At 72.8% G+C, this 55704-nt stretch carries 55 protein-coding genes and 1 pseudogene (1 of these 56 only partly in view); 25 read left to right on the top strand and 31 right to left on the bottom strand.

Annotated elements, in window-relative coordinates:
• The 3 genes from ABTY15_RS16150 to ABTY15_RS16140 all read left to right on the top strand — a co-directional run.
• A protein-coding gene (locus tag ABTY15_RS16150) for a TetR/AcrR family transcriptional regulator (protein WP_350587468.1) crosses the window boundary here: on the top strand, positions 1-72 show its final stretch. It extends 585 nt beyond the left edge of the window; only the last 72 of its 657 coding nucleotides appear in the window; its start codon lies off the left edge, out of view; it ends in the stop codon at positions 70-72.
• A gap of 137 nt (positions 73-209) precedes the next feature.
• A complete protein-coding gene (locus ABTY15_RS16145; RefSeq protein ID WP_350587467.1) occupies positions 210-437 on the top strand; it encodes a DUF3107 domain-containing protein in 228 nt (75 codons plus the stop codon).
• A 121-nt stretch (positions 438-558) separates the two neighbouring features.
• Positions 559-885, top strand: a complete 327-nt coding sequence (locus ABTY15_RS16140; RefSeq protein WP_350587466.1) for a hypothetical protein — start codon at positions 559-561, stop codon at positions 883-885.
• A 29-nt stretch (positions 886-914) separates the two neighbouring features.
• Here the strand turns inward: ABTY15_RS16140 and ABTY15_RS16135 are convergent, their stop codons facing one another.
• Complete coding sequence (locus tag ABTY15_RS16135) at positions 915-1640, bottom strand: ferritin-like fold-containing protein (protein ID WP_350587465.1); 726 nt, start codon at positions 1638-1640, stop codon at positions 915-917.
• 707 nt (positions 1641-2347) lie between these two features.
• Here ABTY15_RS16135 and ABTY15_RS16130 point away from each other — a divergent pair.
• The 5 genes from ABTY15_RS16130 (at position 2348) to ABTY15_RS16110 (ending at position 7525) form a co-directional block, all read left to right on the top strand.
• Positions 2348-4174, top strand: coding sequence for a DEAD/DEAH box helicase (locus ABTY15_RS16130; protein ID WP_350587464.1), 1827 nt, complete (start codon positions 2348-2350; stop codon positions 4172-4174).
• 101 nt (positions 4175-4275) lie between these two features.
• Positions 4276-5139 (top strand): alpha/beta fold hydrolase, encoded by an 864-nt coding sequence (locus ABTY15_RS16125; RefSeq protein ID WP_350587463.1) that lies wholly within the window; start codon positions 4276-4278, stop codon positions 5137-5139.
• A 371-nt stretch (positions 5140-5510) separates the two neighbouring features.
• On the top strand, positions 5511-5657 hold the full coding sequence (locus tag ABTY15_RS16120) for a DUF8834 family protein (protein ID WP_502893514.1): 147 nt from the start codon (positions 5511-5513) through the stop codon (positions 5655-5657).
• A gap of 304 nt (positions 5658-5961) precedes the next feature.
• Complete coding sequence (locus ABTY15_RS16115; protein WP_350587462.1) at positions 5962-6600, top strand: DUF6758 family protein; 639 nt, start codon at positions 5962-5964, stop codon at positions 6598-6600.
• Between the two features lie 64 nt (positions 6601-6664).
• Entirely contained in the window at positions 6665-7525 is an 861-nt protein-coding gene (locus ABTY15_RS16110) for a PHP domain-containing protein (protein ID WP_350587461.1), read from the top strand.
• Between the two features lie 147 nt (positions 7526-7672).
• Here ABTY15_RS16110 and ABTY15_RS16105 read toward each other — a convergent pair whose 3' ends face one another.
• Positions 7673-8314 carry a suppressor of fused domain protein gene (locus ABTY15_RS16105; protein WP_350587460.1) on the bottom strand — a complete coding sequence of 214 codons (642 nt, stop codon included), beginning with the start codon at positions 8312-8314 and terminating at the stop codon, positions 7673-7675.
• Between the two features lie 429 nt (positions 8315-8743).
• Between ABTY15_RS16105 and corA the strand changes: the two genes are divergently transcribed.
• Entirely contained in the window at positions 8744-9865 is a 1122-nt protein-coding gene (gene corA / locus ABTY15_RS16100; RefSeq protein ID WP_350587459.1) for a magnesium/cobalt transporter CorA, read from the top strand.
• A 22-nt stretch (positions 9866-9887) separates the two neighbouring features.
• On the opposite strand, the gene ABTY15_RS16095 is transcribed toward corA, so the two are convergent.
• Entirely contained in the window at positions 9888-10814 is a 927-nt protein-coding gene (locus tag ABTY15_RS16095) for a DMT family transporter (RefSeq protein WP_350587458.1), read from the bottom strand.
• Positions 10815-10938: 124 nt separating this feature from the next.
• On the opposite strand from ABTY15_RS16095, the gene ABTY15_RS16090 reads away from it, so the two are divergent.
• The 4 genes from ABTY15_RS16090 (at position 10939) to ABTY15_RS16075 (ending at position 14738) form a co-directional block, all read left to right on the top strand.
• Positions 10939-11478: a hypothetical protein gene (locus ABTY15_RS16090; RefSeq protein ID WP_350587457.1), complete on the top strand. Its 540-nt coding sequence runs from the start codon at positions 10939-10941 to the stop codon at positions 11476-11478.
• Between the two features lie 128 nt (positions 11479-11606).
• A complete protein-coding gene (locus ABTY15_RS16085; protein WP_350587456.1) occupies positions 11607-12905 on the top strand; it encodes a magnesium transporter MgtE N-terminal domain-containing protein in 1299 nt (432 codons plus the stop codon).
• Positions 12906-12954: 49 nt separating this feature from the next.
• Positions 12955-13521 carry a DUF1003 domain-containing protein gene (locus tag ABTY15_RS16080; protein WP_350587537.1) on the top strand — a complete coding sequence of 189 codons (567 nt, stop codon included), beginning with the start codon at positions 12955-12957 and terminating at the stop codon, positions 13519-13521.
• A 56-nt stretch (positions 13522-13577) separates the two neighbouring features.
• Entirely contained in the window at positions 13578-14738 is a 1161-nt protein-coding gene (locus tag ABTY15_RS16075) for an Mrp/NBP35 family ATP-binding protein (protein WP_350587455.1), read from the top strand.
• Between the two features lie 67 nt (positions 14739-14805).
• Here the strand turns inward: ABTY15_RS16075 and ABTY15_RS16070 are convergent, their stop codons facing one another.
• From ABTY15_RS16070 to sigE, 4 genes are all read right to left on the bottom strand, one after another.
• Complete coding sequence (locus ABTY15_RS16070) at positions 14806-15477, bottom strand: hypothetical protein (RefSeq protein WP_350587454.1); 672 nt, start codon at positions 15475-15477, stop codon at positions 14806-14808.
• A 213-nt stretch (positions 15478-15690) separates the two neighbouring features.
• On the bottom strand, positions 15691-16128 hold the full coding sequence (locus ABTY15_RS16065; protein ID WP_350587453.1) for a sec-independent translocase: 438 nt from the start codon (positions 16126-16128) through the stop codon (positions 15691-15693).
• Between the two features lie 152 nt (positions 16129-16280).
• Positions 16281-17327, bottom strand: coding sequence for a zf-HC2 domain-containing protein (locus ABTY15_RS16060; RefSeq protein WP_350587452.1), 1047 nt, complete (start codon positions 17325-17327; stop codon positions 16281-16283).
• Complete coding sequence (gene sigE / locus ABTY15_RS16055; RefSeq protein WP_502893513.1) at positions 17324-18055, bottom strand: RNA polymerase sigma factor SigE; 732 nt, start codon at positions 18053-18055, stop codon at positions 17324-17326. Before sigE ends, ABTY15_RS16060 begins: the two co-directional genes overlap by 4 nt.
• Positions 18056-18343: 288 nt before the next feature.
• Here sigE and ABTY15_RS16050 point away from each other — a divergent pair, with 288 nt between their 5' ends.
• Positions 18344-18976 (top strand): O-methyltransferase, encoded by a 633-nt coding sequence (locus ABTY15_RS16050; protein WP_350587536.1) that lies wholly within the window; start codon positions 18344-18346, stop codon positions 18974-18976.
• A 137-nt stretch (positions 18977-19113) separates the two neighbouring features.
• Here the strand turns inward: ABTY15_RS16050 and ABTY15_RS16045 are convergent, their stop codons facing one another.
• The gene (locus tag ABTY15_RS16045; RefSeq protein ID WP_014137929.1) at positions 19114-19281 is read right to left on the bottom strand and encodes a DUF3117 domain-containing protein; all 168 of its coding nucleotides are present in this window, start codon (positions 19279-19281) and stop codon (positions 19114-19116) included.
• A 299-nt stretch (positions 19282-19580) separates the two neighbouring features.
• Between ABTY15_RS16045 and ABTY15_RS16040 the strand changes: the two genes are divergently transcribed.
• Positions 19581-20381: an enoyl-CoA hydratase-related protein gene (locus ABTY15_RS16040; protein WP_350587450.1), complete on the top strand. Its 801-nt coding sequence runs from the start codon at positions 19581-19583 to the stop codon at positions 20379-20381.
• Positions 20382-20433: 52 nt separating this feature from the next.
• Here ABTY15_RS16040 and ABTY15_RS16035 read toward each other — a convergent pair whose 3' ends face one another.
• Both ABTY15_RS16035 and ABTY15_RS16030 read right to left on the bottom strand, forming a co-directional pair.
• Entirely contained in the window at positions 20434-21018 is a 585-nt protein-coding gene (locus ABTY15_RS16035; protein ID WP_350587535.1) for a DNA-3-methyladenine glycosylase I, read from the bottom strand.
• Positions 21019-21023: 5 nt separating this feature from the next.
• Complete coding sequence (locus ABTY15_RS16030) at positions 21024-21524, bottom strand: DivIVA domain-containing protein (RefSeq protein ID WP_350587449.1); 501 nt, start codon at positions 21522-21524, stop codon at positions 21024-21026.
• 110 nt (positions 21525-21634) lie between these two features.
• Here ABTY15_RS16030 and folP point away from each other — a divergent pair, with 110 nt between their 5' ends.
• The gene (gene folP, locus ABTY15_RS16025) at positions 21635-22447 is read left to right on the top strand and encodes a dihydropteroate synthase (protein ID WP_350587534.1); all 813 of its coding nucleotides are present in this window, start codon (positions 21635-21637) and stop codon (positions 22445-22447) included.
• Positions 22448-22457: 10 nt separating this feature from the next.
• On the opposite strand, the gene ABTY15_RS16020 is transcribed toward folP, so the two are convergent.
• Together ABTY15_RS16020 and dapE are read right to left on the bottom strand one after the other, a co-directional pair.
• Complete coding sequence (locus ABTY15_RS16020) at positions 22458-23267, bottom strand: LOG family protein (protein WP_350587448.1); 810 nt, start codon at positions 23265-23267, stop codon at positions 22458-22460.
• A 102-nt stretch (positions 23268-23369) separates the two neighbouring features.
• Complete coding sequence (dapE, locus tag ABTY15_RS16015; protein WP_350587447.1) at positions 23370-24446, bottom strand: succinyl-diaminopimelate desuccinylase; 1077 nt, start codon at positions 24444-24446, stop codon at positions 23370-23372.
• A gap of 133 nt (positions 24447-24579) precedes the next feature.
• On the opposite strand from dapE, the gene ABTY15_RS16010 reads away from it, so the two are divergent.
• Together ABTY15_RS16010 and ABTY15_RS16005 are read left to right on the top strand one after the other, a co-directional pair.
• Positions 24580-25635 (top strand): VldE C-terminal domain-containing protein, encoded by a 1056-nt coding sequence (locus ABTY15_RS16010; RefSeq protein ID WP_350587446.1) that lies wholly within the window; start codon positions 24580-24582, stop codon positions 25633-25635.
• A gap of 280 nt (positions 25636-25915) precedes the next feature.
• Entirely contained in the window at positions 25916-26686 is a 771-nt protein-coding gene (locus ABTY15_RS16005; RefSeq protein ID WP_350587541.1) for a hypothetical protein, read from the top strand.
• Between the two features lie 61 nt (positions 26687-26747).
• Here the strand turns inward: ABTY15_RS16005 and dapC are convergent, their stop codons facing one another.
• Positions 26748-27899 carry a succinyldiaminopimelate transaminase gene (gene dapC / locus ABTY15_RS16000; protein ID WP_350587445.1) on the bottom strand — a complete coding sequence of 384 codons (1152 nt, stop codon included), beginning with the start codon at positions 27897-27899 and terminating at the stop codon, positions 26748-26750.
• Between the two features lie 20 nt (positions 27900-27919).
• The gene (gene fdxA / locus ABTY15_RS15995) at positions 27920-28246 is read right to left on the bottom strand and encodes a ferredoxin (RefSeq protein WP_030459925.1); all 327 of its coding nucleotides are present in this window, start codon (positions 28244-28246) and stop codon (positions 27920-27922) included.
• A 132-nt stretch (positions 28247-28378) separates the two neighbouring features.
• On the opposite strand from fdxA, the gene ABTY15_RS15990 reads away from it, so the two are divergent.
• Both ABTY15_RS15990 and ABTY15_RS15985 read left to right on the top strand, forming a co-directional pair.
• On the top strand, positions 28379-29392 hold the full coding sequence (locus ABTY15_RS15990; RefSeq protein ID WP_502893507.1) for a GNAT family N-acetyltransferase: 1014 nt from the start codon (positions 28379-28381) through the stop codon (positions 29390-29392).
• 95 nt (positions 29393-29487) lie between these two features.
• Positions 29488-30360 carry a SirB1 family protein gene (locus ABTY15_RS15985; protein ID WP_350587443.1) on the top strand — a complete coding sequence of 291 codons (873 nt, stop codon included), beginning with the start codon at positions 29488-29490 and terminating at the stop codon, positions 30358-30360.
• Position 30361: 1 nt separating this feature from the next.
• Here ABTY15_RS15985 and ABTY15_RS15980 read toward each other — a convergent pair whose 3' ends face one another.
• From ABTY15_RS15980 to ABTY15_RS15955, 6 genes are all read right to left on the bottom strand, one after another.
• The gene (locus ABTY15_RS15980; RefSeq protein ID WP_350587442.1) at positions 30362-30991 is read right to left on the bottom strand and encodes a response regulator; all 630 of its coding nucleotides are present in this window, start codon (positions 30989-30991) and stop codon (positions 30362-30364) included.
• 92 nt (positions 30992-31083) lie between these two features.
• Positions 31084-31257, bottom strand: coding sequence for a hypothetical protein (locus ABTY15_RS15975; protein ID WP_350587441.1), 174 nt, complete (start codon positions 31255-31257; stop codon positions 31084-31086).
• A 61-nt stretch (positions 31258-31318) separates the two neighbouring features.
• Positions 31319-32581, bottom strand: a complete 1263-nt coding sequence (locus ABTY15_RS15970) for a sensor histidine kinase (RefSeq protein WP_350587440.1) — start codon at positions 32579-32581, stop codon at positions 31319-31321.
• Between the two features lie 8 nt (positions 32582-32589).
• A complete protein-coding gene (locus ABTY15_RS15965; RefSeq protein ID WP_350587439.1) occupies positions 32590-33312 on the bottom strand; it encodes an ABC transporter permease in 723 nt (240 codons plus the stop codon).
• Entirely contained in the window at positions 33309-34256 is a 948-nt protein-coding gene (locus ABTY15_RS15960; protein ID WP_350587438.1) for an ABC transporter ATP-binding protein, read from the bottom strand. The genes ABTY15_RS15965 and ABTY15_RS15960 overlap by 4 nt, the downstream gene beginning before the upstream one ends.
• A gap of 180 nt (positions 34257-34436) precedes the next feature.
• A complete protein-coding gene (locus ABTY15_RS15955) occupies positions 34437-36638 on the bottom strand; it encodes a S9 family peptidase (RefSeq protein ID WP_350587437.1) in 2202 nt (733 codons plus the stop codon).
• A 311-nt stretch (positions 36639-36949) separates the two neighbouring features.
• Here ABTY15_RS15955 and ABTY15_RS15950 point away from each other — a divergent pair, with 311 nt between their 5' ends.
• The 5 genes from ABTY15_RS15950 (at position 36950) to ABTY15_RS15930 (ending at position 43257) form a co-directional block, all read left to right on the top strand.
• The gene (locus ABTY15_RS15950) at positions 36950-37144 is read left to right on the top strand and encodes a DUF2304 family protein (RefSeq protein ID WP_350587436.1); all 195 of its coding nucleotides are present in this window, start codon (positions 36950-36952) and stop codon (positions 37142-37144) included.
• A gap of 223 nt (positions 37145-37367) precedes the next feature.
• The gene (gene mshB, locus ABTY15_RS15945; RefSeq protein ID WP_350587435.1) at positions 37368-38297 is read left to right on the top strand and encodes an N-acetyl-1-D-myo-inositol-2-amino-2-deoxy-alpha-D-glucopyranoside deacetylase; all 930 of its coding nucleotides are present in this window, start codon (positions 37368-37370) and stop codon (positions 38295-38297) included.
• Positions 38294-38752, top strand: coding sequence for a DUF6113 family protein (locus ABTY15_RS15940; RefSeq protein ID WP_350587434.1), 459 nt, complete (start codon positions 38294-38296; stop codon positions 38750-38752). Before mshB ends, ABTY15_RS15940 begins: the two co-directional genes overlap by 4 nt.
• A 240-nt stretch (positions 38753-38992) precedes the next feature.
• Complete coding sequence (locus ABTY15_RS15935; RefSeq protein ID WP_350587433.1) at positions 38993-41377, top strand: peptidoglycan binding domain-containing protein; 2385 nt, start codon at positions 38993-38995, stop codon at positions 41375-41377.
• A 158-nt stretch (positions 41378-41535) separates the two neighbouring features.
• A complete protein-coding gene (locus ABTY15_RS15930; protein ID WP_350587432.1) occupies positions 41536-43257 on the top strand; it encodes an ABC transporter family substrate-binding protein in 1722 nt (573 codons plus the stop codon).
• A gap of 96 nt (positions 43258-43353) precedes the next feature.
• On the opposite strand, the gene ABTY15_RS15925 is transcribed toward ABTY15_RS15930, so the two are convergent.
• From ABTY15_RS15925 to ABTY15_RS15875, 11 genes and pseudogenes are all read right to left on the bottom strand, one after another.
• Positions 43354-44373 (bottom strand): ABC transporter ATP-binding protein, encoded by a 1020-nt coding sequence (locus ABTY15_RS15925; protein WP_350587431.1) that lies wholly within the window; start codon positions 44371-44373, stop codon positions 43354-43356.
• On the bottom strand, positions 44366-45415 hold the full coding sequence (locus ABTY15_RS15920) for an ABC transporter ATP-binding protein (protein ID WP_350587533.1): 1050 nt from the start codon (positions 45413-45415) through the stop codon (positions 44366-44368). Before ABTY15_RS15920 ends, ABTY15_RS15925 begins: the two co-directional genes overlap by 8 nt.
• A gap of 63 nt (positions 45416-45478) precedes the next feature.
• The gene (locus ABTY15_RS15915) at positions 45479-46450 is read right to left on the bottom strand and encodes an ABC transporter permease (RefSeq protein ID WP_350587430.1); all 972 of its coding nucleotides are present in this window, start codon (positions 46448-46450) and stop codon (positions 45479-45481) included.
• Positions 46443-47387 carry an ABC transporter permease gene (locus ABTY15_RS15910; RefSeq protein ID WP_350587429.1) on the bottom strand — a complete coding sequence of 315 codons (945 nt, stop codon included), beginning with the start codon at positions 47385-47387 and terminating at the stop codon, positions 46443-46445. Before ABTY15_RS15910 ends, ABTY15_RS15915 begins: the two co-directional genes overlap by 8 nt.
• 89 nt (positions 47388-47476) lie before the next feature.
• Complete coding sequence (locus ABTY15_RS15905) at positions 47477-49123, bottom strand: peptide ABC transporter substrate-binding protein (protein WP_350587428.1); 1647 nt, start codon at positions 49121-49123, stop codon at positions 47477-47479.
• Between the two features lie 407 nt (positions 49124-49530).
• On the bottom strand, positions 49531-50721 hold the full coding sequence (locus tag ABTY15_RS15900) for an ABC transporter ATP-binding protein (protein WP_350587427.1): 1191 nt from the start codon (positions 50719-50721) through the stop codon (positions 49531-49533).
• The gene (locus tag ABTY15_RS15895; RefSeq protein ID WP_350587426.1) at positions 50711-51763 is read right to left on the bottom strand and encodes an ABC transporter ATP-binding protein; all 1053 of its coding nucleotides are present in this window, start codon (positions 51761-51763) and stop codon (positions 50711-50713) included. Before ABTY15_RS15895 ends, ABTY15_RS15900 begins: the two co-directional genes overlap by 11 nt.
• A 16-nt stretch (positions 51764-51779) precedes the next feature.
• On the bottom strand, positions 51780-52694 hold the full coding sequence (locus ABTY15_RS15890; protein WP_350587532.1) for an ABC transporter permease: 915 nt from the start codon (positions 52692-52694) through the stop codon (positions 51780-51782).
• A 76-nt stretch (positions 52695-52770) separates the two neighbouring features.
• Complete coding sequence (locus ABTY15_RS15885; protein ID WP_350587425.1) at positions 52771-53697, bottom strand: ABC transporter permease; 927 nt, start codon at positions 53695-53697, stop codon at positions 52771-52773.
• A 72-nt stretch (positions 53698-53769) separates the two neighbouring features.
• Entirely contained in the window at positions 53770-55389 is a 1620-nt protein-coding gene (locus ABTY15_RS15880) for a peptide ABC transporter substrate-binding protein (RefSeq protein WP_350587424.1), read from the bottom strand.
• A 180-nt stretch (positions 55390-55569) separates the two neighbouring features.
• Positions 55570-55704 (bottom strand): annotated as a pseudogene (locus tag ABTY15_RS15875) (peptide ABC transporter ATP-binding protein); the annotation flags it as partial.

The raw sequence follows: 55704 nt of genomic DNA, 5'->3' as shown, positions 1-55704 counted from the left end.
CTGGCCTGGCGCGGGCTGAAGGGCTTCCCGATGCACCCGGGCGGCGAGGGCGGGGAGGCCCCGTCCGCGTAGGGGTGATCGACCGACCTTCGCGTTCGCGGTGATCCGGTGCTCTATGGTGAAGCCGTACGGCGCGGTCGCCGCGAACGCTTGTCCCAGGCGGTCCGGTGCCCGCGCGTGGAGGCTGCAACCCAGGAGGGACGGAAGCCGTGGAGGTCAAGATCGGCGTGCAGAACGCGCCGCGCGAGATCGTGATCGAGAGCTCGCAGACTGCCGATGAGGTCGAGAGCGCGGTCGCCAAGGCGCTGGAGGGCACCTCGAAGCTCTTCTCGCTGACCGACGAGCACGGCCGCCGCGTCATCGTTCCGGCCGAGCGCCTGGCGTACGTGGAGATCGGCGAGCAGGCCGCCCGCAAGGTCGGTTTCGGCACCATCTGAGCTGTTCACCCGGTGCCCCGTTCCCGTCAGGGAGCGGGGCACCGTCGCGTGTACGGCCGGGTGGGCCGGGGTACGGCGACAGTGCGGCCGCGGGGCCGCGCCGGCCCCCGGGGAGGCAGTAGTGCTGGTCCAGTCGATCGCCTTCGCACTCGTCGGCCTGGTCGTGGGGCTGACGGCGCTGCTGGCACTGCCGACGTACTACCGCGCGCCGCGCGGGCTGACCCTCGGCACCGCGCTGGCGGCGGCGCTGGTCGGCGGGGCCGTCGCGCACTTCTCACTGGACGGGCACTACCCGGCGGGGGCGATCGCGGCCTCGGCGGCCGCCTCGACGGCGCTCACCTCGCTGCTGGCCCGGCCCGACCTGGCCGCCGGGCGGGCCCCGGCGCACCGGCACCACCCGCACCGGGCCGGCGCCCACCGCGCCGCGCGGCGGCACCGGCCGGCGTAGCGCCGTCGGTCAGGAGGCCGGGCCCGGGTTCAGGAGGCCAGGCCCAGGGCGGCCATCCGCTTGGTGTGCGCCTCGGTGATCCGGTTGAACATCTTGCCGACCTCGACCAGGTCGAAGCCCTGCACCTGGCCGCCGACCAGCAGGTTGGACAGCGCGTCGCGCTCGGCGACGACCCGCTGCGCCTGGCTGAGCGCCTCGCCCATCAGCCGTCGGCCCCACAGCGCCAGCCGGCCGCCGGCCCGCGGGTCCGCCTCGATCGCCTGGCGCACCTTGTCGACCGCGAACTGGGCGTGGCCGGTGTCGGACATGGCACCGAGGACCAGCTCGCGGGTGTCGTCGTCGAGCCGGACGGCCACCTCGCGGTAGAAGTCGGTCGCGATGGCGTCGCCGACGTAGGCCTTGACCAGGCCCTCCAGCCAGTCCGAGGGCGCGGTCATCCGGTGGAACAGCTCCAGCGGCTCGACGAAGGGGCGCATCGCCTCCTGCGGGTCGGCGCCGACCTCGGCGAGCCGGTCGTGCAGCCGCTGGTAGTGCTGGAACTCGGCGCAGGCCATCCGGGCCAGCGCCGCCTTGTCGGCGAGGTCCGGGGCCAGCTTGGCGTCCTCGGCGAGCCGCTCGAAGGCGCTCAGCTCGCCGTACGCGAGCGCGCCGAGCAGGTCCAGCACCGCCGCGCGGTAGCCGGGGTCGGCCGAGCACTCGGCCCAGTCCCCGATCGAACGGGCGGCGGCGTCCTGCGTCTCACCATGGGTCTCCATGACCTGTCACCTTAGTCCCGCCCGGCGGGCCGCCCCACCCGGACCGGCCGCCGGTCGGCGCACCCGGGTGACCACCCCGATCCGCGCGTTCGACACCTGTCGCCAGGGGCAATGTCAGACGCGTCACGTGTTCGAGTCGTCGCCTGACTGTATGGTGGTACGGAGCCCCGTCGTGCTCGCACGGTGTCACCGCCGTCTCGGTGCCCCGCGCAAGCCCGCTCCCTAGCGGCGCCGTCCACCCGGACGTGTCCGCACCGGAGGCACGGGTACTCACGTACGCGGATGCCCGGTCGGAGAGCCGATCGGCTCCGACCATGGCTTGGACTTCAAGCCTTGGCACCGCATCAGTGGCCGAGCGAGGGCCGCCGAGACCACGCCCCCTGGCGGAGGTCCCGCGCAGGTCCCTCACGGGAATCCTCCCCGACGCCGCCGGCGACGCGCCCCGTACCGGGCAGCGCGCACCGGCCGGCCGCAGGGACCGGCGCGGTTGTGCGTCCGCGCAGCTGTAATCAGGCCGCCCAGGCCCGTACGCAGCCGCGCGGCTGCCCGCCCGCCGCTCGCTCTCGGCCCCTCCACACGGAAGAGGCAGCACCCTGTCCACCACCGCTGAACCCACCAAGACGACGTTCCGGGACCTGGGGATCCTCCCGGAGACCGCCGAGGCCCTGGAGGCCGTCGGCATCGTCCACCCCTTCCCCATCCAGGAGATGACCCTGCCGGTCGCGCTGACCGGCCACGACGTCATCGGCCAGGCCAAGACCGGCACCGGCAAGACCCTCGGCTTCGGCCTCCCGCTGATCGAGCGGGTCGTCGTGCGCGCCGACGTGGACGCCGGCCGGGCCACCGAGGAGCAGCTCTCCGACTCCCCGCAGGCGCTGATCGTCGTCCCGACCCGCGAGCTCTGCACCCAGGTCACCAACGACCTGCAGACCGCCGGCAAGGTCCGCGACGTCCGCGTCCTCGCCGTCTACGGCGGCCGGGCGTACGAGCCGCAGGTCGAGGCACTCGCCAAGGGCGTCGACATCGTGGTCGGCACCCCGGGCCGCCTGCTGGACCTGGCCGGGCAGAAGAAGCTGAACCTGTCCAAGGTCCGCGCGCTGGTCCTCGACGAGGCCGACGAGATGCTCGACCTGGGCTTCCTGCCCGACGTCGAGAAGATCATCACCATGCTGCCGGCCAAGCGGCAGACCCTGCTGTTCTCGGCCACCATGCCGGGCCAGGTGATCAGCCTCGCCCGCCGGTACATGAGCCAGCCGACGCACATCCGGGCGGCCGCCCCGGACGACACCGGCGCGACCGTCGCCAACATCGAGCAGCACATCTTCCGTGCGCACTCGCTGGACAAGGTCGAGATGGTCTCGCGCATCCTTCAGGCCGAGGGCCGCGGGCTGGCGATGATCTTCTGCCGGACCAAGCGCACCGCCGCCGACGTCTCCGACCAGCTGACCCAGCGCGGCTTCGCGGCCGGCGCCGTCCACGGCGACCTCGGCCAGGGCGCCCGTGAGCAGGCGCTGCGGGCGTTCCGCAACGGCAAGGTCGACGTGCTCGTCTGCACCGACGTCGCCGCCCGCGGCATCGACGTCGAGGGCGTCACGCACGTGATCAACTACCAGTGCCCGGAGGACGAGAAGACCTACCTGCACCGGATCGGCCGCACCGGCCGGGCCGGCGCCTCGGGCACCGCCGTCACCCTGGTCGACTGGGACGACATCCCGCGCTGGCAGCTGATCAACAAGGCGCTGGACCTGTCGTTCAACGACCCGGAGGAGACCTACTCCACCTCGCCGCACCTGTACGAGCTGCTGAAGATCGCGCCGGGCACCAAGGGCATCCTGCCCCGCTCGGAGCGGACCCGGGCCGGGCTCGGCGCGGAGGAGGTCGAGGACCTCGGCGAGACCGGCGGGCGCGGTGCGCGCTCCGGCAAGGGCCGGGGCGGGCGGAGCGGCTCCGGCCGCTCCGGTGCCGCCGAGGCCGCGGTGGCGACCGAGGAGAAGCCGCGCCGCACCCGTGAGCGCCGCCGCACCCGGCGGGGCTCCGTGGTGGCGGGCGAGGAGGCCGGGCAGGGCTCGGCCGAGGCCGTCGAGGTCGACGCCACGGCGGCTCCGGCCGTCGAGGGTGCCGAGGGCGAGGCCGCGCCGCGTCGTCGCCGCCGCCGTTCGCGCGGTGGCGCCGCCGCCGAGGCCGGCGCCGCGGTGACCGAGGCGACCGAGGCGACCGTCGAGGTGGCCGAGGCCCCGGCCGCCGAGGCCGCCGTCGCGGTCGAGGAGAAGCCGCGCCGGACCCGGACCCGCAAGCCGAAGGCGGAGGCCGCTGAGGTGGTCGAGGCCACCGAGGCCCCGGCCGCCGAGGCCGCCGTCGCGGTCGAGGAGAAGCCGCGCCGGACCCGGACCCGCAAGCCGAAGGCCGAGGCCGCTGAGGTGGTCGAGGCCACCGAGGCCCCGGCCGCCGAGGCCGTCGCCGAGGTCCCGGCCCCGCGCCGCCGCACCCGCGCCCGCAAGGCCGTCGCGGCCCCGGAGGCCACCCCGGAGAGCTGATCCGTCACGCCCCGGAGGGGGCGGGCCGAGCCCCTGGTGGCCCGGCTCGCCCCCTCCGGCGTGTCCGGCAAGATCCGGCGGACAGGCCCTAGGCTCGGGGCATGAGTACGCCGCCGTTCCTCACCCTTCCCCGCTGCGCCCGGGCGCTGCGACTGCCGACCGCCCGCGGGGGGTTCGCGGCGCTGCGGGCCGAGCCGGACGGACCGGTGCGCGGTTCGGCGCTGCTGGTGCCCGGGTTCACCGGCAGCAAGGAGGACTTCATCGCGCTGCTGGAGCCGCTGGCGGCGGCCGGCTACCGGGTGACCGCCGTCGACCAGCGCGGCCAGTACGAGACCGGCGGCCCGGACGACCCGGCCGCGTACGCGGTCGAGGCGCTGGGCGCGGACGTGCGGGCGCTGTGCGAGGCGCTGGCCGCGGACAACGGCCCGGTGCACCTGCTCGGGCACTCCTTCGGCGGCCAGGTGGTCCGCGAGGCGGTGCTGGCCGGGGCGGGGCCGTGGCGCTCGCTGACCCTGATGTCCACCGGGCCGGGCGCGATCGACCCGGCCGAGGCGGCCCGCACCAAGCTGCTGCTGGACGCGCTCCCGGTCCTGAGCCTGGAGGAGATCTGGCAGATCATGCGGCAGATGGAGGAGGGCTCCGGGGACCAGAAGCAGCGCCCGACGCCGGAGGTGGCGGAGTTCCTGCACCGCCGCTGGGTGGCCGGCGTGCCGCGCGCGCTGGCCGTCACCGGCGGCCACCTGGTCGCCGCACCGGACCGGGTGGACGAGCTGGCCGCCGTCACCGCCAGGCTGCCCGTGCTGGTCCTCTCCGGGGTGCGGGACTACGCCTGGCCGGTACCGGAGCAGACCGCGATGGCCGAGCGTCTGGGCGCCCGCCGGGTGGTCGTCGAGGACGCCGGCCACTCCCCGGGGGCCGAGCAGCCGGCCGCCACCGCTGAGGCGCTGGCCGCGTTCTGGGGCTGACCGGCCTGGAGTGGTCTGAACCACATCTGGAAGTTCGACCGTCGTCAACACAGGACAAAATTCGTTAGTTACGGTAATCTTTGATTCTGTCCGGGAATGATTCCGGCCCCCGTGCCGGTTCGAACCATTCGAAACCTGGACTTCACGGACGGGCAACGGCCCGGTAGCACCACCACGACACCGTGGTTCACGAGGCACCAGACGCACCAGGCAAGTAGGGGGAGCCCTTGCCGCAGCAGACCGCCGCACGTACCACCCGGGTGATCCGGCCGCACCGCCGGACCCGCCGGACCCCACAGGGGCTGATACCGACTCAGCCGCAACCGCCCCGCCCGACGGGGCCAGGAAAGGAGACGCCCATGACGAAGACCATGCGCTTCGAGATCCTCCGACTGGACGACGCCAACGGATCCGCCACCGACCGCGTGATCGCCGACGCCGAAACCGTCCGCGAGCTCGTCCAGGCCGCCGCCAGCACCGGCGAACGCCTGCTCATCCGCCCGTGCCCGACCGTCTGACCCGGCGCGGCGCCTCCGACCGGGAGGCCTCACCCGCCGCCGACGAGCCGGGATCGTCCGATCCGGACGTTCCGATACCAGACTGACGCCCCGTCACCGCGATCGCCGATGACGGGGCGTCAGTGTGTTCGGGCCCGCCCCCGACGTTTGCCGCCGCCCGCCACGGGACATCCCCCAACGGGAGCCGCCCGCACCGTACTCCGCACCGCGCGCCGGCGGGCCCGCCACCGACAGGTGCCGCCGAGCCCTCCGTACGGGTGATCGTCCTTGACGCGGCGGTCCGGAGGGAGGACCGTTGTCGGCTATGAGGGGCGAGCCAAGCTGCCCGAGGTGCGCCGGTCGGGTCCGCGCCCCCGGTCTGTTCTCAGACACCTGGCAGTGCGACCGGCACGGAGCCGTGCACCCGATGCAGCCCGTGCTGCCGCCGAGCGTGGAGGCCCTGGGCGTCGCCGTCGCCCGTTCCCAGGTCCCCGTCTGGCTGCCCTGGCCGCTCCCGGTCGGCTGGCTCTACACCGGCATCGCCCACGTCGGCGACGACGTCTCCGGCGCCCGCGCCACCGCCGTCGCCTGCTCCGGCCCGGCACCGCTCGGCGGCTTCGGCGAGCTGGTGCTGGTCGCCGAGGAGCTGGGGGTCGGGCTCGGCGCCCGCTACGCCGGGCTGGCCGGGCCGGACCCGGGCGACTCCGTCGGCCTCTACAAGCCCGCCGACGCCAAGCTGATGGCCGCCGGCCGGCCCACCCCGATGTTCCACGTCCCGGACGCCCCGGCCGACCGCGCGGTGTTCGTCGGTGAGGCCCGCGGCCTCTGGCTCTGGGCGATCGCCTGGCCCGAGCAGTCCGCCCTGGTGATGTACGACGAGCTGGTGCTCACCGACCTGCGCGAGGCCGGCGCCGAGCTGGACCTGCTGCCCTGCGGGGCGCTCTCCCCCCGGCTGCTCGGCTAGCACCACGCTTTTCGGGCCTGGCCTATCCTGGGCGGCACCCACGAGCCCCCAGGGAGTCCGATCCGTGCGCATCGACCTGCACGCCCACAGCAACGCGTCCGACGGCACCGACAGCCCGGCCGAGCTGGTCGCGGCGGCGGTGGCCGCGGGCCTCGACGTCGTGGCGCTCACCGACCACGACACCGTGGCGGGCCACGCCGAGGCCGCCGCGGCGGTGCGCGCGCTGCCGGCCGGCGCCCGGCTCACGGTCGTACCCGGCGCCGAGCTGTCCTGCGTGGTCGGCGGCGTCAGCATGCACCTGCTGGCGTACCTGTTCGACCCGGCCGAGCCGGCGTTCGCGGCCGAGCGGGAGCTGGTGCGCACCGACCGGTTCCGGCGCGGGCGGGCGGTCGTCGAACGCTGCCGGGAGCTCGGCGCCGACATCAGCTGGGAGCAGGTGCAGCGGATCGCCGGTGCCGGCTCGGTCGGGCGGCCGCACATCGCCAGCGCGCTGGTCGAGGCGGGCGTGGTGGCCACCGTCTCGGACGCCTTCACCGCCGACTGGCTGGCCAACGGCGGCCGGGCGGACGTCCGCAAGCACGAGACCGACCCGGTCGAGGCGGTCCGGCTGGTCCGGGCGGCCGGCGGGGTGCCGGTCTTCGCCCACCCCGGCGCGGTCAAGCGCGGGCGGACCGTCCCGGACGAGGTGATCGCCGATCTGGCGGCGGCCGGGCTGGCGGCGCTGGAGGTCGACCACACCGACCACGACGAGCCCACCCGGGCCCGGCTGCGCGGATTGGCCGCCGACCTCGGGCTGCTGGTCACCGGCTCCAGCGACTACCACGGCGACCGCAAGACCGTCCGGCTCGGCGAGCACACCACCGACCCGGCGGTGTACGAAGCGCTGCTGGCGCAGGCCACCGGCGCCAAGCCGATCGAGGGCTGAGACCGCACCGGCGCGTCCGAGGCGGCACGAGGCCGCACGATCGTCCGCACGCGGGCGCACCGGCGCGCCCGGCGGGCGTGCGGCCGGGCCGTACGCCTGGGCAGGTCGCCGGGACGTCCGCGGGCCGACGAGGGGGCCGAGCCGCCGTCAGTCCAGCCTGACCCCGCGCCGGTCCGGGTCGCGCAGGTCGGTGCCCTGGTTCAGCCAGCGCTCCTGGAGCGCGGCCGCGCCGTGCACCCGCTTCCAGCCCGCCTCGTTCGGCGTCATCGGCAGCAGCGGCAGGAAGCGGACCGGGTCGGCCGGCTCGTCCAGGTCGAGGTCCGGCACCAGACCGCCCGGTTCGGCGGCCAGCACGGAGGTGAAGGGCGCGCCCTCCCAGAGCGGGGCGCCCAGGTCCAGCGAGCCGCCGGGAGCCACCACCAGGCCCTCCACCTGCGGCGTCGCGGCGAAGGTGGCCAGGCTGCGCAGCACGCCGTCGCGCCCGCCGCGGACGGTGAGCACCAGTTCGACGCGCGGGCCGCGCACCTGGTCGGCGACCAGCGCGGTCGGGTCGGCCATCGGCGCGGCGGACATGCCGAGCGTCGCGTAGCGGACCAGGCCCTCGGTGTCCGGGCCGAAGCGCAGCACCTCGATCCGGTCGGTGCCGAGGAAGGTGACCGCGGCGCGGCCGCTCGGCTCGCCGAAGGTGGAGATCAGCCGGGCCTCGACGGCGGCCAGCACCGCCTCCCGGGAGAGCTCCGGGGAGCTGCCGCCGTGGGGTTCGCCGAAGAGCGGGAAGTCGTGCGCCATGCCGGTGAGCGTAACCCGCGGGGACGCGGGGGCCGCGTGCGGAGGGGCTTGGCAAAGCCTCGGAAAACCCCCCGGCACCGATGACCGGTCAGATGTTAGGGTGAGCGACTGGCCACCGGTAATGCTTCCGTTCCCGGGGCGACGGCTTGAAGGAGGTGGTTGCGGTGGATACCGGCCGACCATGCAGTACCGGCAGCTCTACCCGGCCCGGACTCCTTCCCCGTACCCCTCGTCAGGCACGCCGAACCCACTGATTCGGCGGCGGTAGCCGAGGCGGCCCAGGCGGACGGACCGGTCCGGGAGAGCACCTTCATCCCCCCTTCACCGGTGTTCCTCGCCGTCGCACCACGGCCACCCGTCGCCTCCCCGGCCCCGCCCGGAGAGACCCCCGCGCCGCCGTGCGGCGGCTCCTGCCCCAGGGAGCCTGCCATGTCGATGATCAACAGCCTGCGTGCCGCCGTCCGCACCAACCGCCGTCGCACCACGGTCGGGCGCTACGACGCCGTCCCGGCGGGCGCCGAGTCGGCGGTGGTGGACTGCGCGGTCTACCAGCACGGCAAGCGCAAGGGCGAGACCTGTAGCCCGCGCGAGGCCGCCCGCCGGGTCAAGGCCGCGCACCAACTCGCCGACGGTGCAGGATCGTTCAGCTGGATCGGACTGCACGAGCCGACCGAGGACGAGTTCGAGGGCATCGCCCAGCGCTTCGGCCTGCACCCGCTCGCGGTCGAGGACGCGGTGCACGCCCACCAGCGGCCCAAGGTCGAGCGCTACGACGACGTGCTGTTCGCCGTCTTCAAGACCATCCGCTACGTCGAGCACGACCAGCTCACCCCGACCAGCGAGGTGGTGGACACCGGCGAGCTGATGGTCTTCGCCGGGCGGGACTTCGTGATCACCGTCCGGCACGGCGGCCACGGCTCGCTCCAGGAGCTGCGGCACCGGCTGGAGGCCGACGCGGACGACGCCGGGCTGCTCGCCAAGGGCCCGTCCGCGGTGCTGCACGCGATCGCCGACCACGTGGTGGACAACTACCTGCTGGTCGCCGAACGGCTGCAGAACGACGTGGACGAGATCGAGTACGGGGTCTTCTCGGAGCGCGGCGCACGCAGCGCCGACGTCGGCCGGGTCTACCAACTCAAGCGCGAGGTCCTGGAGTTCAAGCGCGCCGTGGTGCCGCTGCTGCGCCCGATGCAGCAGCTGTCCGAGCCGTTGCAGCGGCTGGTCGACCCGGAGATCCAGAAGTACTTCCGGGACGTCGCCGACCACCTGGCCCGGGTCACCGAGCAGGTGCACGGCTTCGACGAGCTGCTGAACTCGCTGCTCCAGGCCAACCTGGCGCAGGTCTCGGTGGCGCAGAACGAGGACATGCGCAAGATCACCGCCTGGGCGGCGATCTTCGCCGTGCCGACCATGATCACCGGCGTGTACGGCATGAACTTCGACTACATGCCCGAGCTGCACCACGAGTACGGCTACCCGATGGTGCTCGGCGCGATCGCGCTGATCTGCGTCGGGATGTACCGGGGCTTCCGCCGCAACGGCTGGCTGTGACCGCCCGCGGCCCGGCCGCGACCTAGCGGCGGCCGCCGCGGGCGACCAGGACCAGGCCGAGCAGGATCAGCACCACCGCCGGGTAGGCGGCCACCGGGGGCCACTGGCCGAGCCAGAACGCGGCGATCAGCGCCGCGCCCGGGGTCTCCAGCAGGATCGCGGTGGAGGTGACGGACGGGCCGAGGGTGCGCACCACGCGGTTGCTCAGCGAGTGGCCGAGCAGCTGGGCGGCGACCATCAGCAGCACGATCTGCCACCACGCCCCGGCCGGCCAGCCGGACATCGGCGTCCCCGCGACCAGGCAGACCACCAGCAGGACGACCGCCGTGGTGGCGTAGCAGACCAGCGTGTACGCGGTGGTGCTGACGGTCTTGCGGACCTCGGCGCCCAGCAGCATGTACCCGGCCGCGGCCAGGCCCGCGCCCAGCGCCAGCGCATCGCCGACCAGTGCCCGCGGCGAGAGCGAGAGGTCCACGCCGGTGAGCACCAGCACGCCGGCGAAGGCCACGCACATGCCGAGCCAGACCAGGCGCGGCGCCCGGACGCCGAACAGCCGCATCAGCAGGATGGTCCACAACGGGGTGGTGGTGACCAGGGCGGTCGCCGAGGCCACCGAGGTCAGCCGCAGGCTGGGCATCCAGAGCGCGAAGTGCACCGCGAGCAGCATGCCCGCCGCCATCGCGAGCAACAACGCCCGCCGGCCGATCCCGCGCAGCTCGGCGCGGTGGCGCAGCAGCGCGTACGGGCCGAGGACCCCGACCGACATGACGTTGCGCCAGAACGCGATCGCCAGCGCGGGCGCGGCGGTGGCGCTGATCAGCGGCGCGGACAGCGAGATGCCGGCGATCGAGACGGCGAGCAGCAGCAGGTCGAGGGTGGGGAGCGGGTGCGCTGGCCGGGGGGCGGCGGTGCTGGGGGCGGGGGCGGTCGCGGGCCGGGCGGCGGGCACGGCGCTCCTCTGCAGGTGGGCGTGGCTGGGGCGGCTCCTACCGTAAGGCCCGTGGTGCTGTGATGGCACTGTCGCCCGACGGGTGAGACTTCCCGTGGACGGGCGAGGCCGTACGCTGTCCGCCATGGACCGTACGCCTGCCGCCGCGACCGCCGACGACTTCCTCGACCAGGCCCTGCTGGAGGAGGCCGCGAAGAAGTCCGGCCTGCTCTGGGTGCGCGCGGACGGCGAGGCGCAGGCCCGCCCGCTCTGGCACGCCTGGTACGACGGCGCGGTGGTCGTGGTCGGTGACGGCGGCGAGCAGCCGCTGCACGGCCTGGCCCCCGGCTCCGGCGCCGTCGTGACCGTCCGCAGCAAGGACAAGGGCGGCCGGCTGACCGGCTGGGCGGCGGCCGTCTCCGAGCTCGCCCCGAACAGCGACGCCTGGCTGGGCGCCGTCGAGGAGCTCAAGGGCAAGCGGCTGAACGCGCCCGACACCGACACCATCGCCGACCGTTGGGCCCGCGAGTGCCGGGTGCTGCGCCTGGCGCCGGTCGGCGCGCTGGGCGAGCGACCGGGCGCCATGCCGGACGGTTCGCACGCCGCCGAGCCGATGCCCACCCCGGCCACCACCCGCCGCCCGATCCCCGCCGGCCTGCCCAGACTGCTGTTCAAGCGCCGCTGAAACTTCACGCCCGGGACGCCCGGGGCGGGTACCGTGCCTCGCCGGGCCGGGTCCGCGACGCGCGGGTAGCCTTGGCCGCGGGCGCTCAGGCGTACCCGCGCACGGCGTCGAGCGAGTCGAGGGAGTTCATGGCAGGGGCAGGCACCCGGGTCTTCATCTCCCATCTCTCCGCCCTCGCGGTGTTCGACCCCAACGGCGACCAGGTCGGCCGGGTCCGGGACGTCGTCGTCTCGCTGCGGATCGGCGGCCGCCCGCCGCGCGTGCTGGGCCTGGTGGTCGAGGTGGTCGGCCGGCGCCGGATCTTCCTGCCGATGACCCGGGTGACCAGCCTGGAGTCCGGCCAGGTGCTCACCACCGGTGTGATCAACCTGCGCCGCTTCGAACAGCGGCCGTCCGAGACGCTCGTCCTGGCCGAGCTGCTGGACCGCACCGTCACCTGGATCAAGACCGGTGAGGAGGTCACCGTCCTGGACGTCGGGATGGTGCAGACCCGGCTGCGCGAGTGGGAGATCAGCAAGGTCTTCGTCCAGGTCGGCCGGGCCGGCCGGCTGCGCAAGGCCAAGGGCGAGCGGCTCACCCTGGACTGGCAGGACGCCACCGGCTTCGCGCTGCCCGAGCAGGACCAGGGCGCCGCCAACCTGCTCGCCACCTTCGAGCAGCTGCGCGCCGCCGACCTGGCCAGCGTGATGCACCACCTGTCCGCCAAGCGGCGCGCCGAGGTGGCCGCCGCCCTCGACGACGAGCGCCTCGCCGACGTGCTGGAGGAGCTGCCCGAGGACGACCAGGTCGAGATCCTCGGCAAGCTCAAGGACGAGCGCGCCGCCGACATCCTGGAGGCGATGGATCCGGACGACGCCGCCGACCTGCTCTCCGAGCTGCCCGGCGAGGAGGCCGAGCGACTGCTCCAGCTGATGGAGCCCGACGAGGCCGAGCCGGTGCGCCGCCTGCTGTCGTACGGGGAGAACACCGCCGGCGGCCTGATGACCACCGAGCCGATCGTGCTGGAGCCGGACGCCACCGTCGCCGAGGCGCTGGCCCTGGTCCGGATCTCCGACCACAAGCCCGCGCTCGCCGCGCAGGTGTACGTCTGCCGCCCGCCGAACGAGACCCCGACCGGCAAGTACCTGGGCACCGTGCACTTCCAGCGGCTGCTGCGCGAGCCCCCGTACGTCCTGGTCGGCTCGCTGGTCGACGACGACCTGGACCCGTTGCCGCCGGACACCCCGCTGTCGCTGATCACCAGTTACCTGGCGACGTACAACCTGGTCTGCGCGCCGGTCGTCGACGAGGCCGACCACCTGGTCGGGGCGGTGACCGTCGACGACGTGCTCGACCACCTGCTGCCCGAGGACTGGCGCGAGGCCGCGCTGCACGGACTGGGCGACGAGGAGAGAGACGAGGAGAGAGAGGTGACCGGTGGACGCTGACCGCAAGGGCCGCCGCGACGAGTCCCCCCGCCAGCGCCTCCAGGGAGAGCTGCGGCAGCTGCGCGAGCGGCGCAGCCGCGAGGGCGCCCGCGAGCGCCGGCCCGAGACCGTCACGGCCACCGGCCCGGCCCGGGTCCGGCTCGACCAGCCGCGCACCGCCCGGCCCGGCCTGCTCACGCTGCCCACCTACGACCCGGAGGCCTTCGGCAAGCTCTCCGAGCGGATCGCCCGCTTCCTCGGCACCGGGCGGTTCATCGTCTGGATGACGGTGGTGATCGTCATCTGGGTGGCCTGGAACACCCTGCTGCCGGACGCCGCCCGCTTCGACAGCTACCCGTTCATCTTCCTCACCCTGGTGCTGTCCCTCCAGGCCTCGTACGCGGCCCCGCTGATCCTGCTGGCGCAGAACCGCCAGGACAACCGGGACCGGGTCAACATGGAGCAGGACCGGGCCCGCAGCGACCGCAACATCGCCGACACCGAGTACCTGACCCGCGAGGTGGCCGCGCTGCGGCACGGGCTCGGCGAGGTCGCCACCCGTGACTTCATCCGGTCCGAACTGCAGTCGCTGCTCAAGGAGATCGACGAACGCCGGGGCGCCCCCGAGGTGCTGTGACCGGCGGCACGCTACCGACGGGTTAAGCGGTTCGCCCGGCGCCGTACCATCAAGGCATGGCCAACGAGACAGAGGTCGCGGCCGGCGTCACGGAGGAGTCCGTACGCCAGGCGCTGGCGACCGTCAACGACCCGGAGATCAACCGCCCGATCACCGAGATCGGCATGGTGAAATCGGTCGAGATCGCCGAGGGCGGCGCGGTGCGCGTCGCGGTCTACCTGACCGTCTCCGGCTGTCCGATGCGCGACACCATCGTCACCCGGGTCCGCGAAGCGGTCGGCCGGGTGCCCGGGGTGACCGGCGTCGAGGTCGAGCTCGACGTGATGAGCGACGAGCAGCGCAAGGAGCTGTCCCAGCTGCTGCGCGGCGGCGCCCCCGAGCGGGAGATCCCGTTCGCGAAGCCCGGTTCGCTGACCCGGGTCTACGCCGTCGCCTCCGGCAAGGGCGGCGTCGGCAAGTCCTCGGTGACGGTCAACCTGGCCGCCGCGATGGCCGCGGACGGCCTGAAGGTCGCCGTGGTGGACGCCGACATCTACGGCCACAGCGTGCCGCGGATGCTGGGCGTCGACGGCCGGCCCACCCAGGTCCAGGACATGATCATGCCGCCGCAGGCGAACGGCGTGAAGGTCATCTCGATCGGCATGTTCACCCCCGGCAACGCCCCGGTGGTCTGGCGCGGCCCGATGCTGCACCGCGCGCTCCAGCAGTTCCTCGCCGACGTCTGGTGGGGCGACCTGGACGTGCTGCTGCTGGACCTGCCGCCCGGCACCGGCGACATCGCCATCTCGGTGGCCCAGCTGATCCCCAACGCGGAGATCCTGATCGTCACCACCCCGCAGATGGCCGCCGCCGAGGTGGCCGAGCGGGCCGGCACCATCGCGGTGCAGACCCACCAGAAGATCGTCGGCGTGATCGAGAACATGTCCGGCATGCCGTGCCCGCACTGCGACGAGATGATCGACGTCTTCGGCACCGGCGGCGGCCAGACCGTCGCGGACGCGCTCACCCGCACCGTCGGCGCGACCGTCCCGGTGCTCGGCTCGATCCCGATCGACGTGCGGCTGCGTGAGGGCGGCGACGACGGCCGCCCGGTCGTGCTCGCCGCCCCCGACTCCCCGGCCGGCGCCGCCCTGCGCGCCGTCGCCGGCAAGCTCGGCGGCCGCAAGCGCGGCCTCTCGGGGATGTCCCTCGGCCTGACGCCGAAGAACAAGTTCTGACGCGACGTCACCTTCTGTCGCCGAAGGGGCCTGGTGGCCGAACCACCGGGCCCCTTCGGCGTGTTCGCTACGGGCGGGTGTAGGCGGTGAGGTCGGGGACGGTGGCGAAGCCGGTGCCGTAGGCGCTGACGCCGCGGCCGTAGGCGCCGAGCAGGACGCCGGGGGCCTCGCCGGCGAGCACCCAGCCGTACTCGGACTCGCGGTAGCGGAAGGGCTGCGGCAGGCCGTTGACCGGGAGGCTGAGGGTGGACCAGCCGGGGCCGGACAGGTCGTCGGCGAGGTCCCAGGCGAGGGCGCTCTGCTGGTCCAGCCAGTCCTGGCGCAGCGCGCGGTCCAGCTGGCCGGGCCAGGTCGCGGCGAGCAGCCCGGAGCCGGCCAGCCAGGCGGCGGAGGAGGCGGAGGTCGCCTCCAGGGTGCCGGTGTTGTCGGCGCTGCGGCGGCTGTCCCGGCGGGCGACGGTGACCACGACGGCGAACCGGCGCATGTCGCGCGGCTCGTACTGTCTGGCGGGCTCCTCGCCGTGGCCGAGGGAGCCGTAGTCGACGCTGCCGGCCGCCGCGCGGGGCCCGCCCGCGCCGGCCTGCATCAGGTAGCGGCGGCCGGTCCAGCCCTCGTCCAGGCCGTACCAGGGGAAGTCGGCCGACAGGTACGGCACCAGCGGGTCCGCGGGTCCGGGCTGTCCGCCGACCACCGGGCCACCGGCCGTGGCCGTCCCCACCGCCTGACTCGTCGCGTCCATCCCCGGGCCTCCTCAACCGCGTGTGCGCCTGCCGTGGCGCGCTCCCATCGTGGCGTACCGCGGCGCTCCCGGGGGCCGTTCTCGATCCGCGACGACGCGGAATGTGACGGACGGCTCACCGGGAACAATCAGCACAATAGCGGCGCACAGGCCGCCGCCCCGCTCAGCCGGGCGGCCGGGCGGGGCGGTGGTGTCGCCGCGGGAGCGGAACCGTCAGGTGGCGTCGGGGTCGAACGGGGGACGCTCGCCGGGCTGGAGCGGTGCGCCGGTGGAGGCGGCCGCCGGGGCGGCGGGCTTGTCGAAGCTGACGCCGCCGGGCCGGCCGTTCACCGCGGCGGCGGGCTTGTCGTCCAGGACGGACCGGATGTCCAGCGAGTCCTTCATGTCCTTGAGGCCCAGCGGGTCCTCCTCGCCGCCCATCAGCTGCTTGCGGACGAAGGTCTTGGGGTTGAGGTCCTCGAACTCGAAGTCCTGGAACTCGGGGCCCAGCTCGCTGCGGATGTCCTGCTTCGCGTTGTCGGCGAAGGAGCGGACCTTCCGGATGAAGCCCATGGTGTCCTGGATCAGCTTCGGCAGCTTGTCGGGGCCGAAGATGATGATCGCCATCACGACCAGGGTCAGGATCTCCAGCCCGCCTACATCGCTGAACACCAAAGCTCCCTAGCTCGCCGGACGACGTTCCTACAGGGTAATGGCCACCGGCGGGTCGCTGGTCCACGCTGTGATGAAGCCGTGGTAAAGACCTGCCGATGGCCGTGCGCGCCGCGACCGGGGTGCGGGAGGCGCACCAGCGGGCTTGCCCGCTAGCGGGCTTCCTGGTGCAGCGCGGTGAGTCCGCCGGCCGGACGCTCGGGGGCCGGCGGCGGGGTCGCGTTGCGGGTGGCGGCCACCGGGCGGGCCGGGAAGTCCACCGGGATCTGCGCGGTCATCGGGACCAGCCCGCCGCTGCGGCCGGAGCTCCCGCTGCCGCCCGAGCCGCTGACCGGGCTGACCGAGGTGCCGTGCTGGTCCTCGCCGAGCGTGGTGAAGCCGCCGACGCCGCCGAGCGTCACCGCGGCGACCGAGAAGGCGCCCGCGGCGGCGAACACGAACCGGCGCCCGCGCGGCGCGGTGGAGCGCACCTCGACGGCGGCTGCGGCCGGCTGCGGCCGGACGGCGGCCGCCGGGTGGGCCTGGGCCTCGGGACGGCCGGTGCGCCGGCCCATCAGCGGCCGCAGCACCGCGCCGCCGCGCCCGAACGCCCGCGGGTCGACCCCGGGCACCGGGGTGCCGGCGCCGAGCGCGCCCGCGCCGAAGGAGGCTCCGGCGCCACGGCCGAACGAGCCGCCGGTGAGCCGGCTGCCGCCGAACGTGCCGGGGGCCGCGATCCCGCCACCGGGCAGGTCGTCGTCGTCACGGCCCGGTCCGCTCCGGTCGGCCGGCCAGTCACCGTCCGCCGGACCGTCCTCGGGAAGGGCGCCCACGGCCATCAGCCGGGCCATCAGCCCGGTGGACGGGCCGGGGGTCCCGGTGCGGGTCAGCAGGTGCTTGACGGCGCGGCCCTCGTCCGCCTCGGCGAGGCACTGCGGACAGGTCGCCAGGTGGGCCTGGACCCGCTCGCGCGAGTCGTGGCCGAGTTCGCCGTCCACGAAGGCGGAGAGCCGCTCGCCGAGGTGGTGCTCCTCGACCGGCTCGGCGGGGCGTACGGCGACCGCGCGCAGCTCGGACTCGCCCGGCAGCGGGGCCGCGGGCGGTACCTGTGCGCCGGGCTCGTCACCGCCGCGGCGGCCGGGCAGCGCCCAGCCCCGCCGGGCGCCGGACCGGCCGGGTGCGTCCGGCTGGCCCGGGCCTGATCGGCCGGTTCCGCTCACGATCGCCTCCGTCCGCGCCCACCCGGCGCCGCCGCGCCCTCGCCGGCGGCCACGCCGACCGGCACCGGCTCCTCCGAGCCGCCACGGCGCTCACGGCCGGGGGCCGAGCCGGGGGCGCGGTGCTTGAGCGCGGCGCGCAGGTGCGAGCGGCCGCGGTGGATGCGGCTGCGGACGGTACCGAGCTTGACGCCCAGCGTGGCGGCGATCTCCTCGTAGGACAGGCCCTCGATGTCGCAGAGCACCACGGCGGCGCGGAACTCCGGGGCGAGGGTGTCCAGGGCCTGCTGTACGTCGGCGTCGAAGTGGGTGTCGCTGAAGTGCTGGGCCGGGCTGGGCTCGCGGGAGGCGAGCCGCTCGGCCGCGTCCTCGCCGAGCGCGTCGAAGCGGATGCGCTGGCGGCGGCGGACCATGTCCAGGAACAGGTTGGTGGTGATCCGGTGCAGCCAGCCCTCGAAGGTGCCGGGGGTGTAGGTGGACAGCGACCGGAAGACCCGGACGAAGACCTCCTGGGTGAGGTCCTCGGCGTCGTGCTGGTTGCCCGTCAGGCGGTAGGCGAGGCGGTAGACCCGGGCGCTGTGCGCCTCGACGATCTCCTCCCAGGAGGGCGGAGTCCAGGTCTGCGCGTCGGGGCCCTCGGTGAACGTGGCGAGGGCGGGGGCCTCGGTGGTACCGGCGGCCGGCGCCTCGGCGGCGGGCTGGTCCATGTCGGTGTGCGCAGACTGGTTCATCACGGGCTTCGGCGTACGGGCCGACGAGGTGCCGCGGATGTGCCGCCGCACGGGGACGTCGCCCTCGGCCACACCTCCTCGGTCGGCTCTTCTGCCCAGCAGGGCCACCACCATATCCACCTCACCCGTCAAGCCCGGATAAAAGTGCCCGGGAGGTCTCCCGTACCCGGTCCTCCTTCACAACGGCCCGCCGCCGTACGCGGTTCCCGGTCGGCCAGTAATCTGTGGCAGGAAATATCGACTTCCCCCGGCACCGGGCCGCCACCCGGGGCTCCGAAAGAGGCAGCCATCAGCGAGTTCGGGCCCGCGCGCGCGGCTCTCGCCGACACCTACGTCGGCGAGGACGCGGTGCTGACCTACGCCCGGGCGCAGTCCGCGCGCACCGGGATACGGGCGATCGGGCCGAGCGGCGGGGCCTGTCTGCGGCTGCTGGCGGCCGCGCTGGACGCCAAGGCGGTGGCCGAGATCGGCACCGGGACGGGGGTGTCCGGGGTCTACCTGCTGCGCGGGATGCGTCCGGACGGCGTGCTCACCACGGTGGACTCGGAGCCGGTACGTCAGCAGCTGGCCCGCGAGGCCTACCAAGCGGCCGGGTTCGCGGCCAACCGCTCGCGGTTCATACCGGGCCGGGCGCTGGAGGTGCTGCCGAGACTCGCGGACGGCCAGTACGACCTGGTGTTCTGCGACGGCGATCCGGCGGAGTCCCGGGAGTACCTCGCGGAGGCCCAGCGGCTGCTCCGCCCGGGTGGCATGGTCTGCTTCGAGGGGGTCTTCCAGGAGGGCCGGCTGGCCGAGCCCGAGTTGCAGGACCCGCAGACGCACGCCGTGCGGGACCTGGTCCGGGACGTCCGGGAGAGCGAGGCGCTGCTGCCGGCGCTGCTGCCGGTCTCGGACGGGCTGCTCTGCGCCGTCAAGCGCTGAGGGCCGTCAGCACGGAGACGCGGAGACGCGGAGGCACGGACGCACGGAGGCGCCAAAAATCGCGGGGCCCGGGCCGACGTGACGTCGTACCCGGGCCCGGCAGCACATCTCCAGGAGATGGCGAGCACCCGCTGCGGTCAGCCGCAGGCCTTCTTCAGGGCCTCGCCGAGGGCGTCGGCCTCGTCAGGCGTGAGCTCCACCACGAGGCGTCCGCCGCCTTCGAGCGGAACGCGCATGATGATGCCCCGCCCCTCTTTGGTGACTTCGAGCGGGCCGTCACCCGTCCGCGGCTTCATGGCCGCCATGCTCGTTCCCCTTCCTGCAACCGCTCAGCTACGCACCGGCAGTCCGTCCACCGCCGGTATCGAACGCATTGATCGGAAGCCATTATCCCGCATGCCACGGCCTGATGACCAACATCACTCTCGGTGCAACCTCGGCCGGACCGGCCCCAAGCGCCGCAATTCCCGTCATAAGCCCCGGCGCGGCGGTGCTGTGCACGCCACCGGAAGGTGCGATACCTCACACTCCACAGCCGGCCGTCCCCTCCGGCATCCTGGCACACGACCGAGATCGCGAACGATCCCAAGGGAGCCCCTCGCCCATGTCCGATTCCGTGCTGTACGAGCTGGACGGCGGCCTGGCCGTCATCACCATCAACCGCCCGGAGGCGATGAACGCGCTGGACGTCGCGACCAAGGTCGCGCTGCGGGACACCATGGCCGAGGCGGCCGCCGACCCGGCGGTGCGGGCGGTGCTGCTGACCGGGGCGGGCGAACGCGCGTTCTGCGTCGGGCAGGACCTGAACGAGCACCTGACGATGCTCAAGCGGGCCGAGGAGACCGGCGAGGGCGCGCTGCGGACCGTCGCCGAGCACTACAACCCGCTGGTGCGGGCGCTGGCCGGGATGCGCAAGCCAACCGTCGCCGCGGTCGGCGGGGTGGCGGCGGGCGCGGGCGCCTCGCTGGCCTTCGCCTGCGACTTCCGGATCCTCTCCGAGCGGGCCGGCTTCAACACCGCGTTCGCCGGGATCGGCCTGACCGCCGACTCGGGCGCCTCCTGGACGCTGCCCCGGCTGGTCGGGCACGCCAAGGCGACCGAACTGCTGATGCTGCCCCGGACGGTGAAGGCCGTCGAGGCGATGGAGCTGGGCCTGGCCACCAAGGTCGTCCCGGCCGAGGAACTGGCCGCCACCGCGCGGGTGTTCGCGCGGGAGCTGGCCGAGGGCCCGACCGTCGCCTACGGCGCCATCAAGGCGTCGCTGGCGTACGGTGCTTCGCACTCGCTGGACGAACTGCTCGACAAGGAGGACGAGCTGCAGACGCTGGCGGGCGAGAGCGAGGACCACCGGATCGCGGTCCGCGCCTTCATCGCCAAGGAGAAGCCGAAGTACCTGGGCCGCTGAGCCGCCGGCCGCCGACCCCCTGCCGCCGACCCCGGCCGCTGACCGCTGACCGCTAGCGCTTCCCCGCGGTGCGGACGTGGCAGTCCGCCAGGTGGTCGTCGACCAGGCCGCAGGCCTGCATCAGGGCGTAGGCGGTGGTCGGGCCGACGAAGCGGAAGCCCGCCTGCTTCAGCGCCTTCGCCAGCGCCGTCGACTCGGGCGTGACGGCCGGCACCTCCCCCAGCGTGCGGGGGGCCGGCCGGTCCGGCTCCCCGGCGAAGCGCCAGATCAGCGCGTCCAGGCCGCCGTCCAGGTCGCGGGCGGTGCGGGCGTTGGCGATGGCCGCCTCGATCTTGGCCCGGTTGCGGATGATGCCGGGGTCGGCGAGCAGCCGCTCGACGTCGGCCTCGCCGAACTCGGCGACCCTGGCGATCTCAAAGCCGGCGAACGCGGCCCGGAAGCCCTCGCGGCGGCGCAGGATGGTCAGCCAGGACAGCCCGGACTGGAAGGCCTCCAGGCAGACCCGCTCGAACAGGGCGTCGTCGCCGTGCACCGGGCGGCCCCACTCGGTGTCGTGGTAGTGCCGGTAGTCCTCGGTCGACTCCCCCCAGCCGCAGCGGCGCAGGCCGTCCGCACCGAGCACCGCGCCCTCCGCCAGGGCGGTCACTGGTCGGTCACCGGCTTGGTGTCCTCGGGCCGCCCGCCCTGCGGCACGGCGTCCTCGGGGGTCTTGGCGAGCACGACGGTCGGCTCGACCACCTTCGCGAACTCCTCCAGGCCGGGCAGCGGCTCGGCGCCGGTGTCCGGGCCGGTGGTCGCCTCGACGGCGCCGCGCAGGTGGGCGGCGGCCTCCAGCTCGGCGATCCGCGAGTCGCGGTAGGCGAGTTCGGCGCCGAGGCGGTCCAGGACGTCGTCCACCTCGTCCATCCGGTAGCCGCGGACGGCCATCGGCAGGCGCAGGTCGTCCACGTCCGTCTTGTTCAACGGACGGTCCTGCGGCAGGCGCGCGGAGATGCGGTCCTGCACCGCCTCCGGCAGCGAGCCGCCGCCGCCGAGCGCCACCAGCGCGGCGCCGCCGACCACCACGGCCATGGCGACCACGATCACCCAGAACACGAGCTGTCCTCCCGACTTCCCGGCCGGCCGCTGACGAAGTGGGATCATGGTCCCTAGTGAGGCCGGGGGCCATCATCGCACCCGCAGCAGTCGTGGAGGAGACATCGGTGGCACTGCGCCTGGGACCGCGCGAATTCGGTGACGACGAGCTGGTGATCATGGCGATCGTCAACCGGACCCCGGACTCGTTCTTCGACAAGGGGGCCACCTTCGCGGACGAGGCCGCGTTCGCCGCCGCCGACCGGGCGGTGGCCGAGGGCGCGGCGATCCTGGACATCGGCGGGGTCAAGGCCGGGCCCGGCGACGAGGTCACCGTCGAGGAGGAGCTGCGGCGCACCGTGCCGTTCGTCGCCGAGTTGCGCAAGCGCCACCCGGAGGCCGTGATCAGCGTCGACACCTGGCGGCACGAGGTCGGCGAGGCGGTCTGCGAGGCGGGCGCGGACCTGCTGAACGACGCCTGGGGCGGGGTGGATCCGCAGCTCGCCGAGGTCGCCGCGCGGCACGACGTCGGGCTGGTCTGCACGCACGCGGGCGGCGCCGAGCCGCGCACCCGGCCGCACCGGGTCGGGTACCAGGACGTGATGGCGGACATCCTGCGGGTGACCGTCGGGCTGGCCGAGCGGGCGGTGGGGCTGGGCGTCCGGCGGGACGCGGTGATCATCGACCCGGGGCACGACTTCGGCAAGAACACCCGGCACTCGCTGGAGGCGACCCGGCGGCTGCCGGAGATGACCGCGACCGGCTTCCCGGTGCTGGTCTCGCTCTCCAACAAGGACTTCGTCGGGGAGACCCTGGACAAGCCGGTGGACGAGCGGCTGCTGGGCACCCTGGCGACCACCGCGGTCTCGGCCTGGCTGGGCGCGCAGGTCTACCGGGTGCACCAGGTCGCCGAGACCCGGCAGGTGCTGGACATGGTCGCCTCGATCCGCGGCACCCGCCCCCCGGCGGTCGCCCGCCGGGGGCTGGCGTAGGAAGCGGATCCTAGATCTCGTCCACCGGGCGCCGGGCGTCCGCGAGGATCTTCATGACCTCGTCGATCTCGTCCGTGATGTGGAACAGCTCCAGGTCGTGCGGGGCCGCCTTGCCCTGCGCGACCAGGGTGTTCTTCAGCCACTCGAAGAGGCCGCCCCAGTAGTCGGTGCCGAAGAGGATCACCGGGAACCGGGTGACCTTCTTCGTCTGGACCAGGGTGAGCGCCTCGAACAGCTCGTCCAGCGTGCCGAGCCCGCCGGGGAGGACCACGAAGCCCTGGGCGTACTTCACGAACATCGTCTTGCGGACGAAGAAGTAACGGAAGTTCAGCCCGAGGTCGACGAACTCGTTGAGGCCCTGCTCGAAGGGCAGCTCGATGCCGAGGCCGACGCTCAGGCCACCGGCCTCGGAGGCGCCCCGGTTGGCGGCCTCCATCGCGCCCGGGCCGCCGCCGGTGATCACCGCGTAGCCGGCCTCGGCCAGGGCCCGGCCGATGGCCACGCCGGCCTCGTACTCGGGTGAGCCGGCCGGGGTCCGGGCGGAGCCGAACACGCTGATCGCGGGCGGGAGTTCGGCGAGCGCGCCGAAGCCCTCGACGAACTCGGAGGTGATCCGCAGCACCCGCCACGGGTCGGTGTGCAGCCAGTCGGTCGGACCGGTGGTGTCCAGCAGGCGCTGGTCCGTGGTGCTCGTGCCGACCTGGTCCCGGCGCACCAGCACCGGGCCCTTCTGCTTCTCGGGCCAGGCCTTCTTCTTCCGCGGCACGCCGACCTGCTCGGGGCCGTGTCCGTACTGCTTTTCGTCTCCTGTGCCTGTCATGACGAAACCCTACGCCCGCCTTCCCCCGTTTTCAGGCAACGGGGGAAGGTCGGTTGGACGACCGGAGGGTTGCGTTCAGCCGCTGATCGGATCAGCTGCGGATCAGCTGGTGAGCCAGGCCCGCAGCCGCTCCTCGACCTCGGCGATGGCGCTCAGCGAGCAGTGCTCCTCCCGCTTGTGCGCGAGGTCCGGGTCGCCGGGGCCGTAGTTGACCGCCGGGACGCCCAGGGCGCTGAAGCGGGCGACGTCGGTCCAGCCGAACTTGGCCCGGGCCCGGCCGCCGGTGGCCGCCAGGAAGGCCTTGGCGGCCGGCTGGGACAGGCCGGGGAGCGCGCCGGGGGCGTAGTCGGTGACGGTGACCTCGAAGCCGTCGAAGACCTCGCGCACGTGCTTCTCCGCCTCCGCCTCGCTGCGGTCCGGCGCGTAGCGGAAGTTGACCGTGATCACGCACTCGTCCGGGATCACGTTGCCGGCCACGCCGCCGTCGATCCGCACCGCGTTCAGGCCCTCCCGGTACTCCAGGCCGTCGATCTCCACCCGGCGCGGCTGGTAGTCCGCGAGCCGGGTGAGCACCTCGGCGGCGTGGTGGATGGCGTTGTCGCCGAGCCAGCTGCGGGCCGCGTGGGCACGCACGCCGGTGAGCCGGATCTGCGCCCGCAGGGTGCCCTGGCAGCCGCCCTCGACCATGCCGCCGCTCGGCTCCATCAGGACCGCGAAGTCGGCGGCCAGCCACTCCGGGCGCTCCCGGGCGAGGTGGCCGAGGCCGTTGCGGTGGGCCTCCACCTCCTCGCAGTCGTAGAACACGAAGGTGAGGTCGCGGTTGGGCTCGGTCAGGGTGGCGGCGAGCCGCAGCTGGACGGCGACGCCGGACTTCATGTCCGAGGTGCCGCAGCCGTAGAGCAGGTCCCCGTCGACGTACGAGGGCAGGTTGTCGGCGATCGGCACGGTGTCCAGGTGCCCGGCCAGCACGACGCGCTCGGCGCGGCCGAGGGTGGTGCGGGCGACGACGTTGTTGCCGTACCGGTCGACGGTGAGGTGCGGGTAGGCGCGCAGGGCGGCCTCCACGGCGTCGGCGATGGCCTGTTCGTCGCCGCTCACCGACGGGAAGTCGACGAGCCGCGCGGTCAGCGTGCCGCCGTCGAGAGTGAGGTCCAGGGGCGTCTGGTTCGGGCTGCTCATGGCGCCAGCCTAAGGCGTCGGATGTGTCGTCGGTGTGGTCGTCCTGTGACACGGATCGGCAACCACCGGCGCCGCACATCCGTCCGAGTGGGTACGGTGTCGGATCAAGACGGCAGGCACGAGAGGGGCGACGGTGGCCAGGAGAAGGAGCGACGAGGAGCCGGGCGACGAGCTGGCTCCACCTCGCCGCGGGCCGCTGCGCGCGCTGTTGCTCGTACTCGTCGGACTGCTCGGTCTGGCGCTGGTCGCCGGGGCGGCCGTGGTCGGCATCTGGTGGTTCGGCTTCCGCGAGAGCGAGGCGGAGGGCTGCTCGGTGAAGACCGCGACCGGCAACGGGACGCTGGAGATCCCGCAGGCCGCCAACGCCGCGACGATCGCCGCGGTGGCGCGCTCGCGCGGGCTGCCGGACCGGGCGACCACGATCTCGCTGGCCACCGCGATGCAGGAGTCCAAGCTGCGCAACCTCGCGGGCGGCGACCGGGACTCGCTCGGCCTGTTCCAGCAGCGTCCGTCGCAGGGCTGGGGCACCCCCGAGCAGATCCAGGACCCGGTCTACGCGACCAACAAGTTCCTGGACGGTCTGGTCAAGGTGCCCGGCTACACCCGGCTGCCGCTGACCGACGCGGCCCAGGCGGTGCAGAAGAGCGGCTACCCGCAGGCGTACGCCAAGCACGAGACCAAGGCGACGCTGCTCACCTCGGCGCTGGCCGGGCGCGAGCCGGGCTCGTTCTCCTGCGTGGTGCACGACTACGCCAAGCCGGACACCGACGGCGAGTCGGCCTCGCCGGGCGCGGGCGCCTCCGCCACCCCGGCCGCCGCGCCGGACCGGGCCCAGGTGCTGTCGGACCGGGTGCGCCGCGAGTTCGGCCGGACGGTCACCCCGGCCACCGGCTACACCTCGACGATCAAGGGCGCCGAGAACGCGGTCTCGCTGACCCCGGACCCGGCCACCGCCGCGCTGACCTCCTCGGCGGACGCGGGCCCCGACGGCATGAGCGCCGAGCGGGCGAGCGGCTGGGAGGTCGCCCACTGGGCGGTCGCCCAGGCCCAGCAGCTGGGCATCGCGACGGTCGCCTACGACGGGAAGATCTGGCGCAAGAGCAAGTCGGAGGACGGCTGGCAGCCGCAGCCGTCCGGGACGTCGACCAAGCTCGTTCAGGTCACCCTGGCCGCGTCCGGCAAGGGCTGACGCACTGACGTACGGGTTGCCGCCGGACGGGTGAATCCGGTCAACTTTCGTGGACCGGGCACCCGTTCCGGCACCCCCGGGTGGAGAACCGTCACTTCCCTTGCCCGGGGCCGGGTCCGCGCCGCCCGACCGGCTCCGGAGGTGACCTCCCTCGCGGTCATACGATCCGATGGTCAGTCGGAAACTTTCCTTGCTCCGGCCGAAACCTTCTGGCTTCTCAAACGGTAACCACGTCGTCCGCCCGGCGGACGGGACGGACCCAGACCCTTCGAGGAGCCCCATGTCTCACCCCCTCACGCGCCGGATCGCCCAGGCCGCGCTGCTCGTGGCGGCCGGAGCGACCCCGCTGGTCGCCGCCGGCTCCGCGTCCGCCCTGGGCGGCGACGCCCTGCTGCCCAAGAGCGACCTGGCCGCACCGCTCGGCCAGCTGACCAACACCGACACCGGCTCGACCGTGCAGCACACCACCCACCAGCTGGGCCAGGCCACCGGCACCACCGGTGCCGCCACCGTCGCCGCGGGCGTACCGGCCGCCGCCGACGCCACCGGCAGCATCGTCGCCCACCAGCTCCCCGAGGCAAACGAGAAGGCCGGCTCGCTGACCGCCCCGGTCGACCAGAGCGCCGCCACCGCCGGCCAGCTCTCCGCCATCACCCCGAAGGTCGCCTCCGCGCTGGCCGGCAAGCTCGGCGAGGCCGTCACCGGCAAGGGCGCGGGCACCCGCAGCGCCGCCGCCAGCCCGGTCGGCGGGCTCGCCCAGACCGGCTCGGTCACCCAGGGTCTGCCCGGCGCCGGCCAGCTCTCCAGCGCCGTCCCCAGCACCAACGCCGTCACCGACGCGCTGCCGCTGGGCTCCGTGGAGCGCGCGCTGCCGGCCGGTCTGCCCGGCACCGACGTCCTGGGCCTGGCCGAGCACGGCTCCGCCAACCGCCTCGGCGGCGCCGACCTCGGCCCGAACAACCCGCTGTCCGGCCTCACCGGCGCGCTCGGCCCGGTCGGCGGCCTGCTGAACGGCGTGAACGGCGGCAGCCTCAGCGGCCTGCCGCTGTAGGCCCGCGCGAGCATGCGGAAGGGGGCCGGTCGGCGACCGGCCCCCTTCCCCGTGCCGCGGACTAGCGCGCCGCGTTCAGCCGGGCCACCGCCGAGGCGACCCGCTCGTCGGTCGCCGTGAAGGCCACCCTGACGAAGCGGTCACCGGCCGGGCCGTAGAAGTCGCCGGGCGCCACCAGGATGCCCAGCGCGGCCAGTTCGGCCACCGTCTCCCAGCACGGACGGTCCTGGGTCGCCCACAGGTAGAGGCTCGCCTCCGAGTGCTCGATCCGGAAGCCGTACGCCTCCAGCGCCGTCCGCAGCGCCGCGCGGCGGGCCGCGTAGCGCTCCCGCTGCTCGGCCACGTGCGCGTCGTCCGCCAGCGCGGCGACCGTCGCCGCCTGGACCGGCGCGGGCACGATCATGCCGCCGTGCTTGCGCACCTCCAGCAGCTCCTTGACCACCACCGGGTCGCCCGCCACGAAGGAGGCGCGGTAGCCGGCCAGGTTGGAGCGCTTGGAGAGGGAGTGGACGGCCAGCAGGCCCTCGTGGCTCCCGCCGCAGACATCCGGGTGCAGGACCGAGACGGGCTCGGCGCTCCAGCCCAGCTCCAGGTAGCACTCGTCGCTGACCAGCAACGCCCGGTGCTCCCGGGCCCACGCGACGGCGCGGCGCAGCTCGTCCTCGCCGAGCACCCGGCCGGTCGGGTTGGACGGCGAGTTCACCCAGATCAGGCGCACCCGCGAGCCGTCCAGCTCGTCCACCGAGTCGTACTCGACCGGCTCGGCGCCGCACAGCCGCGCACCGACCTCGTACGTCGGGTAGGCCAGCCGCGGGTAGGCGACCTGGTCACCGGGGCCGAGGCCGAGCTGGGTCGGCAGCCAGGCCACCAGTTCCTTGGAACCGACCGTGGGCAGGACGGCCTGCGGGCCGATCTCGGCGCCGCAGCGGCGGCGCAGCCAGCCGGCGATCGCCTCGCGCAGCTCGACCGGGCCCCAGACCGTCGGGTAGCCGGGGGTGTCCGTGGCGGCGGCCAGCGCCTTCTGGATCACCTCGGGGACCGGGTCGACCGGGGTGCCCACCGAGAAGTCGCAGAGCCCCTCCGGGTGGGACAGGGCGGTCGCCTTGTAGGGCTCCAGCTTGTCCCAGGGGAACACCGGCAGGAGGTCGGAAACGCGGCGCGCCGCCCCCGGGTGACCCGGGAACGGCGCGTGCGTGCTGTCGTTGGTGCTCACAGCTCAGTTGCCACCGATCGTCAGTGCTCGGCGTTCTGCGGCGGCAGCGCGGCGATGAACGGGTGGTCCCGCTCGATCAGGCCGAGCTTCGAGGCGCCACCGGGCGAGCCGAGGTCGTCGAAGAACTCGACGTTCGCCTTGTAGTAGTCCTTCCACTCCTCCGGAGTGTCGTCCTCGTAGAAGATCGCCTCGACCGGGCAGACCGGCTCGCAAGCGCCACAGTCGACACACTCATCCGGGTGGATGTAGAGCGATCGCTCGCCCTCGTAGATGCAGTCAACCGGGCACTCTTCGATGCACGCCTTGTCCTTGACGTCGACACAAGGCTGCGCGATGACGTAGGTCACGCTGTCGTTCCTCCTCGGAAGGGCCGTTGTCGGCCCGTTCTGTTCTACTCGCGTGCGCGGTGAGCGCGGCGTCGTCGATGCCCGCCCCTAGTATCGCGGGTCAGAGACCGCAAATGCACAGGAGGTGCCCAGATGACGGCTGGCGGGCCGGTCCAGGAGCGTCCGGAGGTCCGGATAGATCGCTCTGACGTGGGACGACGCGTGTCCGTTCGACGCCTCGACGGGTTCGTGGACGACCGGCCGGTGTTCCGGGATTCGATCGGCGTGCTCACATCGTGGGACGATCTTGGGTTGACGGTGGTCCCGCGCGGCGGCGTTCCGGTCTCCTTCGCCGAGAAGCTGCTGGTCGCGGGCAAGGTGGTGCCGCTCTTCCCGGCCCGGCGCGCCCCGCTGCCGTCCGCCACGCCCGTCGAACTCCAGCGCACCGCCGCCCGCGGCTGGCCCGCCGTCGAGCAGGAGCCGCTCGGCGAGTGGACGCTGCGCGCCTCCGCCGGGTTCACCCGCCGGGCCAACTCCGTGCAGGCGCTCGGCGACCCCGGGCTGCCGCTGCCCGAGGCGCTGGCCGCCGTCCGCGCCTGGTACGCGGAGCGCGCCCTGCCCGCCTGGTTCGAGGTGGTCACCCCCGGCTCGCCGGACGGGCTGCGCGCCGAACTCGACCGGCTGGGCGCCGGCCACGCACCCACCCTGGTGCGCACGGCCCCGCTGGCCGGGATCGCCAAGGCCGGCGCCGGGCACGACCGGGTGCGCCTCGCGCGGACCGCGGACGACGCCTGGATGTCGCTGTACGGGCGGCTGGCGCCGGACCCGGCGGTGGTCGAGGCCGCCCGGCAGGTCCTGCACGGCGGGCCCTCGGTCTGGTTCGCCACCGTGCCCGGCGCCCCCGGGCAGCCGCCGCTGGCGATCGGACGCTGCGTCATCGACGGGCCGTGGGCCTGCTTCGGCGCGGTCGAGGTCCAGCCGTACGCGCGGCGGGCCGGGCTGGCGACGGCCGTCATGGCGGTGCTCGCCTCGCGCGCCGCCGAGGAGGGCGCCACCGGCGGCTACCTCCAGGTGGAGGCGGGCAACGACGGTGCGATCGCGCTCTATGACGGGCTCGGCTTCACGACCAGTCACACTTACCACTACGCCCTTCTCCCCCAGGGGTAGCCGGGGCGCCGTCCGCCCGCCCGTCCGCCGTTCGTCCGCCCGCCGTTCGTCCGCCCGCCTGACCGCCCGCCGTTACGAAAGCCGTCGCCGTCACCGTGACCGAGCAGAGCAGAGACCGCTTCCGGACCGCCGCCCGTGCCGAGCACCCCGACCCGGTGCTGCTCTGCCTGCTCGCCGCCGCCGAACACGGCCCGGTCCTCGACCCGGACGACCCGGGCGAACCGCCGAGCGTGGACACCCTGCTCGCCGCCTGCGAGGCCGCGCTCGACCGGCACGCGGCCGCCGTCCGGCTCGCCGTCGCCGAACGCGCCCCGGCCGGGCCCGAGGAGACCGCCGCCCTGCTCGCCGCCGTGCTCGGCGGGCGGGAGCGGTTCCACGGGCGGCAGTCCGACTACCGCCGGCTGGAGTCCTCGCTGCTGCCCGAGGTGCTGCGGCGGCGGCGCGGGCTGCCGATCATGCTGTCGCTGGTGTGGATGGCGGTCGGCCGGCGGGCCGGGCTCACCGTCCACGGCATCGCGCTGCCCGGGCACTTCATCGTCGCGGTCGGCGGCCCGGCCGGCGGCGAGGACTACGTACTGGCCGACCCGTTCCACGGCGGGCGGCTGCTCGACCCGGAGGACGCCGAACGCCTGGTCCGCTCCACCGGGCACGAGTTCGCCCCCGCCCTGCTCACCCCGGCCCAGCCGCTCGACGTCGTCCTGCGGGTCCTCGGCAACATCCGGGCCTGGGCCGCCGACCGACCCGAACACGCCCGCACCCAGCTCTGGGCCACCGAACTCGCCCTGCTGCTGCCCCGCCACCCCGCCCAGCTCCGCCTGGAACGCGCCGAACTCCTCGTCCGGACCGGGGACTTCCTCGGCGGCTCGGCCGAGATGGACGACTACGCGCGGATCCTGGACGCCTTCGACCCGGACGCGGCCGCCAAGGTCCGCCAGGAGGCCCGGGCGGCCCGGCACCGGCTCAACTGACTCACAACCAGCCCTTCTCCCGGGCGATCCGGACCGCCTCGGTGCGGTTGCGGGCCTCGGTCTTCTGGATCGCCATGGAGAGGTAGTTGCGCACCGTCCCCTCCGACAGGTGCAGCCGCCTGGCGATGTCCGCGTTCACCGCCCCGTCGGCCGCCGCGCCCAGCACGTCCCGCTCGCGCGCGGTCAGCGGGTTGGCGCCCTCGGCCAGCGCGGCCGCCGCCAGCGCCGGATCGATCACCCGCTCCCCGCGCAGCACCCGGCGGATCGCCTCGGCCAGCTCGGAGGCCGGCGCGTCCTTCACCAGGAAGGCGTCCGCACCCGACTCCATCGCCCGCCGCAGGTAACCGGGCCGGCCGAAGGTCGTCGCGATCACCACCCGCGTCCCCGGCGCACTGCGGCGCAGCTCGGCCGCCGCCTCGATGCCCGTCATCCCCGGCATCTCGATGTCCAGCACCGCGACCTGCACCCCGTGCGCCAGCACCGCCGCCACCACCTCGTCACCACGACCCACCTGGGCCACGACGTCGATGTCCCCCTCCAACCCGAGCAGCGCCGCCAGCGCCTCCCGGACCATCCCCTGGTCCTCGGCGAGCAGCACACGGATCGAGGCGCCGTTCTGAATGTCACTCATGGCCACGACCTTAGAGGGGAAGGGCCCTGAGCCCCCGCCAGGGCCGGACGCAGCCACCCGGCCCACCCGGTACCCGGCCCCGCTGTCCGCGATCACCCCGAGGCGGTGGTTCCCGGGCAGCCGGGGAGCGAGGGGACGGGGCCGGCCAGTGGGGCTGGGGCGAAGTAGCCCACGGTGCAGGGCGGCGCCGCCGAGGGGGCGGGTGCCGAGCCGAGGGTGAGGGCGGCGAGGGTGAGGGCGGCGAGCAGCGCGGCGGGCTTCGGCATGTCCCCCATCGTCGCGTGCGGCCGTCGTTCCGGCGCGGCAGCCGCGCCGTCCGGCGACCGCCTACGGGGTGGTCGAGGTCTCCGGGCTGGCGGGGGCCGCGACCGTGCGCAGCGGGACGCTGGCCCGCAGGCGGAAGCCCCGGCCGCGCTCGCCGGGGCCGGTCTCCAGCCGTCCGCCGACCAGGGCGAGCCGCTCCTGGAGGCCGGAAAGTCCGTTCCCCGGCTGGGACTTGCCGGGCCCCCGTCCGTTGTCGACGATCTCCAGGACGGCGTACCGCTCGCCGTCGTCCTCCCAGCTCCGGTCGGCGGTGACGGTGCACCGGGTGGCGCCCTCGCCGTGCCGGACGATGTTGGTGACGGCCTCGCGCAGCGCCCAGGCCAGCGCGCCGGCCTCCTCGTTGGCGAGCCCGGGCCAGGCGTCGACCAGCTCGGGCGCGGCCTCCAGCTCCACCTGGGCGGCCGCCAACGCGGTACGGGCGGCGGCGAGTTCGACCGGCAGGGTGGGCCGGCGGAAGCCGGTCACCGCCTCCCGGACGTCGATCAGCGACTGCCGGGCCACCTGCTCGATGTCGGCGACCTGCGCCCGGGCCGCCTCGTCCTTGCCGGCGTCCATGAACCGCCCGGCGAGCTCGCTCTTCAGGGTGATCAGCGACAGCGAGTGCCCGAGCAGGTCGTGCAGGTCCCGGGCCAGGCGCAGCCGTTCCTCGGAGGCGGCCAGGTGGGCGACGGCGGCACGGGCCTCGCGCAGCTCCTTCATGGCGGTGACCAGCCGTTGCAGGCCCGCCATCGCGATGCCGGAGAGGAAGGCGCTGAGGGCGAAGGTCGCGATGTTGTCCGCGCCCGCGTGGACGAGCACGCCGACCCCGGCGGTGAGCGCGGCCGTGCCGGCGAGGGCGCGCAGCACGTAGCGCGCGGGCGTGATGATCGCGAGGCAGACCGCGGCGTAGATGAACAGGGTCAGGAAGGCGGTGCCCAGGACGAAGGAGGCGGCGACCGCGAGCCCGACCATCGCCACGACGATCGCCTGGCAGGCCCGCGGCCTCATCCCCGCCTGCGAGCGGAAGATCACCAGCAGGACGTAGGCGGCCACGAACCCGGCCAGGCAGCACCAGCCGAACACCTGGCCGGCCACGCTGTGGTCCCCGTCCAGCAGGCTGCCCACCGGGTAGGCCAGGTAGAGCATCCACAGCAGCATCCAGGCGACCTTGACGAGCAGCTGCCGCCTGGTCTCCACCGGGGAGCCGGGGACGTTCATGAACGACGCGCGCGCCGGCCCCACCTCCGGGTGTTCGTCGGGTCGGTGGGGCTGGTACGCGTCACTCATGTCGATCATCATGCCTGCCGGGTGTCGCGGCGGTACAGCGTGGCAGCGGCGGCGGCGAACACCGCGAGGAAGGCGGCCAGTCCGGCGACGGCGACGGTGTCCAGGGAGTGCCCGGGCTGGGTGAAGGTGGCCAGCTTGTTGTACAGGTACACCGGGTTGAACTGCGCGAACTTCTCCAGCGATCCGCTCACCGGGAACCACGTGCCGCCGAACAGCGCCATCACCATGTAGGCGATCATCACGACGGTCTGCACCGAGTCCGGCGCGGTCGCGTACCCGAGCGCCACCCCGAGCGCCGCGAAGACGAAGCTGCCCAGCCACAGCGCCACCAGCAGGCCGGTCCACTGCGCCGCGCTCAGCGAGACGCCCTGGGTGGCGCCGATCGCGAAGACCACCAGGATCGCCGGCAGCGTGGTCACCGAGCTCGCGGCGATCTTGCCGAGGGTGTACGCCCGGCCGGGCAGCGCGGTCAGCCGCAGCTGCCGCACCCAGCCGCTCTTGCGCTCCAGCGAGATCCGCTGCGCGCTGCCGGAGAGCACCCCGCCGACCGCGCCGAAGGTGGCCATCGAGACCATGAAGTACGTCTTCACGGGCAGGCCGCCGGCCAACTCGGTGGAGCCGTAGGCGTGGATGAAGAAGAAGTACATCAGCGCCGGGTAGGCGATGGTGAGGAGCAGGTAGCGCCGGTTGCGGAGGGTCCGCAGGATCTCCAGCTTGATCAGGGTGGTCATCGCACGGTCTCCTTCAGCGCGTCCTGGTGGTCCTGCTCGCCGGTGATGGTCAGGAAGGCCTGCTCCAGGCCCAGGCCGGTGACCTCCAGCCCGCGCGGGTACAGGCCCGCCCGGTAGAGCCCGGCGACGCTGGCGTCGGCGTCCGCGGTCCGGAGCCGGACCGTCCGCACCCCGGGCACCCGGGCGGTGACGTCCAGGGACTGCACGCCCGGCAGGGCTCGCAGCACCCGTTCGTCGAACTGCCCCTCCCCGTCGTGCAGTTCGAAGGCGACCCGGCGGGCCCCGGCGCGCGCCTTGATCTCGGCGGAGCTGCCGTCGGCGATCAGCCGGCCCCGGTGCAGCACCAGGACCCGGTCGGCGATCGAGTCGGCCTCCTCCAGGTAGTGGGTGGCGAACAGCACCGTGCGCCCGGCGTCGGCCTGCGCCCGCATGCTCGCCCAGAACGCCTGCCGGACGGTGACGTCCATGCCGGTGGTGGGCTCGTCCAGCACGATCAGGTCGTTGTTGCCGGCGATCGCCAGGGCGAAGCGGACCCGCTGCTCCTGGCCGCCGGACAGCTTGTCGACCCGGCGTTCGGCGATCTCGGTGATCCCGGCGTCGGTCAGCACCCCCGCGACCGACCGACCGCGCGGGTGCACGTCGCAGGCGAGCCGGACCAGCTCGCGGACCTTGACCTCGGCCATCAGCCCGCCGCTCTGCAGCATCGCGCCGACCCTTCCGGCCGCGATCGCCTCCCGCGGGGCGCCGCCGAACAGCGTGACGCTGCCCTGGTCGGGCTCGCGCAGGCCGAGCAGCAGGTCCAGGCTGGTGGATTTCCCGGCGCCGTTCGGGCCGAGCAGGGCGACGGTCTCGCCCGGCCTCAGCACGAGGTCCAGTCCGTCCACGGCGCGGACCCGCCCGTAGCTCTTCCCGACGCCGCGGAACGCGGCCACCTCGGTATCCATCGCTGCACTCCTGTTCCCCGGTGGTGTGCGTCCGGTGCCGTTCGCACCACCTCAGAGTCCCGCGCGGCCCGGGTGCGGCGGCAGTGCCGGCCGTCGTGCCTTCGACATGACGGATGTCATGCCGGCGGCCGGTACCCCCGTCAGGGGCACCGGCCGCCGGAAGGGCTGGTCAGCCGGGTGTCACGCGCCGAGTGCGCGCTTGACGAAGTCGACCTGGAGCAGCAGCAGGTTCTCCGCGACCTCCTCCTGCGGCGTCATGTGGGTGACGCCGGACAGCGGCAGCACGGTGTGCGGGCGGCCGGCGGCGAGCAGCGCCGAGGAGAGCCGCAGGGTGTGCGCGGCCACCACGTTGTCGTCCGCGAGGCCGTGGATGATCATCAGCGGCCGCTCCAGCCCGGCGGCGTAGCCGGTCAGCGAGTTGGCCGCGTACACCTCGGGCCGCTCGGCCGGGTGGCCCAGGTAGCGCTCGGTGTAGTGGGTGTCGTACAGCTCCCAGTCGGTGACCGGCGCCCCGGCCACCGCCGCGTGGAAGACGTCCGGGCGGCGCAGCACGGCCAGCGCGGCGAGGTAACCGCCGTACGACCAGCCGCGGATGGCGACCCGTCCGAGGTCCAGCGGGAACTCCTCGGCGAGCGCCTGGAGCGCGTCCACCTGGTCGTCCAGGGTGGCACCGGCGAAGTCGAAGGCGATCGACTTCTCCCAGGCCGGGCCGCGCCCGGGGGTGCCGCGCCCGTCGGCGACGACCACCGCGAAGCCCTGGTCGGCGAACCACTGCGAGTTGAGGTGCGGGTTGTGCGCCTGGACGACGCGCTGGCCGTGCGGGCCGCCGTACGGGTCCATCAGGACGGGCAGCAGGCCGTCCCGCTCGCGGTCGTAGCCGGTGGGCAGGAAGACGGCCGCGGGGATGCGGCGCTCACCGGCAAAGCGGAAGACCGGGCGGGCGGTGATGACCGGGGTCTCGGCGTACGAGGCGATGGTGGCGATGTCGTCGACGACCACGCCCTCGGGCAGGTCGCGGGCGACCTTGACGAGCGTGCCGGGCAGGTCCGGCTCGGCGGTGGCGCGGACGGTGATCCCGGCGGCGTGCACGGCGCTGGTGACGGAGGTGAACGGCCGGCCGTTGGCGGACTCCCAGCCGAGCCGCTTGCCGTCGTGGCTGATCCGGCCGACGGCGATCCAGCCGGGCTCGGGGTCGGTCTCCCCGGCGCCGCCGGAGGCGGTGAAGAGCACCTCGTCGTCGGTGACCGCGACGACGGAGCGCAGGTGCAGGTCGGCCCCGGTGACGGCCTGGTCGCCGACGACCAGCGCGCGCACTCCGCCCTCCCGTCGCCCGCCACCACCCTTCTGAGGGGCTTCGCTCACCTCCTTGATGTCGCTGATCCGGACCAGCTTGCCGTCCGGGGTCCAGGCCGGGACACCGGGGAACAGCTCCAGCCAGGCCTCGTCCCGCTCCTCGACCAGCACCTCGGTGGCGCCGGTGGCCACGTCCAGGCCGAGGATCCGCTGGCTGCGCTGGTCGCGGGCCTGGACCAGCAGCAGCGGCACGCCGCCCTTGGACCAGTGCACCCGGGCGAGGTACGGGAAGGCGGCGCGGTCCCAGTCCACCTCGGTGCGGCCGCCGTCCAGGTCGAACACCCAGAGCCCGACCTCGGCGTCGGCGGTGCCGGCGGCCGGGTACGCGACCTCGGCGGGCTCGCGCTCGGGGTTGGCCGGGTCGGCGATCCACCAGCGGCGCACCGGGGTGTCGTCGGCGCGCTCGACCAGCAGCCGGTCGCCGTCCGGGGACCACCAGAAGCCGCGGTCGCGGTCCATCTCCTCCTGGGCGATGAACTCGGCCTGGCCCCAGGTGACGTTCGGGCCGTCGGGCTGGGCGAGGGCCCGGTCGGCGGTGCCGTCGGTGCGGCTGAGGCGCAGCTCACCGGCGGTGTTGGCGTACGCGACGTACCCGCCGTCCGGCGAGACCCGCGGGTCCAGCAGCGGGCCCTCGGCGGGCAGTTCGGCGGTGGCGCCGGTGGCCAGGTCGGCGGTGAACAGCCGGCCGGAGAGGGCGAAGGCGGCCAGTCGGCCGGCCGCGTCCAGGGCGTAGCCGACGATGCCGGCCGAGCCCTCGCGGCTGCGCTCGCGGCGGGCCTTCTCGGCGGGCGAGAGGTCCTCCTCGCCGCCGCCGAGCAGGACGGCCGGGTCGGCGGCGATCCGCTCCTCGCCGGTGGCGGTGTCCAGGGTCCAGAGCAGGTTGGCCCGGTCGGAGCCGGAGCGCGAGCGCAGGAAGACGACCCGGGAGCCGTCCGGTGCGACGGAGAAGGACCGGGGAGCCCCGACGGTGTAGCGCAGGGTGCGCGCGTACTGCCGGGGGAAGGTGTCCGCAGGGGTGTGGGAGGTCATGGCACCAGACCCTACGACCTCCAACTCCCGTTGCCGGGAGCCTGGTGATCACTCGTTCGGAGCATCGTCGGCAAGTACGCCCCAAAGAGGTCCGCACCCCCTCCGACCGGCCCATGCGCCCCACCGGTGCCACCGTGCCCCGGCGCGCGGAGACTCACCGAACGTAATGCTCCGCTCACCCATCGGGTATGACTGGTCAGGCGGGTGATCGTCGGGCCCGTCCCGGCCCCGGTCCCCCGTCGCAAGTCCCGCACCGTCCTACCGCCGCCTTCCCCAACGGGCGGCGCACCCGAAAAGGGGTGTGAGCCGACATGGCCATGAACATCTCCGCAGCCGTGCTGATGCTGGTCATCGTGGTGGTGCTGATCCGCCGCTCCGGCCTGAAGCTCGCGCACGCGATCATCTGCGCGCTGCTCGGCTTCTACCTGGCGTCCAGCTCCATCGCCCCGTCGATCAGCCAGGTCACCAGCAACCTCGCCGGGATGATCAACGGCCTGAAGCTCTAGCCCCCCGCCCTCCCGAAGGCCCGCCCGGCCGGTGGCAAGGGCCTGTCGCCACACTCCCGCCTGCTGGGCGACGCCGGGGCACGCGCCTCGCCGCGTTGTCGTCGGTCGCCAATGCTCCGCAGTGGCTCCCTCCTCCGCCTTGCGATGCACGCACCCCAACGGCGCCCAGCCCGCCCTCCGGGCGGACGACGGGAGTGTGGCGACAGGCCCTAGGCTTCCTCCCATGACCGCGACTACCGGCCGCCGCCTGCTCCTGGTGCACGCGCACCCCGACGACGAGTCGATCGGCAACGGCGCCACCATGGCCCGGTACGCCGCCGAGGGCGCCCGGGTGACCCTGGTGACCTGCACCCTCGGCGAGGGCGGCGAGGTGATCCCGCCGGAGCTGGCCCACCTGACGGCCGATCGGGAAGACACCCTCGGCGAGTACCGGATCGGCGAGCTGACCGGGGCCATGCGCGCCCTCGGCGTCGAGGACGTCCGCTTCCTCGGCGGCCCCGGGCGCTACCGCGACTCCGGGATGATGGGCGTGCCGGACAACGACGTGCCCGGCTGCTTCTGGCGTGCCGACGTGGACGAGGCGGCCGGCCACCTGGTGGCGGTGATCCGCGAGGTCCACCCGCAGGTGCTGGTCACCTACGACGAGAACGGCGGCTACGGGCACCCGGACCACATCCAGGCGCACCGGGTCGCGATGCGTGCGTACGAGCTGGCGGCCGATCCCGCCCACCGCCCGGAGCTGGGCCCGGCCTGGCGGATCGCCAAGGTGTACTGGAACCGGATGCCCCGCTCGGTGATCGAGGCCGGGCTCGCCGAGACCGCCGCCGAGGCGCCGTTCCCGGGCGTCGCGGAGCCGGGCGACGTCCCCGGGGTGGTGGACGACGCGCTGGTCACCACCGTGCTGGACGGCGCCGGGTACGCCGGGCGGAAGGCGGCCGCGATGGCCGCGCACGCCACCCAGATCACCGTGGACGGCGCCTTCTTCGCACTCTCCAACGACCTCGGCCAGCCGCTGATCGCCACCGAGTACTACCAGCTGGTGCGCGGCCAGGCCGGGCCGGACCGGCCGGAGACCGACCTGTTCGCAGGCCTGGACGACACCGCGCCGACCGCCGCCACCCGTGCCGCCGCCACCGAGGAGAGCGCCCGATGACCGAGCCCGCCGACGCGCCGCCGCGCCGCTCGTTCCCGGCGAACCTCCTCGGCACCCGCGAGGAGCGGCTCGCCGAGGCCCAACCCCCGCTCACCGGCCGGATCGCCGCGTACGTCCTGCTCTTCCCGCTGGGCGTCGCGGTGTCGGTTTGCGGATCCTTTGTGCAGGCCTTGTGGCCGCCCGTGGGAGTTCTGCTGGCGCTCGCCGCGACCGCCGGCACCTTCTACGGCGGCCTGCGGATCACCGGGACGCGGCTCGGCGCCGCGGTGCCCGCGGCCGGCTGGTTCCTGGCGATGCTGCTGATGATCGTGCCCCGGCCGGAGGGCGACAACGTGCTGTGGTCCAACGCGACCTCGCTCGGCTGGCTGTTCGCGGGCTCGGTGCTGGGCGTGATCTGCGCCACCCTGCCGACCCGTACCAGCTGGTTCCCGGGCGTGCCCGGCCCGCCGCGCTGACCCCGGCCGGACCCGGCGTACCGGCCCGCGCACGACGCGCAGTCAGGACCACACGGCCGTACTCTCATAACGGAGGAACCGGACGTATCAGGATCTGTCCGAACCCGTTCGCCGCTCAGTTCTTCCCAGTATGGTGGTGCCGCAGAACGCCGTACCCGACCGCCGCCCGTTTCCAGGCCCGGCGACCACGAACCGCGGTCGCGCCGCACGGCCCGCCCGCGAACCCGGAGCAGAGCAGCATTGAGCAGCCGCGAATCTGACAACGCCAACCCGACGCCCCGGCGCACGGGTCCGGACGCCTACCCGTCGGGCACCCCGCCCTACGGCACACCGGGTCTGCCCGGCGGCGACCGGGCCGCGGCCGGTGCCGCCCAGGGCGCCGCGTCGGGCGGCGAGGACGAGACCCCGAAGACCGAGACCACCCTGACCACCCGGGTGCGGATCAACATCCCCGGCTCGCGTCCGATTCCGCCGGTCGTGGTCCGCAGCACCGTCAAGAACGAGGACGGCCCGGGCGAGGACGCCCCGCCGGCCGAGCCCGGCGGCCCGCGCCACCGCTCCGCCGCCACCTCCCCCGTCCTCGGGGTGGTGGACGGCGGCGCCGCCCGCACCGCCACGCCGCCCAACCTGCCGCCGGAGTGGGAGATCCCGCCGATCCCGCCGGCGACCTCCGAGTCCGAGTCCACCGGCGCCTGGTTCCGGCCCCGGCAGAAGAAGGGCGCGCCGGTCGCCGAGCCCGTCCCGGCCGGCGCGCCGGCCGCGCCGGAGGCCCCGGCCGCGCCGAACGGTGCCGCCGAGGCCCGCCCGAAGGCCGCGCGCCCGGCGGGCACCCGTCCGAACGGTGCCGGCCCGGCGGGCGCCCCCGCTCCGGGTGCGGCCCGGTCGAACGGCCGCCCGCTGCCCGCCCAGGGCCAGTCGTCGAACCCGGCCGCCGCCTCGGCGCCCGCCCCGCGCCGCTCCGGCGCGAACGGCGCGCCCGCCGCGCCGTTCGCCGCCGGTCGCGGTGGGCAGGCCCCGGCGGAGGAGCCCGGCGTGTACGAGCCCGTCGACCCGTTCGCCCCGGCCCCGGCCGACCCCTTCGCCCCGGCGGGGCCCGACGGCGGCCGGCGCGGCCCGCGCGGCGGCGGCCCTCAGAACGGCCGGCGTCCGCAGAACGGCCAGCGCCCCGACACCCGTCCGCAGGGCCCGGCGGCCGGCCGCCCGGCCGCGCCCGGCGAGCCGAGCGCGGAGGACACCTCGGTGGACGGCTTCGAGCCGATCCGCGAGGACGGTCCGCCGCCCGCCGCCATATCCAGCCTGCCGCAGAACGGCGCCGCGCCCGGTGGCGACGGCCGCCCGCAGCCGGGCCTGTTCGCCTCGGCCCCGGCCGGCGCCGACCCGTTCGCCGCCCAGCGCCCGGCCGGCACGCGCCCCGGCGCCCCCGGGCCGGACGCCCCCGGCGGGCTGTTCCCCGGTGCCCCGGGTGCGCCCGGCGCCCCCGGCGACCCGTTCGCCCCCGCCCCCGGTCGGTCCCGCCAGCCCGGCCAGGACCCGGAGGCCACCGAGTTCACCCCGCTCCCGGTGCCCCCGCCCGGCCCGCGCCCGGAGGCCGGCGAGGCCCAGCCCGCCCCGGCTCCGGCCGCACCGCAGCCCACCAAGGCCGCGCCCGCCAAGGCCAAGGCCAAGGGCGGCGCCGGCAAGAAGCTGGTCAAGCTCGGTGTCTACGGCATCGGCGGTGTGCTCTTCCTCGGTGCCGCCGCGTACGGCACCGGCCTGATGCTGAACCAGTCCGACGTCCCCAAGGGCACCGTGGTGCTCGGCACCGACATCGGTGGCAGCAGCCGCGACCAGGCGATCCACCAGCTCGACGAGAGCGTCGGCAAGGTCGGCCAGCAGCCGCTCAAGCTGAAGGTCGGCGACCAGACGCTGGACCTCGACCCGACCGTCGCCGGGCTGGCCTTCGACACCACGGGCACCGTGGACGGCCTCACCCAGCACAGCTACAGCCCGGTCGACGTCATCAAGTCGCTGAAGGGCGGCACCAAGACGGTCGCGCCGGAGGTCAAGGTCGACCGGGCCAAGCTCAAGGCCGCGCTGGACACCCTGGCCGCCGGTTCGGGCCAGGGCCTCCAGGAGGGCTACGTCAAGTTCGGCGACAACGGCGACCCCGTCGTGGTGCCCGGCCGGGCCGGGCAGGCGGTGGACTCGGCGAGCGCCGTCGACGCGGTCGAGCAGGCCTACCGGGACCGCGCCGCCGGCAAGCCCGAGCAGCCGGTCGCCCTCGCCGTCACGGCCGCCCAGCCCAAGATCTCCACCCAGGCCCTCCAGGCCGCCGCCGACAGCCTCGGCAAGTCCGTGGTCAACGGCAACGTGCACATCCTGGCCGGCACCACCAAGAAGTGGGACTTCGGCCGGCAGACCGCGGCCAAGGCGCTCACGCTGGTCCCGGACGCGTCCGGCAAGATCGTGCCCAAGTGGGACCTAGACGCGCTGAACGCCCAGCTGAACGGCGTCTTCGACAAGGTGAAGATCAAGAAGAACGGCCAGACCGTCGCGATCACCCCGCAGGACGTCGCGGACGCCGTCATCTCGGTGATCGACAAGAGCGGCGACAAGGACCGCACCGTCAAGTTCACCGTCGCCTGACCGGGTTCGGCCTGCCGCCCGACCCACCCGCACGCCGCCGAGCGGCGGGCCGGCCTCCCCCATCCGGAGGTCCCGGCCCGCCACTCGACAACTCCCCCCTCCGGTCAGCAAGATGTGACGCCACACCTTCCGCCACATCCACCTCGGGGAGCACGCCGATGAGCCGCCGCCTCCACCACCGGACGGCTCTGCTCGCCGGTCTCACCGCCGTCTCGCTCTCGCTGACGCTCTGCTCCTGCGGCTCCGGCAGCGACAGCAGCAGCGCCGCCGGCGAGGCGGTGCCGACCGCCGCACAGGCGCCCAAGCTCACCGCGGTGGACATCAACCCGCGCGACCGCTCCCAGCTACGCCAGGGCGGCACCCTGAACATGGCGATCGCCCAGTTCTCCCACCAGTGGTCGCCGATCCACAACGACGGCAGCGAGTCCTCGACCATCAGCGTCACCAAGCCGTTGCTGCCCACCTTCTTCCGCTCGGACGCGGCCGGTACCCAGACCGTCAACCCGGCCTACCTCCAGGACGCGCACGCCGAACTGAAGGACGGCCACCAGGTGGTCACCTGGACGCTCAACCCGAAGGCGCACTGGTCCGACGGCACCCCGATCACCTGGCGCGACATCGAGGCCAACTGGCGCGCCCTGAACGGGAAGGACCCGGCCTACCGACCGTCCAGCAGCACCGGCTTCGAGCTGGTGACCTCGGTCGAGCGGGGCAAGGACGACTTCCAGGCCGTGATGACCTTCGACCGGCCGTTCTCCGAGTGGCAGTCGATGTTCAACGGCGCCGCCAACGCTCCGCTGCTGCCCGCCAGCCGGCTCGCCACCCCGGAGCTGTTCAACACCGCCTACCTGGACGCGATCCCGGTCACCGCCGGCCCGTTCAAGGTCGAGCAGCTGGACCGCGCCGCGCAGACCGTCACCCTGGTCGCCGACCCCTCCTGGTGGGGCGACAAGCCGATGCTGGACAAGATCGTCTTCCATGCGATGGTCCCCAACACGATGGCCGCCGCCTTCGCCAAGGGCGACATCGACCTCTACAACAACGGCCCGGACGTGGCCGGTTACCAGACAATCCGGAACACCAGGGGCGCCGCCGTGCGCCGCGCCGGCGGGCCGGACTTCCGGCAGTTCACCCTGAACGCCCGGACACCGCTGCTCAGCGACGCCACCGTCCGCCAGGCCGTCTTCCAGGCGATCAACCGGGACGCCGTCATCCGCTCCGACCTCAACGGCCTGGACTGGCCCGCCGTCCCGCTCAACAACCACCTGCTGGTCGCCAACCAGAACGCCTACCGGGACAACTCCCTCGGCCTCAGCCGCTACGACCCCACCGAGGCCGCCCGCAAGCTGGACGCGGCCGGCTGGAAGCTGGACGGCGACGTGCGGAAGAAGGACGGCCGCGAACTGAACCTGCGGATGGTCATCCCGGCCGGGGTCACCCAGGCCCAGAACGAGGCCGCGAGCGCCACCAGGATGCTCAAGGACGTCGGGATCAAGGTCACCACCGTGACCGCGGCCGCCAACGAGTTCTTCGACAAGTACGTGAACCGCAACGACTTCGACATCACCGCCTACTCACTGCTCGGCACGCCCTTCCCGGCCACCGGCACCCGCTCAAACTTCGCCCAGAACGGCGGCACCAACCACGTCGGCGCGGGCAGCCCGGCGGTGGACGCCGCCCTCGACCGGGCCTCCGCCGCCACCGACGCCGCCACCGCCTTCGAGGCCATCAACCAGGCCGACGGCGAGCTGTGGAAGGTGGCCGGCATCCTCCCGCTCTACCAGCGCCCGCAGCTGTACGGCGCCCGCGCCAACCTCGCCAACATCGGCGCGCAGGGCCTGTCCGACATCGTCTGGGAGAACGTCGGCTTCGAGAAGTGAGCCGGCCCTCCTGGGCCGTCCCGGCCGGCCCGCCGGACGGAGCCGGGCCCCGGGTGTGCGGACGCACCCGGGGCCCGGCGGTCTCGGCCGGCCCGGTCAGCCAGCGCCGATCACGTCCCGGACCTCCGCGAAGTGGCAGGCCGACTGGTGCGCGGCCGGGCCGCTGAGCACCTCGGGCACCGCCAGCAGCGGGACCTCGGTCGAGCAGCGCTCCTCCGCCTTCCAGCAGCGGGTGCGGAAGCGGCAGCCGGACGGCGGGTTGGCCGGGGACGGCAGGTCGCCGCTGAGCAGGATGCGCTCGCGCTGCTCCCGCCCGGTCGGGTCCGGCACCGGCACCGCGGACAGCAGCGCCTGCGTGTACGGATGGGTCGGGTGGGCGTAGATCTCGTCCTCCGTCCCGATCTCGACCATCTTGCCGAGGTACATCACGCCGACCCGGTCGGAGATGTGCCGGACGATCGAGAGGTCGTGCGCGATGAACATGTACGACAGCCCGAACTCGCCCTGGAGCTGCTCCAGCAGGTTGATCACCTGCGCCTGGACGGACACGTCCAGCGCGGAGACCGGCTCGTCACAGATGATCACCTCCGGCTTGAGCGCCAACCCCCGGGCGATGCCGATGCGCTGGCGCTGGCCACCGGAGAACTGGTGTGGATACCGGTTGATGTACTCCGGGTTCAGACCCACGACGTCCAGCAGGTCCTGAACGGCCTTGCGACGGTCACCCTTCGGCGCCACCTCCGGGTGGATCTCGAACGGCTCACCGATGATGTCGCCGACCGTCATCCGCGGGTTCAGCGAGGTGTACGGGTCCTGGAACACCATCTGGATGTTCCGCCGCACCGCCTTCAGCCCCGCCCCCGACAGCCGGGTGATGTCCTGCCCCTTGAAGCGCACCTCGCCGGCGGTGGCCCGCTCCAGGTTCATCAACACCTTGGCCAGCGTGGACTTCCCGCAGCCGGACTCCCCCACGATGCCCAGCGTCTCCCCCTTCACCAGGTCGAAGGAGATGCCGTCCACGGCCTTGACCGCGCCGACCTGCTTCTTGAAGAGGATGCCCTGGGTCAGCGGGTAGTGCTTGACCAGGTCCCGGACCTCCAGGATGGCCTCAGCCATGGAGGGTCTCCTTCCAGAAGTGGCAGGCGCTGCGGCGGCCCGGCAGATCGGCCCCGTCGGCGTCCAACACCGGGACGAGCGCCGGGAGTTCGGTCAGGCAGCGGTCCTGCACCCGGTCGCAGCGCGGGTTGAACGCGCAGCCCTGCGGGATGCGCAGCAGGCTGGGCGGCAGGCCCTTGATGGCGTAGAGGTTCTGCCCCTTCTGGTCCAGCCGGGGGATCGAGGTGAGCAGCCCGCGGGTGTACGGGTGGGCCGGACGCGCGTACAGCTCGTGCACCGGCGCGGTCTCGACGATCCGCCCGGCGTACATGACCGCGATCTTGTCCGCGACGTCGGCGACCACGCCGAGGTCGTGGGTGATCAGGATCAGCCCCATGTGGAACTCGTTCTGCAACTCGGCCAGCAGGTCCATCACCTGGGCCTGGACGGTCACGTCCAGCGCGGTGGTGGGCTCGTCCGCGATGATCAGGTCGGGCTCCATGGAGAGCGCCATCGCGATCATGATGCGCTGGCGCATACCGCCGGAGAACTGGTGCGGGAAGTCGCCCACACGCTGCTTGGCGGCGGGGATGCGCACCCGCTCCATCAGCTCGATGGCCTTCTCCTTGGCCTCCTTGCGGGTGGCGCCCTGGTGCACCCGGAACATCTCGCCGAGCTGGTAGCCCACGCTGAGCACCGGGTTGAGCGAGGAGAGCGCGTCCTGGAAGATCATCGCGATCTTCCGGCCGCGCACCGCCCGCCGGGCCTTGGCGCCCATGGTCAGCAGGTCCTCGCCGCGGAACAGGATCCGGCCGGCGGTGATCCGCCCCGGCGGCATGTCCAGGATGCCCATGATCGCCTGCGCGGTCACCGACTTGCCCGAACCGGACTCGCCCAGCACCGCCAGGGTCTCGCCCGCCGACACCGAGTAGCTCACCCCGTTGACGGCCTTGGCCACGCCGTCCCGGGTGACGAACTCGACGTGCAGGTCGTCGACCTCCAGCAGCGGCGTGCCCGGCTCCAGGTTCTCCCGGCGTCCGCCGATCACCTCCACCGCGTCCATCCGCGGCCCGCCGTCCCTGGTGCCGGACGGCTTCGTCAGGTCAGCCATGGTTCGCGGCCCTCCTCAGCGCAGCTTGGGGTCGAGGGCGTCGCGGACCGCGTCGCCGAGCATGATGAACGCCAGCACGGTGATGCTCAGCACGGCCGCCGGGAAGAGCAGCACGTGCGGGGCGTTCAGGAAGCGGGACTGGGCGTCGCTGATCATCAGACCCCAGGAGATCGCCGGGGACTGGATGCCGATGCCCAGGTAGGACAGCGCGGCCTCGGCGCCGATGAAGACACCGAGGTTGATGGTGGAGACCACGATCACCGGGGCCACCGCGTTCGGCAGGATGTGCCGGGTGACGATCCGTCCGGTGCCGGCGCCGAGCGCGCGGGCCGCGACCACGTAGTCGTTGTGCTTGTTGGAGATGACCGCCGAGCGCATCAGCCGGTAGATCTGCGGCCAGCCGAGCACCGCCATCACCGCCGAGACCGTCCAGGCGTTGCCCTTCTGCCAGGTCGACATGATGAGCATGCCGCCGAGCAGCAGCGGGATCGCGAAGAAGATCTCGGTGATCCGGGAGAGCAGGCTGTCCCAGAAGCCGCTCAGCCAGCCGGCCAGCAGGCCCAGCGCGCCGCCGACCAGGACCACCAGCGAGGTGGTCAGGATGCCGACGATGATCGAGTTGCGGGCGCCCCAGACCGTCCGGGTGTAGATGTCGCAGCCCTGGACGTCGAAGCCGAACCAGTGGTCGGCGGAGGGGCGCTTCAGCGAGGAGGCGAGGTCGCAGAACCCGGCCGAGTTCGGGTCCTTGTCGGTGAACAGCCCCGGGGCCACCGAGAGCGCCACCATGAACAGCACCAGCAGCCCGCCGATGATGAACAGCGGATTGCGCCGCAGGTCGTACCAGGCGTCGGTCCAGAGGCTGGCGACCCGCTCCTTGCCGTCCTTGCCGCCCCGGCCGGCCGGGGCCGGTGCCGGGGCGGTGGCCGTACCGGCGGCCTGGGCGGGGATCGACACCGTCGCGTCGTCGTTCTTCGTCGGCTCACTCATAGCGGATCCTCGGGTCAAGAACGGCGTAGAGCAGGTCGACCACCAGGTTGGTGAACAGGTACACCATCACCAGGGCGCTCACGATGCCGACCACGATGGTGCGTTCGCGCAGGTAGACGGACTGGAAGAGCTGGTGTCCGATGCCGGGGATGTTGAAGATGCCCTCGGTGATGACGGCACCGCCCATCAGCCCGCCGAGGTCCATACCGAGGAAGGTGACGATCGGGATCATCGCGTTGCGCAGCCCGTGCCGCACCACCACCCGGACCGGGCTCAGCCCCTTGGCCACCGCCGTCCGGACGTAGTCGGCCCGCATCACCTCGATCAGGCTGGTCCGGGTGAGCCGCGCGATGTACGCGAGCGAGGTGGAGGCCAGCACGTAGGCCGGCAGCAGGTACGACCGGAACCCGGCCTCCTCGTTGAACGAGACCGGGAAGAAGTCGATGCCGTAGTCGGTGTTGAGTTTCACCCCGAGCAGCAGCTGGAGCACGAAGCCGATCACGAAGGTCGGGATCGAGATGACCATCAGGGTCGAGATCAGCACCAGGTTGTCGATGAACCGGCCGCGGCGCAGGGCCGCGACCACCCCGGCCACCACCCCGACCACCATCTCGACGCAGAGCGCGGTCAGCGCCAGGTTGATGGTGTACGGGAAGGCCCGCGTCATCACGTCCACCACCGCGTTGCCGCGGTAGTCCTGGCCGAAGTCGCCCTTGAACAGACCGATCAGGTAGTTCCAGTACTGGACGAAGAACGGGTCGTCCAGGTGGTACCGGTCCCGCAGGATCGCCACCACGGTGGGATCCGTCCGCCGCTCACCAGCCAGCGCTTGGATGGGGTCGCCAGGCAGCAGGAAGACCAGTGCGTAGATCAGGAAAGTCGCGCCGAGGATCACAGGTATGGCCTGGATGACCCGACGGACCACGTAGCGGCCCATGCGGCCTCCTCGCGGTTCGGGGCACGCCACTGACGGGCGGTGCGGGGATTTCCCGCACCGCCCATCGGGGCGTGCCGATCAGGAGAGGGTCAGGCGAGCTCGACGCTGGCCAGGTCGATCCGGTTCTGCGCGTCCACCACGACGTTCTTGACGTCCTTGGTGTAGGCCGAGGAGAGCATGTAGGTGTAGACCGGGATGTACGGCAGTTCCTTGACCAGGACGTCGTCGGCCTGCTGGTAGAGCTTGATGCCCTCGTCCTCGGTCTTCGCCTGGTCCGCCTTGTCGAGCAGCGCCTCGAAGTCCTCGTTGACGTAGCCGCCGTAGTTGGAGCCGTTCTCGATCGCGACCTTGGAGAAGATCGGGCGCAGGTAGTTCTCGATGGACGGGTAGTCCATCTGCCACGCCATGCGGAACGCGCCCGAGTACTCCTTCTTGCCCAGCGCGTCCAGGATCTTGCCGAACTTCTCGAACGGCTTGAAGGTGACCTCGACGCCGAGGTTGTTCTTCAGCTGGTTGCCGACGGCCTCGATCCACTCCTTGTGGCCGCCGTCCGCGTTGTACCCGATCTCCAGCTTGTTGCCGGGCAGGCCGCCGGCCTGGGTGAAGAGCTCCTTGGCCTTCGCCGGGTTGTACTTGGCGGCGTCGCCGAGGGCGCCCTGGCGGTAGCCGGGGATGATCGGGCTGATGAAGTCGGAGGCGGGGACGCGGGTGCCGGAGAAGATCGTCTTGCAGATCGCGTCGCGGTCGATCGCCATCGAGATCGCCTTGCGCAGGTCCGGGTTCTTGAACGCCGGGTTGGTGGCGATCGGGAATCCGATGTAACCGACACCGGATTCCGGCCGGTAGATGTATCGGTCGCCGAACTCCTGGGAGACGGTCGCCAGTGCGGAGATCGGCAGCTTGTTGGTGATCTGGATGTTGCCCGCGCGCAGGTCGTTGTACGACGTTTCCAGCTTGTCGTAAATCTTGAAGGTGACCGAATCCAGCTTCGCCTTTTTGTCCGAGGCCGGGAAGGCGTCGTACCGCTTGATCTTGATCTGCTTGTTGTGCTCCCAGGCGCCGTCCATCTGGAACGGGCCGTTGCCGATCGGCTTGTCCCCGAACGCCTTCGGGTCGGTGAAGAACGCCTTCGGGAGCGGGTAGAAGGCGTTGTACCCGAGCATGGTCTTGAACTGCGAGAACGGCGCCTTGAGGGTGACGGTGAAGGTCTTGTCGTCGACGACCTTCAGGCCCTTGAGCTCCTTGGCGGTGGGCTTCTTGTCCTTGCCCGGGGCCAGCTCGTCAGAGCCGAGGATCTTGTCGAAGAACGGCATGCCCTGCGCGGCGTTGTCCTGGTTGGCGCCCCAGTTCCAGGCGTCCACGAAGGACTGTGCGGTGACCTTCTCCCCGTTGTGGAAGGTGTAGCCGTCCTTGAGCTTGATCGTCCAGACCGTGGCGTCCTGGGTCTCGATCGACTCGGCGACGCGCAGCCGGGGCGCGGTGGTCTTGGGGTCGTAGTCGATCAGACCGGCGAAGATCGCGTTCTCCACCTGGGCACCCTCGGACTCGGCCGTGTTCTGCGGCACCAGACCGTTCTGCGGCTCACCCGACTCGATGCTGATCGAGCCGCCCGTCTTGCCGGTCCCGCCGCTCGCCTGCGTCGTGGTCTTCTTGTCGTCACTCGTGCTGCACGCGGAGATCGCCAGTGCCGCACACGCCGCGAGCGCGGTCAAACGCATCGTCTTGGTGAGCCTCATTCAACTGCTCCTCGTTTTAGGGGCTTACGAACGAACGGCGCCCCACCAGTCGGTGTGCCGGGCATGGCGGGGATCGACATCTCAGGGCCGAACCGCACAGTTGGCGAGGTGACCACTGATACGCGCAGAGCAACTATCGATCACCCGACCCCACTTGTGGAATCCACGTCACGTCTCTTTTCAATTACGCGCGAGGGCAGGTCGGACAATGGTCGCCAAATTCCCGCATTTCGCATCCGGAATTATCCGTTCCAGGCATCGAATACCGAACGCCGCGATCCGGTATTCGCGCGTTTACGTGGCGTAATGATCTTTTTCGCGGCATTCCCGCAGCACAACGGCAGGGCGCGCCCTCGACCGAGGACGCGCCCTGAACTCCCGCCGCCGGCGCGGCGTCAACCGAATCGTTACCCGGAGGCGCCCCCCGGCCCACCGGCACCGTTCTCGCGCTCCGCCGCGCTCTGCCCGTTCTCGCGCTCCGCCGCGCTCTGCCCGTTCTCGCGCTCCGCCGCGCTCTGCCCGTTCTCGCGCTCCGCCGCGAAGTGACACGCCGACTCGTGCCGGGCCGGCCCCTCCAGCCACGAGGGCGCGATCAGCAGCGGCACCTCCACCACGCACCGCTCCTGCGCCTTCCAGCAGCGGGTGCGGAAGCGGCAGCCGGACGGCGGGTTGGCCGGCGAGGGCACGTCCCCGGTGAGCACGATCCGGTCCCGGCTCTCCCGGGCCGTCGGGTCCGGCACCGGCACCGCGGACAGCAGCGCCTGCGTGTACGGGTGGGTGGCGTGGTCGTAGATCTCCGCGTCGGTGCCGATCTCGACGATCTTGCCGAGGTACATCACGCCGACCCGGTCGGAGATGTGCCGGACGATCGAGAGGTCGTGCGCGATGAACATGTACGAGAGGTTGAACTCGCCCTGGAGCTGCTCCAGCAGGTTGATCACCTGGGCCTGGACGGACACGTCCAGCGCGGAGACCGGCTCGTCACAGATGATCACCTCCGGCTTGAGCGCCAACCCCCGCGCGATGCCGATGCGTTGACGCTGACCGCCGGAGAACTGGTGCGGATACCGGTTGATGTACTCCGGGTTGAGCCCGACCACGTCCAGCAGGTCCTGGACGGCCTTGCGGCGGTCGCCCTTCGGCGCCACCTCCGGGTGGATCTCGAACGGCTCACCGATGATGTCGCCGACCGTCATCCGCGGGTTCAGCGAGGTGTACGGGTCCTGGAACACCATCTGGATGTTCCGCCGCACCGCCTTCAGCCCCGCCCCCGACAGCCGGGAGATCTCCTCGCCCTTGTACCGGACCGACCCGCCGGTGGCCGGCTCCAGGTTCATCAGCACCTTGGCCAGCGTGGACTTCCCGCAGCCGGACTCCCCCACGATGCCCAGCGTCTCGCCCTGCATCAGGTCGAAGCTGACCTCCTCGACCGCCTTCACCGCACCGACCTGCTTCTTGAAGACGATGCCCTTGGTGAGCGGGAAGTGCTTGACCAGGTCCCGGACTTCGAGGATCGGCTCGCCGCGCGGCACCTGCTGGGCGAAGGCGACCTCCTCCGGCACCGCCGCCCCCAGTGCACTGGCCCCGTTAGCGGTCATGGAGGGTCTCCTTCCAGAAGAAGCAGGCGCTGCCCCGCCCGGCCAGCTCGGTTCCGTCCTCCTCGGTGACCGGGAACAGCTCCGGCACCTCGACCCGGCAGCGGTCCTGCGCCCGCGGGCAGCGCGGGTTGAACGCGCACCCCGCGGGGATCCGCAGCAGGTTGGGCGGCAGGCCCTTGATCGCGTAGAGCTCCTGGCCCTTCTGGTCCAGCCGCGGGATGGAGTCCAGCAGGCCCCGGGTGTACGGGTGGGCCGGACGCGCGTACAGCTCGTGCACCGGCGCCGTCTCGACGATCCGCCCCGCGTACATCACCGCGATCTTGTCCGCGACGTCGGCGACCACCCCCAGGTCGTGGGTGATCAGGATCAGCCCCATGTGGAACTCGGCCTGGAGCTCGGCCAGCAGGTCCATCACCTGGGCCTGCACGGTCACGTCCAGCGCGGTGGTGGGCTCGTCCGCGATGATCAGGTCCGGCTCCAGGGCCAGCGCCATCGCGATCATGATGCGCTGGCGCATACCGCCGGAGAACTGGTGCGGGTAGTCGTTCACCCGCTGCTTGGCGGCGGGGATGCGCACCCGGTCCATCAGCTCGATGGCCTTCTCCTTCGCGTCCTTGCGGGGCGTCCCGTGGTGCGCCCGGTACATCTCGCCGAGCTGGAAGCCCACGGTCAGCACGGGGTTGAGCGAGGAGAGCGCGTCCTGGAAGATCATCGCGATCCGCTGCCCGCGGATCTTCCGGCGCTCCTCCTTGCTCATCTTCAGCATGTCCTGGCCCCGGAAGCGGATCTCCCCGCGCGGGATCCGGGCCGGCGGCATGTCCAGGATGCCCATGATCGCCTGCGCGGTCACCGACTTGCCCGAGCCGGACTCACCCAGCACCGCCAGCGTCTCCCCCGCCCGGACGCTGTAGTTCACCCCGTTGACCGCCCTGGCCACGCCGTCCCGGGTGACGAACTCGACGTGCAGGTCGCGCACGTCCAACAGCGGCCCCTCGTACGGGGCCTCCCGCTTCGGCCTGGCGGTTTCCTCAGCTGTGGTCACGATGCGTTCCCCTCGCTCAGCGAAGCTTCGGGTCGAGGGCGTCGCGCACCGCGTCGCCCATCATGATGAAGGCCAGCACGGTGATGGAGAGCGCCGCGGCCGGGAAGAACATCACGTACGGCGCCGTGCGGATCACCTTCTGGGCGGAGGAGATGTCGATGCCCCAGGAGATGGTCGGGTCCTGGAGGCCGATCCCGAGGAAGCTCAGCGTCGCCTCGGTCGCGATGTAGCCGCCGAGCGCGATGGTGGCGACCACGATCACCGGAGCCACCGCGTTCGGGAGGATGTGGCGGAACATCAGCCGCCCGGTCCCGGCGCCGAGCGCCCGGCCGGCCACCACGTAGTCGGCCTGCTTGACGGTCAGGACGGCGCCGCGCATCACTCGCGCGATCTGGGTCCAGCCGAGGACGACCAGCGCGAGGACCACCGCCCACACCGTGCGGCTGGAGAAGCCGTTCAGCAGCACCAGGGCGCCGAGCAGCAGCGGAATGCCGAAGAAGATGTCGATGATCCGGGAGAGCACCGCGTCCACGCCGCCGCCGAAGTAGCCGGCCACCATGCCGGTCAGCCCGCCGAGCAGGGTGACCCCGGCGGTGACGAAGATGCCGACCGTGATCGAGGCGCGGGCGCCGTAGATCACCCGGGCGTAGATCGACCGGCCCTGCGCGTCGTAGCCGAACCAGCCGGCGCCGAAGAAGTCCGTCCAGTCCGGCCGCTTGAGGTAGTCGTGCACCAGGTCGGCCTTGCGCGGGTCGGCGTCGGTGAACGCCCACGGGAAGATCGCGATCAGGACCAGCAGCACGATCAGCACCGTGGAGATCAGGAAGATCGGCCGCCGCCGCAGGTCCCGCCAGGCGTCGCCCCAGAGGCTGCGGGCCTCCTCCCGCTTGACCACGTCGGCCTCGACCAGGGTCTCCTGCTCGACCGCCATGCCCTGCTCGCCCGCGTAGTCGAGGCGGTCGACACCGGGCTTGGGGTGCCGCTCGTACGAACTCTCGTCGTGCACGTCAGGCATAGCGGATCCTCGGGTCCAGGACCGCGTAGAGCAGGTCGACGAGCAGGCTGGCGACCAGGTAGACGATCACCAGGACGGTGACGATGCCGACCACGGTCGGGCCCTCCTTCTGGTTGATGGCCCGGTACAGGACGTTGCCGACCCCCTGCACGTTGAAGATCCCCTCGGTGACGATGGCGCCGCCCATCAGCGCGCCGAGGTCGGTACCGAGGAAGGTGACCACCGGGATCAGCGAGTTGCGCAGCAGGTGGCGGCTGACGATGGTCCGCCGGGGCAGCCCCTTGGCGACCGCCGTGCGCATGTAGTCGGCCCGCAGGTTCTCGCCGATGGAGGTGCGGGTGAGGCGCGCCACGAACGCGAGCGAGAGCGAGCCGAGCACGATCGCGGGCAGGATCAGCTGGGAGATGTCGGTGGAGTCCTGCACCGTTGGTGTGACCCAGCCCAGATTGGTCGCGAAGACCGTCTGGGCGATGTAGGCCAGTACGAAGACCGGGATCGAGATCACCAGCAGGGTGAGGATCAGGACCGCCGTGTCCCGGACGCTCCCGCGCCGCATGCCGGAGACCACGCCGAGCAGCAGGCCGAAGATCACTTCGAAGCCGAAGGCCAGCAGCGCCAGCCGGATGGTCACCGGGAAGGCGTCGGCCATGATGTCGCTGACCGGACGGCCGGTGAAGCTGGTGCCGAAGTCGCCCTGGAAGAGGTTCCCCATGTAGTGCAGGTACTGCTTCCAGACCGGCTGGTCGAGGTAGTACTTGTGTTTGAGGTTGGCCACGACGGCGGGGTCGGCGGCCTTCTGCCCGAACAGCGCCGAGACCGGGTCGCCCGGCAACGTGTAGACCATCAGGAAGATCAGCAGTGTGGCCCCGAAGAACACGGGGATCATCTGCAGCACCCGCCGCAGCACGTAACTGCCCATCCGAGCCTCCTTCCTAGGTGCCCGGGCCCCGCCCCCCGTGCGGGGAGGGCGGGGCCGGCGCGGGGGTGGGCCTCAGCTCTTGACCTCGACCTGGGTCCAGGCCGGGTTGCCGAAGGAGTCGAACTTCACGTTCTGGACCTTGGTGGAGTAGCCCGAGTTGGTGCGGTAGTACCAGAGCGGGATGGCGGGCATCCCGCTGGGCAGCACGGCCTCCGCCTGCTGGTAACCGGTCACCGAGGCCTGGATGGTGTCGGCCTGGTCCGCCTGGGTGGACAGCTGGTCGAACTGCGGGTTGCTGTAGCCGAAGTCGTTGGACGCGGCCCCGGTGCGGTACACGTCGGCGAGGAAGTTGGCGTTCAGCGGGTAGTCCTGCACCCAGCCGGTCCGGAACATGCCGTCGACCTGGTGGCCGGTGATGGCCGCCCGGGCGGTCTTGAAGTCGGGCTTCGGGTCGCCGACGCACTCCACGCCGGTGCTCTGCCGGATCGAGTTGCAGACCGCGTCGACCCACTCCTTGTGGCCGCCGTCCGCGTTGTAGACGATGGTCAGCTTGTTGTTGGGGACGCCGCCGCCCTGGGTGATCAACTGCTTCGCCTTGTCGGCGTTGAACGTGCAGAAGTCGCCGCACTGGCCCGCCTTGTAGCCCTCGACGCCCTCGGCGACCCACGCGCTGGCGGGGCTGCGCGAGCCCTGGAGGACCGTCTTGGTGATGGTGTCGCGGTCGATCGCCATCGAGATGCCCTGCCGGACCAGCGCCTTCTCCGGCGCGGCCCAGTCCGCCTGGTACAGCGAGAAGCCGAGGTTCTGGATGGCGCCCTGCGGGGAGTCGACCGCCCGGTCGCCGAGGTCGCTCTTGTACGTCGCCAGCGCGGAGGGGGGCACCTGGTCCATCACGTCCAGGTTGTTGGACTGCAGGTCGGCGTAGGCGGCCTCGGACGTGTTGTACATCTTGAAGACGATGCCGCCGTTCTTCGGCTTGTCCACGCCCTGGTAGTCCGGGAAGGTCTTGGTCACCACTTCCTGGTTGTGCGACCAGCTGACGAACTGGTACGGCCCGTTGCCCACCGGCTTCTGCCCGTACCCGGACGGGTCGTTGAAGAAGCCGCTCGGGAGCGGCGAGAAGGCGATGTAGCCGAGCTTGTACTCGAAGTACGAGACCTTGTTGGTCAGCTTGATGGTGAAGTGCAGGTCGTCCGTGACGGTCAGGCCGGACATCTTGGTGGTGGCCGGCTGCCCGCTGGCCGGGTGGACGTCCTTGTAGCCCTCGATGTCGGAGAACCAGGAGCTGTTGATCTGGTTGTTGCTGGTGGTGGCGGCCCAGTTCCAGGCGTCGACGAAGTTGTTGGCGTGGACCGGGGTGCCGTCGTGGAACTTCCAGCCGTCCTTGAGGGTGACCGTGTAGGTCTGGGAGTCGCTGGTGTCGATCTTGTCGGCGACCTGCATCCGGAGCTTGGCGGTGCTCGGGTCGTAGTCCACCAGCCCCTTGAAGAGGTTCTGGATGATGCGACCACCGCCGACCTCGTTCGCGTTCGCGGGCTGCAGCGGGTTCTGCGGCTCGCTGCTCTGGTAGCTGAAGGTCTTGCTGGTGTCCGACGAACCGCCGCCCCCGCCACTGCTGCTGCACCCGGTGGCCACCAGGACCACGGATGTCGCAGCGGCGAGGACCCAACGGGCACGGGTGCCTGAAGGCATGAAAGGTCCCTCCTCATGGTGTGTGTCGCATCACACCCCATGAGAAGCGCGGCCCGGCGACGGCGCGAGTCGAGTACCCCCGGATGGGTGCGCCCACCGTCGCCCGGAGTTGACGAAACGCCGGAAGGGCCCGTGGCGGGAGGCCACGGGCCCTTCCGGGCAGGTCACGGGGACCGGGGATCAGGCCGCGGCCGTCTCCCGCACCTCGGCGAAGTGGCACGCCGACTGGTGCGCGGCCGGGCCGCTGAGCACCTCGGGCACCGCCAGCAGCGGGACCTCGGTCGAGCAGCGCTCCTCCGCCTTCCAGCAGCGGGT

Source organism: Kitasatospora sp. NPDC097643, from assembly GCF_040302625.1.
GTDB lineage: Bacteria > Actinomycetota > Actinomycetes > Streptomycetales > Streptomycetaceae > Kitasatospora.
Note: the sequence above shows the minus strand (reverse complement) of the source record. Positions and strands in the feature narration are given on the sequence as shown.

Bases quoted from the DNA above. Each gene is read 5' to 3' on its own strand.
- ABTY15_RS15960 (WP_350587438.1), bottom strand. From the start codon at position 34,256: ATGGATACCGAGGTGGCCGCGTTCCGCGGCGTCGGGAAGAGCTACGGG.
- ABTY15_RS15915 (WP_350587430.1), bottom strand. From the start codon at position 46,450: ATGAGTGAGCCGACGAAGAACGACGACGCGACGGTGTCGATCCCCGCC.
- mshB (WP_350587435.1), top strand. From the start codon at position 37,368: ATGACCGCGACTACCGGCCGCCGCCTGCTCCTGGTGCACGCGCACCCC.
- ABTY15_RS15990 (WP_502893507.1), top strand. From the start codon at position 28,379: ATGACGGCTGGCGGGCCGGTCCAGGAGCGTCCGGAGGTCCGGATAGAT.
- ABTY15_RS16075 (WP_350587455.1), top strand. From the start codon at position 13,578: ATGGCCAACGAGACAGAGGTCGCGGCCGGCGTCACGGAGGAGTCCGTA.
- ABTY15_RS16040 (WP_350587450.1), top strand. From the start codon at position 19,581: ATGTCCGATTCCGTGCTGTACGAGCTGGACGGCGGCCTGGCCGTCATC.
- ABTY15_RS16070 (WP_350587454.1), bottom strand. From the start codon at position 15,477: ATGGACGCGACGAGTCAGGCGGTGGGGACGGCCACGGCCGGTGGCCCG.
- dapE (WP_350587447.1), bottom strand. From the start codon at position 24,446: ATGAGCAGCCCGAACCAGACGCCCCTGGACCTCACTCTCGACGGCGGC.
- ABTY15_RS15955 (WP_350587437.1), bottom strand. From the start codon at position 36,638: ATGACCTCCCACACCCCTGCGGACACCTTCCCCCGGCAGTACGCGCGC.
- ABTY15_RS16005 (WP_350587541.1), top strand. From the start codon at position 25,916: ATGTCTCACCCCCTCACGCGCCGGATCGCCCAGGCCGCGCTGCTCGTG.
- ABTY15_RS15920 (WP_350587533.1), bottom strand. From the start codon at position 45,415: ATGGACGCGGTGGAGGTGATCGGCGGACGCCGGGAGAACCTGGAGCCG.
- ABTY15_RS16125 (WP_350587463.1), top strand. From the start codon at position 4,276: ATGAGTACGCCGCCGTTCCTCACCCTTCCCCGCTGCGCCCGGGCGCTG.
- ABTY15_RS15925 (WP_350587431.1), bottom strand. From the start codon at position 44,373: ATGGCTGAGGCCATCCTGGAGGTCCGGGACCTGGTCAAGCACTACCCG.
- ABTY15_RS16045 (WP_014137929.1), bottom strand. From the start codon at position 19,281: ATGGCGGCCATGAAGCCGCGGACGGGTGACGGCCCGCTCGAAGTCACC.
- ABTY15_RS15930 (WP_350587432.1), top strand. From the start codon at position 41,536: ATGAGCCGCCGCCTCCACCACCGGACGGCTCTGCTCGCCGGTCTCACC.
- corA (WP_350587459.1), top strand. From the start codon at position 8,744: ATGTCGATGATCAACAGCCTGCGTGCCGCCGTCCGCACCAACCGCCGT.
- ABTY15_RS15890 (WP_350587532.1), bottom strand. From the start codon at position 52,694: ATGGCGGTCGAGCAGGAGACCCTGGTCGAGGCCGACGTGGTCAAGCGG.
- ABTY15_RS16030 (WP_350587449.1), bottom strand. From the start codon at position 21,524: ATGATCCCACTTCGTCAGCGGCCGGCCGGGAAGTCGGGAGGACAGCTC.
- ABTY15_RS15980 (WP_350587442.1), bottom strand. From the start codon at position 30,991: ATGAGTGACATTCAGAACGGCGCCTCGATCCGTGTGCTGCTCGCCGAG.
- ABTY15_RS15900 (WP_350587427.1), bottom strand. From the start codon at position 50,721: ATGACCGCTAACGGGGCCAGTGCACTGGGGGCGGCGGTGCCGGAGGAG.
- ABTY15_RS15940 (WP_350587434.1), top strand. From the start codon at position 38,294: ATGACCGAGCCCGCCGACGCGCCGCCGCGCCGCTCGTTCCCGGCGAAC.
- ABTY15_RS16020 (WP_350587448.1), bottom strand. From the start codon at position 23,267: ATGACAGGCACAGGAGACGAAAAGCAGTACGGACACGGCCCCGAGCAG.
- ABTY15_RS15905 (WP_350587428.1), bottom strand. From the start codon at position 49,123: ATGAGGCTCACCAAGACGATGCGTTTGACCGCGCTCGCGGCGTGTGCG.
- ABTY15_RS16105 (WP_350587460.1), bottom strand. From the start codon at position 8,314: ATGGCGCACGACTTCCCGCTCTTCGGCGAACCCCACGGCGGCAGCTCC.
- ABTY15_RS16090 (WP_350587457.1), top strand. From the start codon at position 10,939: ATGGACCGTACGCCTGCCGCCGCGACCGCCGACGACTTCCTCGACCAG.
- folP (WP_350587534.1), top strand. From the start codon at position 21,635: ATGGCGATCGTCAACCGGACCCCGGACTCGTTCTTCGACAAGGGGGCC.
- ABTY15_RS15965 (WP_350587439.1), bottom strand. From the start codon at position 33,312: ATGACCACCCTGATCAAGCTGGAGATCCTGCGGACCCTCCGCAACCGG.
- sigE (WP_502893513.1), bottom strand. From the start codon at position 18,055: ATGAACCAGTCTGCGCACACCGACATGGACCAGCCCGCCGCCGAGGCG.
- ABTY15_RS16085 (WP_350587456.1), top strand. From the start codon at position 11,607: ATGGCAGGGGCAGGCACCCGGGTCTTCATCTCCCATCTCTCCGCCCTC.
- ABTY15_RS15910 (WP_350587429.1), bottom strand. From the start codon at position 47,387: ATGGGCCGCTACGTGGTCCGTCGGGTCATCCAGGCCATACCTGTGATC.
- ABTY15_RS16130 (WP_350587464.1), top strand. From the start codon at position 2,348: ATGACCCTGCCGGTCGCGCTGACCGGCCACGACGTCATCGGCCAGGCC.
- ABTY15_RS15950 (WP_350587436.1), top strand. From the start codon at position 36,950: ATGGCCATGAACATCTCCGCAGCCGTGCTGATGCTGGTCATCGTGGTG.
- ABTY15_RS16120 (WP_502893514.1), top strand. From the start codon at position 5,511: ATGCGCTTCGAGATCCTCCGACTGGACGACGCCAACGGATCCGCCACC.
- ABTY15_RS15970 (WP_350587440.1), bottom strand. From the start codon at position 32,581: ATGAGTGACGCGTACCAGCCCCACCGACCCGACGAACACCCGGAGGTG.
- ABTY15_RS16115 (WP_350587462.1), top strand. From the start codon at position 5,962: ATGAGGGGCGAGCCAAGCTGCCCGAGGTGCGCCGGTCGGGTCCGCGCC.
- ABTY15_RS15885 (WP_350587425.1), bottom strand. From the start codon at position 53,697: ATGGGCAGTTACGTGCTGCGGCGGGTGCTGCAGATGATCCCCGTGTTC.
- ABTY15_RS15975 (WP_350587441.1), bottom strand. From the start codon at position 31,257: ATGCCGAAGCCCGCCGCGCTGCTCGCCGCCCTCACCCTCGCCGCCCTC.
- ABTY15_RS15880 (WP_350587424.1), bottom strand. From the start codon at position 55,389: ATGCCTTCAGGCACCCGTGCCCGTTGGGTCCTCGCCGCTGCGACATCC.
- ABTY15_RS16135 (WP_350587465.1), bottom strand. From the start codon at position 1,640: ATGGAGACCCATGGTGAGACGCAGGACGCCGCCGCCCGTTCGATCGGG.